Below are 55,768 nucleotides of genomic sequence, written 5' to 3'. Positions count from 1 at the left end.
TTGGCCAGGCTGGAGATCAACGCCGCCTGCGGCGCGGACAGCGCGTTGGGCCCGGCGCCGGGCATGCCGACGAAACCGAACGAGTCCTTGAGCAGATTGAGCACCAGCGGGATGACCAGCGAGCCGAACAGCACGCCGATGACCAAGGCGACCTGCTGCTTCCACGGCGTCGCGCCGACCAGTTGCCCGGTCTTCAGATCCTGCAGATTGTCGTTCGAGATCGTCGCGATCGAGAAGACGATCGCGGTGGTGAACAAGGCATAGGCGATCAGCGCGTTGGTCCGCGCGGGATCGGCATCATGCCCGAACACCGCAACGAGCAGCAGCGAGGCACCAAGCACCGCGAGGATGCCGACGCCCGATACCGGCGAGTTGGACGCACCGATCAAGCCGGCCATATAGCCGCACACCGCCGCGATCAGCACGCCGATGACCAGCACATACGCCAAGGTGCCGCCGATCACCGCGAGCGGATAATCGTGCACCGGCCCGCCGGCCGAAAAGCTGTACAGTAGCCAGGCGATCGGCGGCAGCGTGAGCAGGATGGCGCCGCCGACGATGCCGATCGGCAGATCGCGTTCGGTCAGCTCCAGCACCGAGCCGCCGGCGCGCGCGCGCGACGCGGCCATGGCCGAGCGAATCCCGCCGATGATCGGCCCGAGGATGCGCACCAGCGACCAGATCGCGGCGATGCCGATCGTGCCCGCGCCGATGAAGCGCACGTCGCTGCGGAAGACGCTGCCGACGATGGCATCGACATCACCGGGCAGCCCGGCGGTAAGATACGGCATCAGCCCGGCCCAGGCGATCAGCATGCCGACGAACATCGCCGCGCCGACCGAAATGCCGACGAGATGGCCGACGCCGATCAGCGCCATCGAGAAGCTGGCCGACACGCCGGTCGCGCTCGCGCCGATCTTGAAATTCCTGGCGGCCTCGGCGGCGACCAGTCTGGCCGCGGCAAGCAGGGCGAACCCGGCCGAGACGAGCGCGCCGAGGATGATGACGCGCAGGCCCCGCGCATTCTCGGTATCGCCATCGGCGCCTTCGCTGCCGACTTTCAGCACTTCCGCCGCCGCCACGCCCTCGGGGTATGGCAGGTCCGATCCGGTGACCAATGCGCGCCTGAGCGGCACGGAGAACATCACGCCGAGGATACCCCCAAGCGCGCAGACGAACGCGGTGGTCCAGAACGGAAAGCCCTGCCACCAGCCGACCAGGATCAGCCCGGGCAGCACGAAGATGATCGCCGCCAGCGTGCCCGCCGCGCTGGCGATCGTCTGCACGATATTGTTCTCGAGGATGTTGGCGCCCTTGAAGAAGCGCAGGCTCGCCATCGAGATCACCGCGGCGGGGATCGAGGTGGCGAAGGTGAGGCCGATCTTGAGCCCGAGATAGACGTTGGCGGCGGTGAACAGGACGGTGATCAGCGCGCCGAGGATGACGCCGCGCAATGTGAGTTCGGCAAGCGGGCGAGTCGGGGCGGTGGCCATCGGTCGGTCTCCGGTTCGCTTCACACTTTTCACGGTGATCCGGAAATCTTCGTGCGGCGGAAGGTAATTAAATTACGAAGTTGATCATGCTGTTCTGTTGGCAGCAAGCGGCATGGTCAAGTCTGCCATCGTCACGGGCTTGTAGGACAGCGTTTTTTTGGGCGTCCGCCAAGGCGTCATCCCAGCGAAAGCTGGGATCTCAGGCGGCGGGCGTGGGACTGGAGCCGCTTGAGACCCCAGCGTGCGCTGGGGTGACGGAATGGGTGTCAATCGAAGCCGTGGTGCAGGAAGCGCTCGGCCAGCGCACAATGCATCGCCACGCCCTTGGCCATCACATCCTCGCGGATGATCATCCTGGTATTGTGCAGTGGCGGATTGGTGCGCGGATCGCTGCCCTCGGGGGCCACGCCGACGAACGCCATCGCGCCCGGAATGTCGCGCAGCACATAGGAGAAATCCTCGCCGCCCATCATCGGCGCGGGCATTGTCTGGTATGCGCCGATCCGCTCGGCGGCGGCGCGGATCATGGCGACGGCGCGGGGATCGTTTTCGGTGACGGGATAGCCCTCGTCGATACGCAGCTCGGCGGTGCAGCCATGCGCCAGCGCGACATGCTCGACGATCCGCGCCAGCCCGGCGCGCGCCTGTTCGCGCGTGGCGTGGCTGAGCGTGCGCAGCGTGCCCTTCATCTCGACGCGCTCGGGCACGATATTATAGGCCGATCCCGCCTCGATCCGGGTGATCGACAGCACGGCAGGATCGGTGACCGCGATCTGCCGCGCGATGAACGTGCTGAGCGCGGTGACGATCTCGCACGCCACCGGGATCGGATCGAGGCAATCGTGCGGCATCGCCGCATGCCCGCCGCGGCCATGGACGGTGATGTTGACCGCATCGGTGGAGGCGAGCAGCGGGCCGTTGCGGCTGACGAACGTGCCGGCGGGCATGTTGGGCGAGATGTGCAGCGCGAACGCCGCTTGCGGCGCCGGATCGGCGAGCAGGCCGTCTGCGATCATATAGCGCGCGCCGTGATACCCTTCCTCGCCCGGCTGGAACATAAACACCACCGTACCCGGCAGATCCTCGCGCCGGGCGCTCAGCGCGCGCGCCGCGCCGACCAGCATCGCGGTGTGCGTATCATGCCCGCAGGCGTGCATCGCGCCGGGCACCGTGCTGGCGAAGGGGAGGCCGGTTTCCTCGTGCATGGGCAGCGCATCGTGATCGCCGCGCAGCAGCACGGTGCGGCCATTATCGCTTCGTCCACGCAGGATGGCGATCAGCCCGGTGGTGGAGGTGCTGTCGCGGATCTCCAGCGGCAGGCCGGCGAGCGCGGCGCGGATCTTGTCGGCGGTGCGCGGGCAGTGCAGCCCGATTTCGGGATCGGCGTGGATCGCACGACGCAGCGTGATGACATCGGCAAGCTCGGCTTCGCCCACGGCGTTCCAGTCGGTTTGCGGGGCGCTGTCGAAGGTCATGGTGCCGATTCCTTGGGAAGTTGATGCCTCTATACACCTCTCCCAGCGGGAGAGCGAAACGGGCAAGTGTTCCGATCCTCCCCCTGGCGGGGGGAGGTGGCGCCGAAGGCGACGGGAGGGGGCGGTAGGCGATGCCCTGTCTGACGGCGTGCGCCATGTACCGCCCCCGCCGTCACGCGATGCGTGCCACCTCCCCCTTGCGGGGGAGGATATGGAATGTCGTTACGCCTAAAGCCCCAGCGCGCGCTTGATGTCGCCCCAGCGCACGAGCTTGAAATTCTGCGCGCGCGGCGCGTTGCTGCCGTCCTGCGCGATCATCAGCCCGTCGGGGAAAGCGGGGCCGAAATCGCCCGCGACGACCTCGATCCCGTCGGTTTCCTCGGTCGCGCCAAGCGCCCCGGCGGCGATGCGGAAGCGGCCGACATAGGCCTCGTCCGACAGGCGATAGACCGCATAGGCATTGTCGCCCTGGCTGGAGACGACGACATAGCCATCGGCCACCGCCACGCCCTCGGCATCGGCGACGATCGCCTTGCCGTCGGCGGCGGCGACCTTGACCGGCGCGACCGCGCCGCCGGGCCGCGCATCGAAGCGCCACAGCCCGACATCCTCCTCCGCGACATACAGCCGCGCGTTGGCCGGATCGACCGCGCAGCCTTCGGATTGCGTGCCGAGCTTCATCGTGCGGACGATGCGGCCGGCGGGCGCCGCGCCGGTGAGATCCAGCGCGACCTGGCGGATCGTACCGTCCTTGATCACCATGAAGGCGTAGAGCGTGCCCGCGTCGCGATACAGGCAGATGCCATACGCTTCGCCCGCGCCGCTCGCCACGCGGCCGAGCGGGCTGAGCTTGGCGGTCGTCCTGTCCAGCGCGAACAAGGCGATATGCGCGTTGAGCGGATCGTTGCGATCGCTCGCGGCGACGATGATGCGCCCGTCATGCTCGGCGAGATCGACATTGTTGACGCGCCCCGCATCGGTGAAATCGCGCACCTTGCCATCGAGCCCGTAGACATAGAGCCCGGCCTTCTTGTCCGTGCCGACGATCAGGCTCTGCGCGGGGGCGGCGGCGTTACGCCAGATCGCGGGATCGTCCGCCGCATCGGCATTGGCGGTGGCGACCGCTTCGGTCTCGCCCGAGGCCTGCACGATCCTGGCCGGCAGCGCGTTGGCGATGCGCGTGTCGAGCGGAATTTCGCCCGGCGCACAGGCGCTTAGCGCGGCTGCACCAAGCGCCGCCGTCATCGAAATGAAACACATCTTGCGCGATCGCGTCATATTCCCACCCTAACTGCTCGGCCCGTGGGGGCCGATGGCAGCAGCGTTGCGATCGGTCAAATCGATAAATATGGGGGGCTCGACATGAGCAACATACGCACTCTTCTTGGTGGCTGCGCGGTCGCAGCCTTGATGCTGCCGCTGGCGACCGTCGCGCAGACCATTCCGGCGGACTCCACCGCGCCCGTTACCGAGACGGCGCCGGACGAGGCCAAGGATATCATCGTCACCGGGACGATCGCGTTCCGCAACCGCACCGAGGACGTCAATCCGGTGCTGGCCTACGATCTCGATTATTTCCAGCGTTTCGAGCCCGTCTCGGTCGGCGAGATGCTCAAGCGCGTGCCCGGCGTGACGTTCACCTCGGATGTGCTCGAATATGACGGGCCGCAGTTTCGCGGGCTCCCCGCCGGCTACACGCAGGTGCTGATCAACGGCCGCCGCGCGCCGGGCGGCCAGGCCGATCGCAGCTTCTTCGTCGATCGCATCCCCGCCGAACTGGTCGAGCGGATCGAGATCGTGCGCAGCCCGCGCGCCGATCAGCCGAGCGAAGGCGTGGCCGGATCGCTCAACATCGTGACCAAGGAAGCCGCGACGTTCGAGGGCGGCTTCGCCAAGGCCGGCGCGCTGATCAACAAGGATGGCAAATTCCGCCCGTCGCTCGGCGCGGCCTATGCCGGGCGGATCGGCGAGGACACGTCCTATTGGGGCGCGCTCAATTATCAGGAGCGGCGCAACCCGAAGAAGAAGGTGTCGCTGCGCTTCGATGACGAGAATGACGGTCCGCGCGACGCGACCAACGCCGATTTCAACAATACCGAGCTGCAGGCCGACACACGCGACGGCAGCGATCTGTCGGGCAGCGCCGAGATCCGCCACGATTTCGGCGACAAGGGCTTCGTGCGGTTCCAGGGCTTTTTCGTCGATACCGATCGCGAGGAATTCGAATCCTCGGTGACGTATGACGGCAGCGATCTCGATTTCGACGGCATCGAAACGCAGCTCGAGGATATCAATCAGCAGACCTACACGCTGTCGAGCGATGCGCGCATTCCGCTGGGCGGGAGCCTGGAGCTGGGGCTGGCCGCGGGCTGGTCGGGCTATCGCGAGGATACCGACTCCACCGTGATGGTCGGCGACAACGAGGACGATCTCGACGATCTCGAGCTTGACGATGTCTCCAACGTCACGATCAAGGACGATGAATATACCGGCACGATCAATCTCGGCTTTGGCGGCGAGATGGCACGCTTCAAGCTTGGTGTCGATCTGCTGCGCAAGGATCGCGACGGCGTCAACGATGGCGATTTCCAGACCAACACGTTCAAGATCAAGGAAGAGCGCTACGATCCCTATGCGCGCGTGACGCTGACGCCGACGCCGCAGCTGACGGTCGACGCCGGTCTGCGCTACGAGATCACGCGGCGCACGGTTTCCGGCACGGCGGTGGCGAGCGCCGATTACGAGACCGAGACGCTCAACCCGTCGCTGCACGTGCGCTATGCGCCGACCGCGCTCGATCAGTTCCGCGTGTCGGGGGCGCGCACCGTGCGCCGGCCGAACTATGATTTCATCTCGCCCTACGAAGACGAAGAGACGCCGGGCGACGACGACGTGACGATCGGCAACCCACGGCTGCGCAACGAAAAGGCCTGGGGGCTCGATGCCGGTTACGAGCGTCGCCTGGGCGGGCGCGGCGTGGCCGGGATCAACTTCTTCTACCGCGACATCACCGATGTGATCGAACTGGTGGCGATCGGCGAGAACGGGGATGGCCAGCGCTTCACGCCGCAGAATATCGGCGACGGCAAGACCTGGGGCTTCGAGGTCGATCTGTCGACGCCACTGACCGCGATCGGCCTGCCCGATACCGGGGTGTTCGCCAATTACACCTATCTCGACAGCGAAGTGACCGATCCGTTCACGGGCGAAAAGCGCCGCTTCAACAATCAGCCGCACCACGTGTACAATGTCGGCTTCATCCAGACGGTGACGAGCGTGGATGCGAGCTTCGGCGCGACGGTCTCGGGCCGCAGCAAGGCGACGGAATCGAATTTCGACGAGACGGTCGAGCTGAAATACGATCCCGATCTCGAAGCGTTCGTGGAGAAGCGCATCGGCAAGAATTTCGTGCTGCGTTTCTCGGTGCAGGATATCCTGCGCCGCACCAAGTCCGAGACGTTCCGCAAATATGACGGCAATTCGGTGGCCGAGATCCTCGCCAACCGTCGTGCCGGCGATATCGACGAGTTCGAGCTGGAGCGCGAAAATGCCGGGCCGCTGTATCAGGTGACGATCCGCGCGGCGTTCTGATGCGCCAGGGGCCGGTGGTTACCGGCCCCTGAACAACCCGCCGAGCACGCCGCGCACCAGCCCGCCGACGATCCCGGCGCCCGCGCCGCGCGACGAGCCGAACACCGCCTTCGATACCTCATTGGCGACGCTGCGCCCGACCGCGGAGGAGGCGCTGCGCGTCGCCGAGGTGACCGCGCGGTTCCACGGCGAATTGGCCGCCTCACGCTCGGCCGCCTTTTGCGCCTGTGCCTCGCGCCGCGCCTGACGCTCCGCCTCGCGCGCGGCCCTGGCTTCTTCCTTGGCTTGTAGCGCGGCGGCCTTGTCCGCCGCGGTCTGTGCCCTGGCTTCGGCGGCGGCGGCCTTGGCCTCGCTGGTCTTCACCGCGAGCAATTCCTCGGCGGATTCACGATCGACCAGCGCGTCGTATTTGTCACCGATCGGATCGGTCTGGATCAGCACGCCGCGCTCCACGGGCGTCACCGGCCCCACGCGGCTGCGCGGTGGCTTGATCAGCGTGCGCGCGACCGGGGAGGGGGAGCCGTCCGGCAATAGCAACGACACCAGGGCCTCGCCCACCTTCAGCTCGGTAATGGCGGTCTCGACATCCACGTCCGGGCTGGCGCGGAACGTGGTCGCGGCGGCGCGCACGGCGGCCTGATCGCGCGGCGTGAAGGCGCGCAGTGCGTGTTGCACGCGGTTGCCGAGCTGCCCGGCGACCTTGTCGGGAATGTCGATCGGGTTCTGCGTGATGAAATAGATTCCCACGCCCTTCGAGCGGATCAGCCGCACGACCTGTTCGATCTTGTCGAGCAAGGCATCGGGCGCTTCATCGAACAGCAGATGGGCTTCGTCGAAGAAGAAGCACAAGGTCGGCTGGTCTGGGTCGCCGATCTCGGGGAGCTGCTCGAACAATTCGCTCATCAGCCATAGCAGGAAAGTGGCATATAGCTTCGGGCTGGCCATCAATTTGTCGGCGGCCAGAATGTTGACGATGCCGCGCCCCTGATCGTCGACGCCGATGAAATCGTCGAGATCGAGCGCGGGTTCGCCGAAGAAATTATCCGCGCCTTGCGAACGAAGCTGGAGCAGTGCGCGCTGGATCGTGCCGAGGCTGGGCTTGGAAACGTTGCCGTAGGTGGTGGTCAATTCCGCGGCGCGCTCGCCGCAATGGACCAGCATGCTCTGCAGATCATCGAGATCGATCAGCAGCAGCCCGTCCTCCTCGGCGACGTGGAAGGCGATGTTGAGCACGCCTTCCTGCACCGCGTTGAGATCGAGCAACCGCGCGAGCAGCAGCGGGCCCATCTCGCTGATCGTGGTGCGGATCGGGTGGCCCTGTTCTCCATACAGATCCCAGAATTGCACGGGATTGTCGGCATAGGTCCAGTCGACATCGCCGATCTCCGCGGCGCGCGCGGCGAAGATGGCGTGGCTTTTGCTGAGCGGCGATCCCGCCATCGCCATGCCGGAAAGATCACCCTTCACGTCGGCGACGAAGCACGGCACGCCGCGCGCGGAAAAGCCCTCGATGATGCCCTGCAGCGTGACCGTCTTGCCCGTGCCGGTGGCGCCCGCGATCAGCCCGTGGCGATTGGCGCGCTTGAGCTCGAGGTTCTGCGGGGTGGCGCCGCCGGGCGCGCTGCCGATGAAGATAGGGCCACTGGTAATGGGTCCGTCAGCCATGATCGCTCCAGGATGGGGGGTAAGGCGGTATCGCGCGTTTGGCGGGGCGGGGGAATGGGCTTGTTGGGATTTGGGGCTCCAGAATAGCCGCACAAAAAATCGCCCCGGAACCAGCCCGGGGCGATCTGTCGTGTCTCGCAATGCGGACCGCTTACTGCTTGATCTTCACCGGCACGAACGCCTTTACCGGGCTGGCGCGCTGCACCAGCAGCAGCACTTGCGGGCGGCCCGCGCTGCGCGCTGCGTTTACCGCGGCGACCAGTTCAGCCTGGGTGCGCACCGGGCTGCTATTGACCGCGCTGACCACGTCGCCGCGCTTCAGCTTCTGTGCCGCATCGCTGCCCGGATCGACCGCGGCGATGACCACGCCTTGGGTCTGCGCATCCACGCCGACCGCGCGGGCGATGCCCGGCGTGAGCGGCTGGACCGTCAGGCCGAGCACGTTGCCGGTGGCCGGCGTGATCACGCCTGCATCGTCGTCGCCGTCCTTGCCGAAGCCGCCATCGTCGCTGCCGCCATTGACCAGTGCCGCCAGTTTCTCGGCTGCCGGACGCGCCACCACCGTGGCGGTGAGCGTTGTCGGGCGACCGTTGCGCAGCACTTCGAGTCGCGCGGTCTGGCCTGGCTTAACATTGGATACGAGATACGACAGCGTCGAATCCGGCGTCACCGCCACGCCATTGACCTTGGTCACCACATCGCCGGCGCGCAGCCCTGCGCGCGCCGCCGGGCCGCTGGGCTCGACGCCGGCGATCAGCTCGCCCTGATTCTTGGCAATGCCCAGCGCGGCGGCGGCGTCGTCGCCGACAGCACCGCCCAAGGTCACGCCAAGATAGCCGCGGCTGATCGTGCCGCCCTTCATGAACGTGTCGATGATCGGCTTGGCGGTCGCGGCCGGGATGGCGAAGCCGATGCCGATATTGCCGCCCGTCTGCGAGAAGATCTGGCTGTTGACGCCGATCACGTTGCCGTTGAGATCGAACATCGGGCCACCGGAATTACCCTGATTGATCGACGCGTCGGTCTGGATGAAGCGGTCATAGGCGCCGCCCTGGCCAGTGACGCGGTTGATCGCCGAGATGATCCCGGCGGTGACCGTGCCACCGAGACCAAACGGCTCGCCGATCGCCAGCACCCAATCGCCGACCCGCGCGCCGCCCGAATCGCCGAAGCGCACGAAAGGCAGGCCGGTGGCGTCGATCTTGAGCAACGCCAGATCGGATTCGCGATCCTGGCCGATGACGCGGGCGACATATTCCTTGTTGTTGGAGAGCGTGACGGCGATCGAATTGACCGTCGCGCCGCGCGCGCCGGGGCTGATCACGTGCGCGTTGGTGACGACATAGCCGTCATGCGAGATCAGGAAGCCCGAGCCGAGCGAGGCGCCCTCACGCTTGACCGGCGCGCCGTTGCCCTGGCCGCCGCCGAACAGGTCGCCAAACGGCGTGCCCTGGAACGGATTGGCCTGCTGCTGCTGGACGATGGTCTGCTTGGTCGAGATGTTGACCACCGCGGGCTGCAGCTTGGCCACCATATCGGCAAAGCTCATCGGCGCGCCGGCCTTGGGCGCGGACGCCTGGATCGCGCCGGGCTCGTTCTGCGCGGTCTGCGCAACCGCGTTCGGCTGATAGATCATGGTGGCGGCGGTGCCGCTCAGCAGCAGGGCACCGGTGATAGCGTAAGCATAACGCACGTGGATAACTTCCTCTCGATGGCCGGACAGCAACGTCGCTTCTGTGACGATCGGATGCTGAACGGCGATTGAATATGAATGGACCGACAGTATCGGCCGCCAAAAACTTATGCGTTAACGGTCACGGCCCTGGAATTCACGAAGATAGGCATTGTTGGGCGACAGCACCAGAGAGGTGGAGCCACGCGGCTTGCCATCGTTGTTCGAACCAAAAGTGTAGCGATAGGACTGCATGGCACGATAGAAATCGTAGAATTGCGGATCCTTGTTGAACGCCTCGGCATAGATTTTCGCCGCATTTGCGTCCGCCTCGGCGCGGATGATCTGCGCTTGCTGCTGGCCCCGCGCGGTGATCGTCGCCGATTCCTGCTGGCGCGCCGTCCGCATACGCTGCAGCGCGCTTTCCAGCGGGCTGCCGCTGGGCAGATCGGCGCGCTTGATGCGCACATCCACGATCTGCACGCCATATTGGCTGGCCTGGCGCTGCAGCCCGGCCTGGATATTATCCATCACCTGGCCACGCTCGGGGCTGAGCAACGCCGCGAAAGGGCGACGACCCAGTTCGTTGCGCAAGGCCGAGCCGAGCAAGGGGCTGAGCTGCGCGATCACGCGCTGTTCGGTATCGCTCGCGCTGCCGGTCGAGACCACCGCCTTTAACGGATCGACCACGCGGAAGCGCGCGAACGCATCGACCGACAGCCGCAACTGATCGGTCGACAGCACCTGCGTATCCTGCAGCTCGACATCCAGCACGCGCTTGTCGATCCAGATCAGGCGATCGAGGAACGGCAGGCGAAAGATCATGCCCGCGCCGGTCGCGCCGAACGGCTGGTTGGGCTGCCAGCGATTGACCGTACGATAGGGATTTTCCAGGCGCAGGATCACCACCTGCTTGGTTTCAGGCACGATGCTGGCCGTGCTGAACAACAGGATCAGCGCGAGCAACACGATGGTGCCGATCGCGATCGGGTTGCGGAAAAACGTGCTCACTGGCCGGCTCCCGTCGCTGGGGCGGGTTGACGGGCGGGCGCCGGGGTCGCCTCGGGCGCAGCATCCGGCAGGCGGCGCGCGGCGGCGCCATTAAGCGGCAGATACGGCACCACGCCGGGCGCCTCGATGATTGTCTTGTCGCTCTTGGCGAGCACGCCTTCCATCGTTTCGTAATACATGCGGCGTCGCGTCACTTCCGGGGCCAGGCGATATTGTTCATACACCTTGTCGAACGAGGTCGCCTCGCCCTGCGCATAGGCCAGCGTCTGCGCGGCATAGCCGCGTGCGGCATTGATATTGCCGACCGCCGCCTGCTGCGCCGCGCTGACGGCTTTGAAATCGTCGATCACGGCCTCTGGCGCGGTCGATTGCTTGATCGATACGCCCTGGATGCGCACGCCGGCATTATAGCTGTCGAGCACTTCCTGCATCATCTGCTGCACACGCGCCTCGACCACGGCGCGGCCCGAGCCGATCGCGTCGTCCAGCGTGGTGGTGGCGATCGCGGCGCGCATCGCGCTTTCCGCCGTGGCGCGGACCGTCTCGCGCGGATCGGCGATCTGGAAGGCATAATCCTGCGCGTTGACGATCTGCCAGCGCACCGAATAGGCCAGATCAATAATGTTCTGATCCGAGGTCAGGATGAGGTTTTCGCCGCCGCCCTGGGTCGCGGGGAAATCGTCCGTCACGATCTGCTGCACGTCCACCTTGGTGACCGCGTTGAACGGCGCCGGCAGCGTGAGGCGGATGCCGGGCTCCAGCGTGCCCGAATATGCGCCGAAGAAGGTCACCACGCCGCGTTGCTGCGGGCCGATCTGGTGGAAGCTGGTGAACAGGATCCATACGGCCAGCACGATGCCGACGCCGATCAACCATAACGAGCGCACATTGGGCGCACCGGGCAAGCCGGAAAAGCCGCCGCCATTGCCGCCGCCACCGCCGCCCGTGCCACGTGCGCGGCGCAGGAATTCGTCGAGCGCGGTGGGCTTGGTGCCGCCGCGCGGGCCGCCGGGCGGCACCGCCCAGGGATTGCGCGGGCCGCCATCGCCGCCCGAATTGCCCGTGGGGCCATTGCCCCACGGGCTTTTCGGCGCATCGGCGTTGAGGATAGTGAAGCGCTGGAGCCAGCCGGTAAGGATCGTCATGCAATCTTTATAGGTAGGATGCGTGCACAAAAACAGTGGCAAGCGCGCTCGGCGTGTCTATCTGCGCGATGATGACACAAGATGTTACAGTAAAGGCGGCGTTGGCGCCGATCGCCGGCGAGCGCGCGATGGTCCGGCTTGAGGGTGATCGCGCCAGTATCATTCTCGATGTGACCGGGCTTGATGCCGCGGCGGGCGATGCGCTGGAGGCCGAGGTGCGCCGTGCCGCGCTGGCCGTGCCCGGCATCGCCACCGCGCGGATCGCGCAAACCGCGCAGCGCACGACGCGGCGGATCATTGCCGTCGCCAGCGGCAAAGGCGGGGTGGGCAAATCCACCGTGTCGGCCAATCTCGCGCTCGGGCTGCAGGCGCTGGGGCGCAAGGTCGGGCTGGTCGATGCCGATATCTATGGGCCGTCGCAGCCCAAGCTGATGGGCGTCGAGGGCAGCCGGCCGGAGGCGAGCGATAAGCTGCTCGATCCGGTGCCGACGCCGCATGGCATCGGCTTGTTGTCGATGGGGCAATTGGTGCCGGCCGATCAGGCGATCGCGTGGCGCGGGCCGATGGCGGCGGGCGCGCTGACGCAGCTGATCGTGGCCAATTGGGGCGATGCCGACACGCTGGTGGTCGATCTGCCGCCGGGCACCGGCGATATCCAGCTGACCATGGTGCAGAAGCACAAGCCGGCGGGGGCGGTGATCGTCTCGACCCCGCAGGATCTGGCGCTGATCGATGCCAAGCGCGCGATCGATCTGTTCCGCAAGGCCGGCGTGCCGATCATCGGGCTGGTCGAAAATATGGCCGGCTATGCCTGCCCGCATTGCGGCGAAATCTCCGATCCGTTCGGCAAGGGCGGCGCCGAGACGGCCGCGGCGGCGCTTGGCATCCCGTTCCTCGGGCGCATTCCGCTCGACATCGCCATCCGCACCGCCTCGGACGCCGGGAACGCCGCCGAGGTGGGGGCGTTCAGCGAAGTCGCGGCACGCGTCGATGCGTGGATGACCGCCGCCTGACAGGAAGGGACCGAACATGCCGCTGACCACCGATGCCGAGATCAAGGCGCTGCTCGAGGGCGCCAGGACGATCGCGCTGGTCGGCGCGTCGGATCGCCCCGATCGCCCGTCCAACCGCGTGATGAAGACGCTGCAGCAGCACGGCTACCGCGTGATCCCGGTCAACCCGCAGATCACCGGCGAGCATGTGCATGGCGAATTCGTGTTTCGCGAACTGGCGCAGCTCGGCGATCCCATCGACATCGTCGATATCTTCCGCAATTCGGCCGCGGCCGGCGAGGCGGTCGATCAGGCTATCGCCATTGGCGCGAAGGCGGTGTGGATGCAGCTGGGCGTGATCAACGAGGACGCCGCCGCACGCGCCGAGGCCGCGGGGCTGCAGGTGGTGATGGATCGCTGCCCGGCGATCGAGATCCCCGCGCTGGGCGTGGCGCCGATCACCGCCTGAATATCGCCACGATTGAGGATCAGCCTGGCCCCATGATCCTGCTGTTGCTGGCGGCGCAAGCCGCGACCATCGTATCCACCAAGCCCGAGGCGCAATCCTGGTCGATCCTGGAAGCGGTGCCGAACGAGCCGTGCGTACTGCGCGCCGAGGCCAGGCCCGACGCGCAGGATGCCGCCAAGCAGAAAGACGTGATCGTGTGCGCACGGCCGCTGCCATCGCAAAAACTGCCCTATCCGGACGAGGTCGTGCCCGACGGGCCGACGCCGTCCAACCGCGAACTGACCGGTCGTGGTGCGCTGGAAGCTGAAGGCGCGCCGTGCGCGACGCGGATGGGCGGCTGCCAGGTCGGCTTCGGCCCGCCGATCGTGCCGATCGTGATGGGGGCGGTCGATATCGCCAAGCGGGCGTTCGCCAAGAAGCCGGACAAGAGCGGGCGCGTGCCGATCCAGCTCGACGCGCAACCGACGGGGCGGATCTTACCCTAGAATATGCATCCACATCGGCTGGCCGATCAGGCTCTGCGAGCCGCGTAGCCGCTCCAGCGCCTGCGCCACCGCGCGCTCGGGGCCTTCGTGCGTGACGATCGCCACCAGCACGCTGCCGTCCTCGCCGCCCGAGCCACGCTGGATCAGGCTTTCGATCGACACGCCGGCATCGCGCATCGCCGCGGCGATCTCGGCCAGCACGCCGACCCGGTCCTCGACCATGAAGCGCACATAAGCGCGCCCGCGGCGCTCGCCGGGATCCGCCGCCTGGTGCTGGGCCAGCGCCTCGGCGGGCATGGCGAAGGCCGGGCCATATTCGCCGCGCGCGATATCGATCAGATCGGCGACCACCGCGCTCGCCGTCGGCCCGTCGCCCGCGCCCGCGCCCTGGAACAGCAGCCGGCCGACGAAATTGCCCTCCGCCACCACGGCGTTGGTCGCGCCGGTGACATGCGCCAGCGGGTGGCTGATGGGCACGAGATGTGGATGGACGCGCTGGAACAGCCCGTACGGGCCGTCCTCGGCCAGCCCGAGCAGACGGATACGATAGCCCAGCGCCGCCGCCTCGGCGATGTCGGCGGCAATGACGTGGCGGATGCCGCTCGCCGCCACGGTGCCGAATGCGGGCTGCGTGCCGAACGCGATGCTCGCCAGGATGGCCAATTTATGCGCGGCATCGACGCCATCGATATCGAACGTGGGGTCGCTCTCGGCAAAGCCCAGCGCCTGCGCCTCGGCCAGCACATCGGCGAAATCGCGGCCCCCCCCTTGTTCTCTTGGCGCTTCCATCTTGGAGAGGATGAAATTGCACGTGCCGTTGAGGATGCCGTACACGCGCGCGATCTCGTTCGCCGCCATGCCTTCGCGCAGGCCCTTGATCACCGGAATGCCGCCGGCCACCGCGGCCTCGAATTTCAGCGCGGTATTGGCCTGTTCGGCAGCGCGCGCGAGCTCCAGGCCGTGATGCGCGATCATCGCCTTGTTGGCGGTGACGAAGCCCTTGCCGGCGCCGAGCGTGGCGCGCGCCAGCGTCAGCGCCGGGCCATCCGATCCGCCGATCAGCTCGACCACCACGTCGGCGTCGGGATGCGTGGCGAGCGCCGTGGTATCGTCGATCCAGGCGAAGCGCGACAGATCGACGCCACGATCCTTGCTGCGATCGCGCGCCGAGACGGCGACGATCTCGATCGGGCGACCCGCGCGGCGCGCGATCAATGCGCTGTTCTGATCGAGCAAGCGCACGACGCCACCGCCGACGGTGCCCAGCCCGGCCAGCGCGATGCGGAGTGGTTTGATCATATATTCCCCCGTCACCCCGGACGTGTTCCGGGATCCACCATTTAACGAGCGCTTGCGCTAGCGGAGGAGTGGACCCCGGAACAAGCCCGGGGTGACGACAAGCGGCTTATTTCTTCACCAGCCCGATTTCGACCAGCCGTTCATGCAGATAGTCATGCGCGGTGATCGGCGCCGGATAGCGGTTCGGATTCCCCGCGGTGATCGTCTGCGGCAGCGTTTCGATCAGGAAATCGGGCGCAGGGTGCAGGAAGAACGGCATCGAATAGCGCGAATGCCCGCGGCGCTCGGGCGGCGGATTGACCACGCGGTGCGTGGTCGAGGGCAGGACATGGTTGGTCAGCCGCTGCAGCATATCGCCGACATTGACCACCATCGCGCCCGCCGGCGGCTTGATCGCCAGCCATTTACCGTCGCTGCCGAGCAGTTCGAGCCCCGCTTCCTCGGCGCCGAGCAGCAGCGTGATCAGGTTGATATCCTCATGCGCGCCGGCGCGGACGCCCTTGGCATCGGCGGGGATCGGGGGATAATGCAGCAGGCGCAGGATCGAATTGCCGTCCTTCACCGCCGGATCGAACCACTGCGCATCGAGCCCGAGATGCCGCGCGATGGCCGAGAGCAAGCGATCGCCGGCCGTGTCGAAGGCCGCGAACAATTCCTCGAACACCGGGCGGAAGCCCGCGGGGCGCGTCGGCCAGATGTTGGGTGGCATCACGTCGGCATTTTTGTGGCCGGCGGGCAGCTCGCGCCCGACATGCCAGAATTCCTTGAGATCCACCGCGCTCGCGCCCTTGGCGATCTCGGTCTTGAACGGGGTATAGCCGCGCTGCCCGCCGCCCGCTGGTGTGTAATAGGAGCGCTTTTCGTCTTCGGGCAGATCGAAGAGCGCCTTGGTTTCGGCCCAGGCACGGTCGATCAGATCATCGGAAATGCCGTGATCGCTGACCACCGCGAAGCCGAAGCGCTCGAACGATCCGCCCAAGGCGGCGGCGAAAGCGGCGGGATCGGCCGCTTCATCGTTGAGCGAAAGCGCCGGGACCTGGGCGGCTGGGGAATCGGACATGATACGCCTCGTTACGGTTGGATGATGGCGCCATATCGTGTGCGCCACCATCCGAACAGGGCGCAACCGCCGGCGTCATCCCAGCGCAGGCTGGGATCTCAAGCGACAAGCGCGCGACAAGAGCCGCATGAGCCCCCAGCCAGCGCTGGGGTGACGACAACAGTACAGTAGTGTTTGTGTTCAGCGCAGCAGCCGCTCCATGGTCTTTTCATGCAGCCAGATATTCATCGTCGCGCTGTCATTCTGGTCGCCGGTATAACCGAGCTCGGTGGCCAGCTTCTTGCGATTGTCCAGGCTCGAATCCATGCCCAGCGCCTTCATCAAATCGACGATCGAGGTCTTGTAGTTGAGATCCTCGCCGCGCGCCTTGGCGCGATCCTCCAGCACGGCTTCGATCGCCTCGCGCGTCGGCGCTGGCCTGGGCTTGGGCGCCGGGGCGGCGGGAGCAGCAGCAGGCGCAGCCGCCGGCTTCGCGGCCGCCGTGGGGGCAGGGGCGGGGGCCGCGGGAGCTTCGTCCTTGCCGAAAATCGCATCCTTGATCGCGCCGAATACGCTCATCGTCTCTCTCCTGGTGGTGAAGCCCGAATAATGGCTGGAGACCGCCATTCGTTCCGGGGGCGGAGCACCTTTCGGGGGTGACGCGTGGTGCTGCATCTGCGAATAGCGCGCGCATGGACGCCACCGCCACCCCGAACCCCGCGCCGGCCATTGAGGGCCGTCCAGCGGACAGCCCACCGCTCGGCTTTCGCGAATTCGTTGCGCTGATCGCCGGGCTGATGGCGCTGACGGCGCTCGGCATCGATTCGATGCTCCCCGCGCTGCCGGCAATCGGCGAATCGCTCGGCATTACCGGCGCGAACGAACGGCAATATGTCATCAGCGTGTTTCTGCTCGGTTTTGGTGTGGCGCAACTGATCCATGGGCCGCTGGCCGATCGCTACGGGCGCAAGCCGATCCTCGGCATTGCGCTTGCCGCTTATGTCGTGGCCAATGTCGTGGCGGCGTTTTCGAGCAGCTTTGCGCTGTTGCTGATCGCGCGGTTCGTGGCGGGCACGGCAATCGCGGCGTCGCGCGTGGTGACCGTGGCGCTGGTGCGCGATTGCTATTCGGGTCGCGCGATGGCGCGGGTGATGAGTCTCGCCTTCATCGTGTTCATGGCAGCACCGGTGATCGCGCCGACCTTTGGCCAGGCGGTGCTGCTGGTCGGCAATTGGCGGATGATCTTCTGGGGCATCGCCGCGGTCAGTGCCGCGATCCTGCTGTGGTTCTGGCTGCGCATGCCCGAAACGCTGCACGCGGAGGACCGCCAGCTTTTCTCGATCGGCCGGCTCGTCGGCGGGTGGCGGTTGACGGTCACCGATCGTTATTCGATCGGCTATACGCTCGCCTCTGCCGCGTTGATGGGGGGGCTATATGGCTTCATCAATTCGATCCAGCAGATCGTATTCGATATCTTCAAGCGCCCCGATCTGCTGGTGCCGATCTTCGCTGCCACTGCCGGCGCGATGGCGATCGCCAACCTGCTCAATTCGCGCATCGTGATGCGGCTCGGCACAAGGCTTATTTCGCATTCGGCGCTGATCGGGCTCATCCTGCTCTCGGGCACGCATCTGGCGGTCACGCTATTGGGCTTCGAGACGCTGTTGGCGTTCACGATCTTGCAGGCGCTGATGATGGCGTGTTTCGGGCTCGCCGCATCCAATTTCAGCGCGATGGCGATGGCCAATATGGGGCATATCGCCGGCACCGCGTCCAGCGTGCAGGGGTTTATCACGGTCACGTCGGGGGCGCTGATCGGCGCGTTGATCGGGCAACAGTTCAACGGCACCACGATCCCGCTCTATCTCGGTTTCTTCACCGCTGGACTGATCGCGTTGGCGATTGTCTTTGTCGCCGAGCGCGGGCGCCTGTTCCGCCCCGCCTGAGCGCATTTTCATCGTGCGCGCACGGAACCGGCGCGGCATATTGTTGTTCGAGACTCAGAGCGCTGCACCCCTGCAGACACCGGAGAAGCGACATGATGACGGGCGGCTACCAGATCCCGGGCGAAGGTACGGGCGATGACGGTTTCGAGGAAGAGGGCTATGACGAAAGCCAGCGCGCCGAGATCCTCGAAGTTACGCGCGATGGCCCGACCGACGGGACAATCCTGACCGACGTTGCACCGGACATCGCCGACGACGATGACGACGATGACGACCTGGACATGGCCGGTGACGAGATCGGCGAGGAGACTGACGACGTCGACAGTGACGAGGACGACGACGACGAAGACGATCTCCAGGAGGATTTCGAGGACGACGATATCGATGATGCCGAGATCGCCGATGGCGATGATGCGGCGCTTCGGCCGTAACTTTCAACCTTCCCCGGCCTTTGCCGAGGGAGGATTTTGCTAGGTAATCATACGCACCATGGCTGGCGCCGCCCGGTCCAGGGCCGCGCCAGTCCTTCGGCGATCAGCATGTCGCCCAACGATGCCCCGGCGCGCTCTACCACGCGGAGCTTGCGCCCGTAGCGATCGGTATCGCGATCCGCGACGGCCAGCGTGACCGGGCCGGCGTTGAGCAGTTGCTGCAAGCGAAGCGTCGCACGCCCCCCGAGATCCGCTTCCAGCGCGCAGCGCGAAGGATGCGTTTCGGGCGTGTCGATATCCGCGATGCGGATCTTTTCCCCCGCCATCCAGAATGTATCGCCATCAACCACGCAATTGGTGCCCCCGCCGGTAAAGCACAGATCAAAGCGTGTGCCGGCCACAGCAGCAGGCGTTGGCGTGGCCGTGGCCGTGCGGGGTAGTGCGCGATCGATCAGTACACCGCCGGTCAGCCCGGCAAGCAACATCACCATGAGCCCCGCGCCGCTACGCCGGCGTCGTGGTTTAAAGGTCATACGCTATCGATACTCAGGCCGTGTCGGGGCGGCTTAGGGGAGGGGGTTACCTGATTTGCCGAGGATCGGTCAGGGCTGGCGGCAGTTTTCCCGCGTCGTGCGCAGGATGGGGGCGACGCCTTAAGTCAGAAACAAATAGGCCGGATCGAATTCGGCGAAATCGCGCAACCGATCCCAATCCAGGATCTGCACCAGCCCCTGGCGGAACTCGACCAGCCCGCGTTCGCGCAATTGGCGCAACATGCGGTTGGCGTGCACTGCGGTCAGCCCGCACGCATCGGCGAGATCGATCTGCGTGACGGGCAGATCGAATTCCGCATCGCGCGTCATGCCAACGCACCCCAGCCGGATGAACATCTCGCAGAACAGATGCGCCAGCCGCACCGCGGCGCCCCGCGAGCCGATCGAGACGATCCATTCGCGGTTGATCGCGGCGTCGATCAGCGTCGAGCGCCACAGCAACTCGGTCAGCGTGGCCGACCGTTCGGTCAGCGCGCGGACCGCATCATGCGGGAAGCTCGCCACCGTCACCGGGGTCAGTGCGGCAACCGAATGTTCGAGCCGCTTGAGCGGATAGGAATGAAGATCGACGAAATCGCCCGGCACGTGGATCGCCAGGATCTGGCGCCGCCCGTCGGGCATGTCCTTGTAGCGTTCGACAAAGCCACTCAGCAGCAGCGTACATTTGTCGAGCGGAGTCTGCTCGCGGACCATGATGCGCCGCGCGGCAAAGCTGGCCGTGCCCGACGACGCCGCCTCCAGCGCGGCACTATCGTCGGCAGAAAGCGCGGGGACGCGGTGCGATTGGAGGAACAAGCGAGTGATCATTGCGATTGCTGGATAACAGCCGCAGGCGATCTGGCAATGAGGATCGACGAAAGCGGGTGTCTGGCGCCCCTGCGGGCACCGTCGCGCGGCGTCCGGAGCGTCTTACCAGGGCGTTCATTAATCTGCGTCAGCGCGCAAAATTATTTGCTCCCGGTGCCAAGCGGGGTTGCGTTTCGGCAATGCCAGCTTTGAGCGCGCGTCGCGTGGCATCGCCGCCAGATCGACGAACGCTGCGGGCCTGGCGCGGTCAATTACGGTCTTGCGCGGATCGGCGATTGGGCACAATCTGTGGGGGTCGAGGTTGGGGGCAAACCCTAGGACTGGTAGAACGCGGTGATGATATTTATATCAAGGGCCGGCACCGGGCGCGCCGCAATCGGCGCGATGGTCGCATTTTGTTCTCCTGCTGCCGCCTTGCAATGGTAGATGGGGGATCTCCCCCGATTCGAACGGACTGGGAACAGCGGTCCGCTATTTTGACGAGGGCGAGGGCGCGGCGATGGATTTCAGAGATCATGAAGTGGGCGTAGAGATGGCAAGCGATGCACTGGAAGCGACCGAGACGGTAACGCGGGCTAAAAGCGACACGAGCGAACATGGCAACGCGCAGCGCAAGCTGGAGGCGCGCGGCGATTCCAAGGAAGTGCGCGCGCAGCTCTACCCGGTCGAAGTCGATCATGCGCGCGATGCGCTGCTCACCGATTTCGGCAAGGAAACGCTCAACGACCGCTATCTGCTGCCGGGTGAGCGCTATCAGGATTTGTTCGTCCGCGTCGCCTCGGCTTATGCCGATGATGGCGCGCATGCGCAGCGTCTGTATGACGCGATCTCGCAATTGTGGTTCATGCCGGCCACGCCGATCCTGTCCAATGGCGGCACCGGGCGTGGCCTGCCGATCTCGTGCTTCCTCAATTCGGTGCCCGATAGCCTGGGCGGCATCGTCGACACCTGGAACGAGAATGTCTGGCTCGCGTCGCGCGGCGGCGGCATCGGCACCTATTGGGGCAACGTGCGCGGCATCGGCGAGCCGGTCGGCCTCAACGGCAAGACCAGCGGGATCATCCCGTTCGTCCGCGTGATGGATTCGCTGACGCTGGCGATTTCTCAGGGCTCGCTGCGGCGTGGCTCGGCGGCGGTGTATCTCGATGTCTCCCATCCCGAGATCGAGGAATTCCTCGAAATCCGCAAAGCCTCGGGCGATTTCAACCGCAAGGCGCTCAATCTGCATCACGGCGTGCTGCTCACCGACGATTTCATGGAAGCGGTGCGCGCCGGCGAGGAATGGGTGCTGCGCAGCCCCAAGGACCAGTCGGAGCGCGCGCGCGTCGATGCGCGCAGCCTGTTCCAGAAACTGGTCGAGACGCGCCTCGCCACCGGTGAGCCGTATATCGTGTTTGCCGATACGGTGAACCGCATGATGCCCAAGCATCACCGCGACCTGGGGCTCAAGGTCTCGACCTCCAACCTGTGCAGCGAGATCACCCTGCCGACCGGCCAGGATCATCTCGGCAATGATCGCACTGCGGTGTGCTGCCTGTCGTCCTTGAACCTGGAAACCTGGGATCAGTGGAAGGACCAGAAGGGCTTTATCGAGGATGTCATGCGCTTCCTCGATAACGTGCTGCAGGATTTTATCGACCGCGCCGAACCGGGCATGGAGCGCGCCGCGTACAGCGCGGCGCGCGAGCGCTCGGTCGGTCTCGGCGTGATGGGTTTCCATTCGTTCCTGCAGGCGCGCGGCCTGGCGTTCGAAGGCGCGATGGCCAAATCGTGGAACCTGCGCATGTTCAAGCACATCAAGGGCCAGGTCGACGAAGCGTCGATGCAGCTCGCGGTCGAGCGGGGCCCGTGCCCGGATGCGGCGGACATGGGCGCGATGGAGCGGTTCAGCTGCAAGATGGCGATCGCGCCGACCGCGTCGATCAGCATCATCTGCGGCGGCACCAGCGCGTGCATCGAGCCGATCCCGGCCAATATCTATACGCACAAGACGCTCAGCGGCTCGTTCTCGATCAAGAACCCGTATCTGGAAAAGCTGCTCAACGAGAAATCGAAGAACAGCGATGCAGTGTGGAACACGATCCTGGAGAAGGGCGGCAGCGTCCAGCATCTCGATTTCCTCAGCCAGGAGGAAAAGGATTGCTACAAGACCAGCTTCGAGATCGACCAGCGCTGGCTGATCGAGCTCGCCGCGGATCGCACGCCCTATATCGATCAGTCGCAGTCGCTGAACCTGTTCATCCCGGCCGATGTCGAGAAATGGGATCTGCTGATGCTGCATTTCCGCGCCTGGGAGCTGGGCATCAAGTCGCTGTATTATCTGCGCTCGAAATCGGTGCAGCGCGCCGGCTTTGCCGGCGGCGTGGAAGCCGACAACACGATCGATCCGCCCAAGTTCGAGCTGGGTGAGACGACCGATTACGACGAATGCCTGGCGTGTCAGTGAGGTGGCAGGTGCGGCGCGCCTCGTGACACGAAAAACCCCGGCCCGCGCTGCGCGGACCGGGGTTGATCATCGTCCGTCGTCCGGGAAGGGCTTACGCCTCTTCTTCCAGCCCGACCGCCACGTTGGCGTTGGCGCTCAGCCGCACCTTGTTGCCTTCGACCTCGGCGACCAGGCCGCCCGAGATATAATGGTGATGCCCTTCATGCCCGCCTTTGCCTTCGACGATCTGCGATCCGGAATCCTTCTTGGTCAGCTTGATGCGGTCGCCCTCGACATGATCGACGGTGCCGACATGCACGCCGTCCGCGCCGATGACTTCCATATGCTCTTTGATTGCGCTGAGATCGGCCATTTGGGTAGCTCCTTCGTTACGGTTGCGGCATCTGAACGCTTGAGCGACGGGTTGGTCGCATGAGCTGGCAGATCCTCATCATGTATGGCGTCGCGGCGGTGTTTGCCATGATCGGCGCCTACATGCTGCTCGCGCTGCTGCGCCCCGCCGGCCCGGCCAAGGTCTATGTCTTCCGCATGGTCGGGATCATGGCCTTGGCGCTGGGCGTCGTGCTCGCCATGTCCGCCACGTCGATGTGGCAGTGGAGCGCGCCCGGCTGACCCGCCTGCTTTTTTCTATTCAATGTTCCCCGGAGTAACGCAGATGTCCCTCACCGAAGCCCGCAAGCAGTACAAGCCGTTCGAATACCCCTGGGCGTTCGATTTCTGGAAGCGCCAGCAGCAGATCCACTGGATGCCCGAGGAAGTGCCGTTGGGCGAGGATTGCCGCGATTGGGCGCAGAAGCTCTCCGATCACGAGCGCAATCTGCTCACGCAGATCTTCCGCTTCTTCACCCAGGCCGATGTCGAGGTGCAGGATTGCTATCACGAGAAATACGGCCGCATCTTCAAGCCGACCGAGATCAAGATGATGCTGGCCGCGTTCAGCAACATGGAGACGGTGCATATCGCCGCCTACAGCCATCTGCTCGATACGATCGGCATGCCGGAGAGCGAATATGGCGCCTTCCTCGAATATAGCGAGATGAAGGACAAGCACGATTACCTGCAGACGTTCGGCGTCGACAGCGACGAGGATATCGCCAAGACGCTCGCCATGTTCGGCGGCTTCACCGAGGGGCTGCAGCTGTTCGCCAGCTTCGCCATGCTGATGAACTTCCCGCGCTTCAACAAGATGAAGGGCATGGGGCAGATCGTCACCTGGTCGATCCGCGACGAGAGCCTGCACTGCGAAGGCATCATCAAGCTGTTCCACGCCTTCTGCGCGGAGCGGCAGTGCTTCACCAAGTCGGTTCAGTCCGAAATCCGCGAAATGTGCCAGCACACTGTGCATCTGGAGGATAATTTCATCGATCTCGCGTTCGAAATGGGCCCGGTCAACGGCATGACCCCCAAGGAGATCAAGAAATATATCCGCTACATCGCCGATTGGCGGCTCAACCAATTGGGCCTGAAGCCGATCTACATGATCGACGAACATCCGCTGCCCTGGCTGGCTCCGATGCTCAACGGCGTCGAGCACGCCAACTTCTTCGAACAGCGCGCCACCGAATATTCCAAGGCGGCCACGCGCGGCAATTGGAACGAGGTGTGGGACGGTTTCGACCAGCGCCAGAAGGCCAAGGCCGGGCCGGCGGCGAACGAGGAAGCGATGTCGGGCGGGGATATGTTCTCGCAAGCTGGCGTGGCGGCGGAATGAGCGCCGGGCGCGGGATTAGCGCGCGCTAATCCCCGCCTCGAGGCGCCCACGGCCGGCGGCGCCACAGCGCCGGCCGACGGCAGGGGCTTTGCCCATGCCCGACTCGATATGGGGCGGTAGGAGGGGAGGGGGTGATACGTCCGCTACAAATCCGCCAGACCCAAGTTTTTGCTCGCTGGTATGCTGGCCTGCGCGATACGCGTGCCAAGGCGCATATCGTTGCCCGGCTCGATCGTCTGTCGCTCGGCCACATCGGAGATGCCAAGTCAGTCGGCAGCGGCGTGAGCGAACTCAGGATCCATTACGGCCCGGGCTACCGGCTCTATTTCACGCGGGTCGGCGAGCAGCTGGTGCTACTCGTGTGCGGAGGTGACAAAACCAGCCAACGGGCCGATATTGCTCAGGCGCATAAGCTTGTAGCGGCATGGGAGCCGGACGATGATGCTTGAAACGACCCCGTGGAACCCGGCGGATCACCTCGACAGCGAAGAAATGATCCTCGCTTATCTCGAAGCGGTGTTCGAGGAAGGCGATCCGGAGCTGGTCGCGCTGGCGCTCAACAATATCGCGCGCGCGCGCGGGCGGCACCCGGCGCTCGATCTGTCGCCCGGCGCCGATATCGGCGCGCTGATCCGCGCGATGAAGTCACTCGGACTGGAGCTGACGGCGAAGGCTGCGTGATAGTTGATGCATATTTGGGCCTTTAACAGCCGCGCGAAGCTGGGCACATCCCGCGCGCCATGCCGGATGCGCAGGATGATCACCGCGTCGCCCTCGATACGGTAGCGCAGAATATAGGGCCAGACGGTGGTCATCTCCCGCTTGCCGTCGCCCGCATCGCGTCCGCGGTGGGGAAGTCGATCAGGCTGTCGGCCGCGGCGATCAATTGCTCGCCCAGCGTGCTGGCGGCATCGGGATTGAACATGGAGATGTACGTAACGATCGCCTTGAGATGCGCCACGCATCGTCGGTCCAGACGATCTTCAAATCAGTCGCCGATATTGGGCCGTGGCAAGGGCCTGTCGCTGCCCCACGACGCCAACCATTTCTTCACCGCATCATGGCTGATCAGTCTGCCTGCTGCGACATCGGCTTCGGCGTGCGCGTCCGCCGCCGCTTCGGCCAACGGGTCGCCTGACTCGAACAGGTTTTCTCGCGGGTCATGGTCGGAGGCATATCATCAGTGTCATCGTTCGCAAAATGGGAGTGGTGGCCCCGCCCCGAATTCCCGCTGTCCTACAAGAACCAAAAAGGTTAAATGGTTCGGCTCCAACACACCAAAGGAGCCGATCATGTTCGATGACGACGCCCTGCAACGCGCCGATCCCCGCGATCTCCCCGGCTATACGCCCGTCGCGCTGCAGCCGCGCCGCGATGGCTGGACCGCCGAGCGACAGCGCACCTTCCTCACCGCGTTGGCCGAGACCGGATCGATCTCGCTCGCCTGTACCGAGGCGGGCATTTCCGCGCGCTCGGCCTATCGCCTGCGCGCGCGGCCCGAGGCGACGGCGTTCGCCGATGCGTGGGAGCAGGCGCTGAAGCTCGCCACGATCCGGCTCGTCACAATCGCGTATGAGCGCGCTGCGCGTGGCACGGTGCATGAGGTGTGGAAGAACGGTCAGCTGGTCGGCGAGACGCGCACGCCTTCGGACAAGTTGCTGATCTTCCTGCTCAGCCGGCTGCTGTGCAACGGCGCGCCCAATATGCTCGCCCGCCCCAATGGCGCGGTGGTCGATCGTGCTGCGGAGGCCTTCCCGGCCACGCTCGATCGGCTGGTCGATAGCGAGGCGCCGTTGGTGCCGATCGAGTATCGCGATTACCATCCCACAGCGCCCGATCGCGATCTCGCGCCGGCCATCGCGCCCGGCGATCGGGACGAGGATTGGTGCGCGCGCGCGTGAGCGTGAGACTTTCGTGACTTTCAGCCGCGCTTGACGCTCTAAAATAGATGATACAACATCACGTCCGCAGCGATCCGCTGCCAGCGAAGGGAGCATGCCATGACTGCCCGTTCCACGACGTCCCGCTTTCCGCTCCGCCCGGTTTATGAGGAAGCCGCGCCCTTTTCGGCGATGAACATCACGCCGCTGATCGATGTGCTGCTCGTGCTGCTGGTGATGATGATCCTGACCATCCCGATTATGACGCACAAAGTGCCGGTCGATCTGCCGCAACCCGGCGTCTATGACGATGGCAGCGCGACGACGCACCGCATCATGCTCACCGCCGCAGGCGGGGATGGCGCGCCGATCGCCGAGGCGGCGTTGCCCGCGCGATTGGCCTCGTTCATGCAGGAGGATAATGCCCGGTTGCAGATCCAGGCCGATGCCGCGCTGCGCTACGAACGCTTCGATCAGGTGCTGGCGACGATCCGCCGCGCCGGGGTGACGCGTTTGGGCTTTGTCGGTAACGAGCGCTTCGCCGATTTCAGCGCTGCGCCGCTTTAGCCTGCGGAACGGGCGGGGCGGGGCGGCGTTTGAGCGCTCCTGCTATTCGAAGGTTTGCCGAATGCGTCTGTTCCTCGCCTTGCCCCTGCTGCTTGCCGGTTGCGGCCCCGCCGCGTCGCCCACCGCCCCGGGCGTGGATATCGCCGCCGCGGCGGAAGCGGCGGAGAACAGCATCGATACTTATGCCGCCGGCCAGCCGCGGGCGATCGCCGCGCCGCTCCCCCCGGCGCGGCCCACTCCCAGCCCCACTCCCAGCCCGGCCGGTCCGCAAGCGCCGCTCGATCCCCCCGCGCCGGGCACGCCGGGGGGGCTGCCCGATGATCGCACCCCCATGTCCGAAGCGCCGTTTACAGCCCATAGCGCGCAGGGTGCGGCCAATGTCGTGCAGACCTACTATGCGCTGCTCGGCGAACGGAAATATGCTGCCGCCTGGGCATTGTGGGGGCATGACGGCGCGGATTCGCGGATGACCGCCACGGCCTTCGCGGCGAGTTTTGATAAATATAGCGAATATCACGCCACTATCGGCGCGCCGGGCGAGATCGAGGCGGGGATGAGCCAGCGTTGGGTGACGGTGCCGGTTCAGATCCATGCCCGCCACCGCACGGGCAAGCCGGTCTATTTGATCGGCCAGGCGACGGTGCATCGCATCGCCGAGGGGGTTGGGGCGTCCAAGGCGCAGCAGCGCTGGCGCATCCGCACGATCGAGCTGCGCCCCGCGCCGGCGCGCTGATGCCGGCGATGTAGTCTGCGATGTGGCCGGCAATTTGGATTGTGCGCAAAGCGGGTTAAGGGGCGCTATCCTTTTCTGCTCGAGTAATCCTCCATGACGACCATCATCCGCGAAGCCGATCTGATCGAAAGCGTCGCCGACGCGCTGCAGTTCATCTCTTACTATCACCCGATGGATTATATCCGCGCGCTGGGCGTGGCCTATGAAGCGGAGCAATCGCCCGCCGCCAAGGACGCCATCGCGCAGATCCTGACCAACAGCCGGATGTGCGCCGAGGGGCATCGCCCGATCTGCCAGGATACCGGCATCGTCACGGTGTTCGTGAAATGGGGGCAGGATTGCCGCTTCGCCGATGGCAGCCGCAGCCTGCAGGAGGTCGTCGATGAAGGCGTGCGCCGCGCCTATCTCAACCCCGAGAACAAATTGCGCGCCTCGATCCTCGCCGATCCCGCCTTCACCCGCCGCAACACCAAGGACAATACGCCGAGCGTGCTGCACGTCGAGATGGTGCCGGGCAACACCGTGTCGATCGATGTCGCGGCCAAGGGCGGCGGCAGCGAGAACAAGTCGAAGTTCAAGATGATGAACCCGAGCGACTCGATCGTCGATTGGGTGCTCGAGATGATTCCGCAAATGGGTGCCGGGTGGTGCCCGCCGGGGATGCTGGGCATCGGCATCGGCGGCACGGCGGAAAAGAGCATGCTGCTGGCCAAGGAATCGCTGATGGGCGCGATCGATATGGCGCAATTGAAGCAACGCGGGCCCCGCGACGATATCGAGGCGCTGCGCATCGAGATTTACGACAAGGTCAACGCGCTCGGCATCGGCGCGCAGGGGCTGGGCGGCCTGTCGACCATCCTCGACGTGAAGATCTTCGATTGGCCGACGCATGCCGCGTCCAAGCCTGTCTCGATGATTCCCAATTGCGCCGCGACGCGCCACGCGCATTTCACGCTCGATGGCTCGGGGCCTGTCTATCTGGAGGCGCCCAAGCTGGAGGAATGGCCCGACGTCAACTGGACGCCGGACAAGGCCGCGATCCGTGTCGATCTCGATACGCTGACGCCGGAGATCGTGGCCACGTGGAAGCACGGCGACCGCTTGCTGCTCAACGGCAAGATGCTCACCGGGCGCGACGCGGCGCACAAGCGCATCAAGGATATGCTCGATGCGGGTGAGCCGCTGCCGGTCGACTTCGCCGGGCGCGTGATTTATTATGTCGGGCCGGTCGATCCGGTCGGCGCGGAAGTGGTGGGGCCGGCTGGGCCGACCACGGCGACGCGGATGGATAAATTCACCCGCATGATGCTGGGCCAAGGTCTGCTGGCGATGGTCGGCAAGGCCGAGCGTGGCGGCGATGCCACGCAGGCGATCGCCGAGGCCAAGAGCGCTTATCTGATGGCGGTGGGCGGCGCGGCCTATCTCGTTGCGCGGGCGATCAAGGGCTCGAAAGTGGTCGGCTTTGCCGATCTCGGGATGGAAGCGATCTATGAGTTCGAGGTCAGCGACTTCCCGGTGACGGTGGCGGTGGATTCGAGCGGCGCCAATGTGCACCAGCTGGCGCCGCTCGTGTGGAAAGAGCGGATTGCACGGGAGCGGTTGCTGGAAGGCGTGTGATCGGGCTGCCGATCTGGCTCCCCGCCACGCTGTTTGCCGGCGCGCTGCAGGCGTGGCGCACGGCGGTGCAGCGGCGCGTGGGCAAATCGCTGTCGGTCAATGCGGCGGGGCTGGTGCGCTATCTCTACGGCCTGCCCGTCGCGGTGGCGCTGGCCGGCCTGTATCAGTTCGTCGTCGCGCCGCAGGCGTTGCCGCATTTTACCGCCTGGTTCGGCCTGTTCGCGGTCGCCGGCGGGCTGGCGCAGATCATCGCCACCAATCTGCTGCTGATGGCGTTCGAGGAGCGCAATTTCGTCGTCGGCACGGCCTATTCCAAGACCGAGGCGATGCAGAGCGCGTTGCTCTCGGTGTTTCTATTGGGCGACCATCTCGCGCCGCTGGTGTGGGCGGGTATTGCCAGCGGTGTGGTCGGCGTGATGATCCTGTCGACCGGCGGCAAACGCATGGGGGCGGGAGAGGTGCTGCGCTCGCTGGGGCAGAAGGCGGCGATCTACGGCATCGCCTCGGGCTTCTTCTTCGCGCTGACCACGATCGGGGTGCGCCGCGCCGCGCTCGAGCTTGGCACGGGCGACGATCATGTCCGCGCCGGGCTGCTCACGCTTGCCGCCGTGGTGGCGCTGCAGACGGTGTTGCAGGGCGGGTATGTGTGGTGGCGCGAGCGTGATCAGGTGTCGCTGGTGTTTGCCAACTGGCGCGTCGCCGGGCAGGTCGGGCTGATGTCGTCGCTGGGATCGGCGTGCTGGTTCACCGCCTTCGCGTCGGCGCCGGTGGCCTTGGTCCGTATCGTCGGCCAGGTCGAGATCGCCTTTACCATGGCGTTCGGGCATTTCTATCTCGGCGAGCGGATGAGGGCGAGCGAGGGGCTTGGGCTGGTGTTGGTCGGCGCCGGCGTCGTGCTTGCCCTGGCGGGAGCGCTATAGCCAAGCCGAGCCCGTTGCGGCGGTGTGCCCGACGCACCGAAAGTCGCAAAGGTCGCACGATCTACGCGTGCGCGGGCGCGCGAGGCCGTACGAGCATACCATTTCAAAGAACCCACTGACGATTTCAGGCGAAATCCAACATCGCAAGCCCGTTGCGCACGAACCCCTTCATTTGTTGGATCGAGGCGCACTTAGAGCACCGCGGCGACCAATTGCCGGAACGCATCGGCGCGGTGGCTGATCGCGTGCTTGAGATCCGGATCGATCTCGCCGAACGTCTGCGTGTCGCCATCGCGGACGAACATCGCGTCGTACCCGAAGCCGTTATCGCCCCGCGGCGGCCACACCAATGTGCCGTCGACACGGCCTTCGAACCATTCGACATGGCCGTCGGGCCAGGCCAGCGCTAGCGCGCAGACGAAATGCGCGGCACGGCTGGCATCCGGACCCTGTTCGGCGAGGTTCGATTCGACCGATTCCATCGCCAGCACGAAGTTCTTTTCCGGCCCGCCCCAGCGCGCGGAAAAGATGCCGGGATCGCCGTTCAGGGCATCGACGCACAGCCCGCTATCGTCGGCCAGGGCGGGGAAGCCCGACAGGTCGGCGGCCTGCAGCGCCTTCAACTCGGCGTTGGCGACGAAGGTGGTGCCGGTCTCTTCCGGCTCGGGCAGATCGAGTTCGGCGGCGGACACCGGCTCTATGCCGTATTCGCCGAGCAAGGCGCGGATCTCGCGTACCTTGCCCGGATTGTGGCTGGCGATGACCAGCGTGCCGGGCTTCAGCTTGCGGATCGCCTGGGGGACATCGCCTTCACCGCTCATTTTGCCACTGCCTTTGCCTGGGCCGCGAAGATATCCGCGCAGCCGATACGGGCCAAACGCAGCAAGCGCAAAAGAGCTTCCTCGTCATAGGTCGCGCCTTCCGCGGTCGCCTGCGCCTCGGCGATGTTGCCGTTTTCGAGCAGCACGAAATTGGCATCCGCGTCGGCGGTCGAATCCTCGTCATAATCGAGATCGAGCACCGGCGTGCCTTGATAGATGCCGCAGCTGATCGCCGCGACCTTCTGCGTCAGCGGATCGGCGGTGAGCTTGCCGCTTTCCAGCAGCCCGTCGATGGCCAGCCGCAGCGCGACCCAGGCGCCGGAAATCGAGGCGGTGCGCGTGCCGCCATCGGCCTGGATCACATCGCAATCGAGCACGATCTGGCGCTCGCCGAGCAGTTTCATGTCGGTCACGGCGCGAAGCGAGCGTCCGATCAACCGCTGGATTTCCTGCGTGCGGCCCGATTGCTTGCCCTTGGCCGCCTCGCGATTGTTGCGTGTGTTGGTGGCGCGCGGCAGCATGCCATATTCCGCCGTGACCCAGCCCTCGCCCTTGCCGCGCATGAACGGCGGGACCTTTTCCTCGACGCTGGCGGTGACCAGCACCTTGGTATCGCCGAAGCCGATCAGCACCGAGCCTTCGGCATGTTTGGTAAAGCGTGGCTCGATCGTGATGCTGCGCATTTGATCGGGGGTGCGGCCGGATGGGCGCATGGGGACTCTCCGTGGAATGATGTGGCAGGAGCCGTAACCAGCAGGGCGTGGCGTGTCACCCTCTGGCCTGCTACATTACGCCATCGCTTGTTCGATGACATTGCCCAGCACCACGAACACAATGATTGCTCCAAGGAACAACCAACCCATTCGTGGTTTCCAGCGGTTCAGGACGACGGCCGCTATCGGTAATCCGGCAAGGATAGCGATGGCTACTGCCAGATCAGTTACGGTTAGCGGCATCAGCACCCCTGATTGTCAGGTAACTTCTCCCCTCCCTGGAAGGGAGGGGCCGGGGGTGGGTCGAGGCACGCGCTGCCATAACCTCAAGGATACCCTCTACGACGCCCTCGACATTGCCAATGACATCGTTGTTCCAATATCGCAGTACATGCCAGCCGGCAGCCTTGAGATACGCAGTGCGAACAGCATCCTGCTCAATCTGCTCGGCATGGTGCCCGCCATCGAGCTCGATCGCGATACGAAGCGAGCGGCACGCAATATCGACGATGAAATGCCCGACGACGAGTTGGCGCGTGAACCGGGGCCGATGGGTGCGCAGATGAAGCCATAGTTTGCGTTCTGCCTCGGTGGCGGCATTGCGCAACGCGCGGGCATTGGCAGTGAGTTCGGGCGGGGTGCGTTGCATGGCTCTGCGATCATAATCCGCCGTGGCGCGGGCGGCTACCCACCCCCGACCCCTCCCTTTCAGGGAGGGGAGAAGGAGGCGTTGAGCCCGTCCGCGAAACCCCCCATATACCCGATATGACAGCCCCCCCGATCAGTGACCTGAACGACCGCGCGCGCGACGTTTTCCGTGTCGTGGTGGAAAGTTATATCGATACCGGCGCACCGACCGGATCACGCACCATCGCGCAACTCTCCGGCCTCAATCTCTCCCCCGCCTCGATCCGCAACGTGATGCAGGACCTGGAGGAACTGGGGCTGATTGCCAGCCCACATGCCAGCGCCGGGCGGCTGCCGACCGAGTCCGGCCTGCGCCTGTTCGTCGATGGCATGATGCAGGCGCTGGAGCCCAATGCCGAGGAGCGTTCCACGATCGAACGGCAGGTGTCGCAGCCGGGGCCGGTCGAAGCGGCGCTGGCGGCGACCACTGCGGCGCTCTCCGGCTTGTCGGCCTGTGCCGGGCTGGTGATGGTGCCCAAGCGCGAACTGGTGCTGCGCCAAATGAGCTTCGTGCCTTTGTCGTCGGACAAAGCACTGGCCGTGTTGGTCAGCGAGGATGGCACGGTGGAAAATCGCGTGATCGACCTGCCCGCGGGGGTAAACCCTGCCGCGCTGGTCGAGGCGGGGAATTACATGACCGCGATCCTCTCCGGCCTCACGCTGGAGCAAGCGCGTGCCAAGATCGAGCGCGAGATCGGCGAGGAGCGCGCGCTGCTCGATGCGGTGTCGCGCGTGCTGATCGAGCGTGGTTTGGCGGTGTGGAGCGAGGATGGCGATCGCCGCCCGGTGCTGATCGTGCGCGGGCAGGGGCGGCTCATTGATGCGGCCGATGCCGCGCAACTCGAACGGATCACCGATCTGCTCGATGATCTGGAGGGCAAGCAGGAGATTGCCGACTTGCTCGACAGCGCCAGCGCGGGCGATTCGACGCGCATCTTTATCGGCGCCGAAAACAAATTATTCTCGCTATCGGGCTCGTCAGTGATCGCCCGGCCGTTCCGCGGATTGGACGGTCGGGTGGTCGGCGTGGTCGGCGTGATTGGGCCGACGCGGTTGAACTATGCGCGCGTCGTGCCCATGGTGGATTTCACCGCCGCGACGCTCGCCAGACTGATGGGCCGCAGCTGAGCAAATTAGGATTTCAGGACCGACATGACCGAGCACGACACCGACAAGACCGAAGCCTTCGACCTGCGCGAAGAAACCGCCGAAGCAGCCCCTGAGCTGGCCGAGCACGATCGCATCGGCGAACTCGAGGCGCAGCTCGCAGAGGCCAAATCGGCGTTGCTCTATGCGCATGCCGAGCAGCAGAACGTGCGCCGCCGCGCCGAGAAGGAAGCCGCCGATGCCCGCGCTTATGCCGCGACGGCCTTTGCCCGCGATCTCCTGTCGGTTGCCGACAATCTCGCGCGTGGGCTGGAAGCGATCCCGGCCGAGTTGCGCGCCGACGAAAAGATGAAGGGGCTGGTCGCCGGTCTCGACGCGACCGGGCGCGAACTGGAATCGGTGTTTCAGCGCCACGGCATCATCAAGATGACGGTAATGGGCGAAACGCTCGACCCCAACCGCCATCAGGCGATGTTCGAACTGGCGAGCGATGAGAAGCCCGGCACCGTCGTGCAGGAAATGCAGCCGGGCTACATGATCAAGGATCGCCTGCTGCGCCCGGCGCTGGTGGGCGTGGCGAAGGCTGCCGGCTAAGCCGAGCTGTCATGCCGGACTTGTTCCGGCATCCACCGGGCCGCAAGACATTTAGCCGTTTCGGTCGCGGCGCAGTGGACCCCGGAACACGTCCGGGGCGACGGAGTATGAATGAATAGCAACATCACCGTCGATCGCCCGACCTTCGTCACGCATCTCGAATGTTCGCTGACCGGCGAGCGCTACGAGGCCGATCAGCTGCACGGCCTGTCGCGCGCCGGGCGGCCATTGCTCGTCCGCTATGATCTGGCGGCGATCAAGGCTTCCCTGCCCAAGGCGATGCTGGAGGCGCGCGAGACCGATCTGTGGCGCTGGCGTGAGTTGCTCCCGGTGCGGCAGACCAGCGATATCGTCAGCCTGGGCGAGATCGAGACGCCGCTGATCCCGCTGACCAAATCGGGCGGCGCCAACGTGCTGGTCAAGGACGAGGGGCGCTTGCCGACGGGGAGCTTCAAGGCGCGCGGGCTGGTGATGGCGGTGGCGATGGCCAAGGCCTTGGGCGTGACCAAGATCGCCATGCCGACCAACGGCAATGCCGGCGCGGCTTTGGCCGCCTATGCCACGCGCTGCGGGATCGAGACGATCATCTTCTGCCCGGACGACACGCCCGAGATCAACGTGCGCGAGATCGCGCTGCAGGGCGGGCGAGTGTACCGCGTCAACGGGCTGATCGACGATTGCGGCGCGATCGTCGCCAAGGGCGCGGCACAAGGCCTGTGGTTCGATTTCTCGACGTTGAAGGAGCCGTATCGGATCGAGGGCAAGAAGACGATGGGGCTGGAGCTGGCCGCGCAATTCGGCTGGAAATTGCCCGATACGATCTTTTATCCGACCGGCGGCGGCACCGGGCTGATCGGCATGTGGAAGGCGTTCGACGAGCTGGAAGCACTTGGCTGGATTGGGCCCGAGCGACCGCGCATGTTCGCCGTGCAGGCCAGCGGTTGCGCGCCGATCGTGCGCGCGTTCGATTTGGGGCTGGAACATGCCGAGCGCTGGGAGGATGCCGCGACCGTCGCGGCGGGCATCCGCGTGCCCAAGGCAGTGGGCGATTTCCTCATCCTGCGCGCGGTGCGCGAGAGCGGCGGCAAGGCCATGGCGGTGGGCGATCCGGCGATCCTCAAGGCAGTGGACGATGCCGCCAAGCAGGATGGCCTGCTGCTGTGCCCCGAGGGCGGCGCAACGCTGGCGGCGTATCGCGAGGCGCTGCGGCTCGGCTGGGTCGAAGCGGACGAGAGCGCGGTGCTGTTCAACTGCGCGACGGGGCTGAAATATCCCATGCCAGCGGCGGATGCCGTGGTGGACCGTTTCGCCGAGATCGATCTGGCGGCACTGTAAGCGCCCGCTCGCGGTGGGAGAGGGCACATTGTCCGTGTTGGCAGGTCAGTCCTGGCGCGTCCCGAACGGCAGGATGCTCTCGTACCGCTCGAGCGAGGGCGCGCCCGAGACGGCACAACCACAGCGCAGCAGGAAGGTGTGGCGGACGATCTCGGCCTGCTGCTCGATGCCATAGCGGTTGAGCGGCAGGCCGGGGCGGATGGCGTAATCGTAGCGGCAGAACGGATGGCGCTTGAGCGGCAGGATGATGCCGCGCTGATGCTGCCAGATATGCGTCATCTCGTGGATGAACAGCCCCTGGTCCGCCAGCGGCGCGGCGGCGAAATCGTCGCGATAGAGCGTGCCGTGCGGGTGGAAATGGATCTTGCCGCGGGGTGCCATCACGGTGTCGCGCGGTTGGAAGAAGGCCCATTTCTGCTGCACGATGCGCACCGGGGCATAATCGATCGCGCTGCCGAAAATGCCGGCGGCGAGCGTGATTTCGGCGGATGTAAGCGGGCGGGAGACGGTCATGGGCGCTTCTTAGCCCTCCCCCGCCTCTCGCGGGAGAGGCTCAGGACGCGAGCCGGAGAGTTCAATCTTCCGGCGGCGGGTCGCCCGCGGCGATCGCCAGCGCTTTGCGTTCGAAGCGCACGCCGTTGGAGAATTGAAACACCAATGGCACGATCGAGCCACGCTTGATCCCCGGATTCATGTTGAACAGCATCACGTGGCGGCCGCCAGGCGCGAACGTGACCGTCGCTTTCGCCGGTACCTTCACTTGGCCGATCGGCTTCATGCTGGCGGTCGATCCCGCCTGCATCGTCTGGTGCATCTCGGCGCGGATCGCCACCGTGCTGCCCACGCTGATCAGGGTCGCATCCGTCGCGCCGCCATGCAGCGTGAAATAGGCCGCCGCCGGATTGCCCTTCACCGCCGCCAGCCGGACATAGCCGTGATCGGCATCGAGCTTGGCTGGCGGGCTGCACGCGGCCAGCAGCACCACGGGCACCAACATGGGGAAAAAGACGGGCAAGGGACGCAAGGTGGGAATCTTCCGCTGGGGGAGGGATCAAGCGACTCTAGGGACGGGCAAATCTTGCGGCAAGCGAAAGCCCCCCTATATCGCCTTCAGTGACGTGCTGCGGCGCCAATGAAAATTGGTTCCGCAGCGCGCAGGCATTTTTTCAAACACGGGGACCCAACAGGACCATGGCTAAAGTAATCGGCATCGATCTCGGCACCACCAACTCCTGCGTTTCGGTGATGGAAGGCGGCAAGCCCAAGGTTATCGAGAACGTCGAGGGTGCGCGCACCACGCCGTCGATCGTCGCCTTCGCCAAGGATGGCGAGCGACTGGTCGGCCAGCCGGCCAAGCGCCAGGCAGTGACCAATCCGGAAAACACCATCTTCGCGGTGAAGCGCCTGATCGGCCGCCGCTTCGACGATCCCGTGACCAAGAAGGACACCGAGCTGGTGCCTTACAAGATCGTCAAGGGCCAGAATGGCGACGCGTGGGTCGAAGCCGGCGGCAAGGATTATTCGCCGTCGCAGATCAGCGCGTTCACGCTGCAGAAGATGAAGGAAACCGCCGAGGCGTATCTCGGCGAGACCGTCACGCAGGCCGTCATCACCGTGCCGGCGTACTTCAACGACGCACAGCGCCAGGCAACCAAGGATGCCGGCCAGATTGCCGGCCTCGAAGTGCTGCGCATCATCAACGAGCCGACGGCGGCAGCGCTCGCCTACGGGCTCGACAAGGACACCAACAAGACCATCGCGGTGTACGATCTTGGCGGCGGCACGTTCGACATCTCGATCCTCGAGATCGGTGACGGCGTGTTCGAAGTGAAGGCGACCAACGGCGACACGTTCCTGGGCGGCGAGGATTTCGACGACAAGATCCTGCGTTTTCTGGCCGACGACTTCAAGAAGGCCGAAGGCATCGACCTGACCAAGGACAAGCTGGCGCTCCAGCGTCTCAAGGAAGGCGCCGAAAAGGCCAAGATCGAGCTGTCGTCCGCCGCCACCACGGAAGTGAACCTGCCGTTCATCACTGCCGACCAGAATGGCCCGAAACATCTCGTCAAGACGATCACACGCGCCGATCTCGAGCGTATGGTCGAGGATCTGATCCAGCGCACGCTCGAGCCGTGCCGCAAGGCGCTCAAGGATGCGGGCTTGCAGGCGAACGGCATCGACGAGGTCGTGCTCGTCGGCGGCATGACCCGCATGCCCAAGGTGCGCCAGGTGGTGAAGGACTTCTTCGGCAAGGAGCCGCATTCGGGCGTTAACCCGGATGAGGTCGTGGCGATGGGTGCGGCGATTCAGGCCGGCGTGCTGCAGGGCGACGTGAAGGACGTGCTGCTGCTCGACGTGACGCCGCTGTCGCTCGGGATCGAGACGCTGGGTGGCGTGTTCACGCGCATGATCGATCGCAACACGACGATCCCGACCAAGAAGGCGCAGACCTATTCGACCGCCGACGACAATCAGCAGGCGGTGACCATCCGCGTGTTCCAGGGCGAGCGCGAAATGGCCGCGGACAACAAGATGCTCGGCCAGTTCGATCTGGTCGGTATTCCGCCGGCACCGCGCGGCGTGCCGCAGATCGAGGTCACGTTCGACATCGACGCCAACGGCCTGGTCAACGTGTCGGCCAAGGACAAGGGCACCGGCAAGGAGCAGCAGATCCGCATCCAGGCGTCGGGTGGCCTGTCGGACAGCGACATCGATCAGATGGTGCGCGATGCCGAGCAGTTCGCGGAGGACGACAAGAAGCGTCGTGCCGCGGCCGAAGCCAAGAACAATGCCGAAAGCCTGATCCACTCGACCGAGCGCCAGCTCGCCGAGCATGGTGACAAGATCGACGCATCGTTGAAGGGCGAGATCGAGGCGGCGATTGCCGAAACCAAGACGGCTGTCGAAGGCGGCGATCCCGAGGACATGAAGGCGAAGTCCGAGGCGTTGGGCCAGGTGGCGATGAAGCTCGGCCAGGCGATCTACGAGAAGCAGGCGCAGGAGCAGGCTTCCCCGGCGGCCGACGACGCCGAGGCGCCCAAGGAAGACGTGGTCGACGCCGAGTTCTCGGAAGTCGATGACAGCAACAAAGCGTAAAATTATGCGCTCAGTTCGTCATGCCAGCGAACGCTGGCATCTCAAGCGGCAAGGGAGCGCCCTTGCCGCACGAGACCCCAGCGATCGGGCACCCGGCAAAGTAGTACTTTGCCGGGACTCGTCCTGGGGTGACCGACCTGGGGGCGGGGGCCGAAAATGACCACCGAAGTCGATTTCTACGAACTGCTCGAGATCGAGCGGACCGCCGATGATGCGACGATCAAATCGTCGTATCGCAAGCTGGCGATGAAATACCATCCGGACAAGAATTCCGGCTGCAAGGATAGCGAAGCCAAGTTCAAAGCGGTCAGCGAAGCCTATGATTGCCTGAAGGACCCGCAGAAGCGCGCGGCTTATGATCGTTTTGGTCATGAGGCGTTCCGCAATGGCGGCGGGGGTGGCGGCGGCGCGCAGGATTTCGGCGGCTTCAGCGACATCTTCGAAAACATCTTCGGCGAATTCATGGGCGGCCAGCGCACCGCGGGCCGTGGCTCACGGCGGGGCGCGGATCTGCGCTACGACATGGAAATCACGCTCGAAGACGCGTTTCGCGGCAAATCGTCCGAGATCACGGTCGATGTCTCGGCCGTGTGCGACACGTGCGACGGTAGCGGTGCCACGCCCGGCACCACCGTCAAATCCTGCGCGACCTGCGCGGGGCATGGCAAGGTGCGCGCGCAGCAGGGCTTCTTCGTGGTCGAACGGACCTGCCCGGCATGCCACGGCCAGGGCCAGGTGATCGCCGATCCGTGCCGCGCCTGCCACGGCGAGGGCCGGGTTGAAAAGACCAAGACGCTGACCGTCAACATTCCCCCCGGCGTCGACGAGGGTACGCGCGTACGCCTGACCGGCGAAGGCGAAGCGGGCGCGCGTGGCGCACCATCGGGCGATCTGTACATCTTCCTGCATGTCGCGCGGCACACGATTTTCGAGCGCGAGGGCACCACCCTGTTCGCGCGCGCGCCGATCAGCTTCACCACGGCATCGTTGGGCGGCGAAATTACTATTCCCGGCGCGGATGGCGAGTTGCACGCGATCAAGATCCCGGCCGGCACGCAGTCCGGCCGCGAACTGCGCCAGCGCGGCGCCGGGATGCCGGTGCTGCAGGGCCGCGGGCGGGGCGATCTGGTAGTGCGGATCGAGGTCGAAACACCGACCAAGCTTTCCGCCAAGCAGAAAGAATTGCTCGAGCAATTCCGCGCGACCGAAAATGGCGACTGCAACCCGCAGACAACCGGCTTCTTTCACAAGGTGAAAAGCGCGCTGGGGTAAGAGTGGCTAGTCGGGCCGTAGCATGTCACCCCAGCGAAAGCTGGGGTCTCGAGCGGCTTGTCGCGCTTATGCCGCTTGAGATCCCAGCTTCCGCTGGGATGACGGCTATTGGTATCTGAATCTCGTGATCCCGGCCTTGTCCGCCCCCGTTGCAGGGGGCGGGCTGGGCCGATGGATCAGGCGGCGATGATCGCCCCGACCACCAGCGCTTGCGTCGCAACGGCCAGCATGGTGCTGACCACGACTTCAAAGTTACGCATGGTGAGGTCTCCGTGCCGGATGATGCCGGCACGGATCTATTTAAGAATTGTTGCGCGTTGTCGCAATTTTGTAACAAGTCATCGCACGTGCAGATTCTGCACGCGTGGGGAGAAGGTCCCGCCTTTCCGTTTTACGCCGCCCCGAACACCCGGGCGAAGATCGTGTCGACGTGCTTGAGATGATAGCCAAGGTCGAACTTGGACTCGATCTCGGCGCTCGAGAGCGCGGCGGTGACTTCTGGATCGGCCTTGAGCAGTTCCAGTAGCGAAAGCTCGCCATCCGATTCCCACACGCGCATCGCATTGCGCTGCACCAGGCGATACGAATCCTCGCGGCTTACCCCCGCCTGGGTCAGCGCGAGCAGCACGCGCTGCGAATGGACCAGCCCGCCCATCTTGTTGAGGTTCTTCTCCATCCGCGCGGGATACACGACGAGTTTGTCCATCACCCCGGTCAGCCGCTGCAGCGCGAAATCCAGCGTGATCGTGGCATCGGGGCCGATATAGCGCTCGACCGAGGAGTGGCTGATGTCGCGCTCGTGCCACAAGGCGACATTTTCCAGTGCCGGGGTGACATAACCACGCACCATGCGGGCGAGCCCCGTCAAGTTCTCGGTCAGCACCGGATTGCGCTTGTGCGGCATCGCGCTGGAGCCCTTCTGCCCGGGCGAGAAATATTCCTCCGCTTCCAGCACTTCGGTGCGCTGCAGGTGGCGGATTTCGGTCGCGAGCCGCTCGATCGAGCTGGCGATCACGCCCAGCGTCGCAAAGAACATCGCATGGCGATCGCGCGGGATGACCTGCGTCGACACAGGCTCGATGCTGAGCCCCAATTTCTCGGCGACATGCGCTTCAACCGATGGATCGATATTGGCGAACGTGCCGACCGCGCCCGAAATCGCGCAGGTCGCGACATCGGCGCGCGCCGCCACCAGCCGCGCGCGGTTGCGGGCGAATTCGGCGTGCGCCTGGGCCAGCTTGAGCCCGAACGTCACCGGCTCGGCATGAATGCCGTGGCTGCGCCCGATCGTCGGCGTCATCTTATGCTCGCGCGCGCGGCGCTCCAGCACCACCAGCAGCGCATCGATATCGGCGATCAGCAGATCGCTGGCCTGCGCCAGCTGCACCGCCAGCGCGGTGTCGAGCACGTCGGACGAGGTCATGCCCTGGTGCATGAAGCGCGCCTGATCGCCGACATTGTCGGCCACCCAGGTGAGGAACGCGATCACGTCATGCTTGGTCACCGCCTCGATCGCATCGATTGCGGCCACGTCGATCGTCGGTTGGGTATTCCACCACGCCCACAAGGCCGCTGCGGCTTCCTTCGGCACCACGCCCAACTCGGCCAGCGCATCGGTCGCGTGCGCCTCGATCTCGAACCAGATGCGGAAGCGGTTCTCCGGCGTCCAGATCGCGGTCATGTCGGGGCGGGAATAGCGGGGGACCATGTGCGGCGTTTCCTGGAGCTGGGCGCGGTTCGTCGCGCGGGGTTGGCAGAGTCGGGATGGGGCGGGCGTTAGCAGGGACGGGGCGTGTCGCCAAATCGCGACCATCCCCGCGGCACAGGGGTTGATGACATGAGCCTGCCCAGTGGGCGCGTCAGCGCCGCCCAGGCTTCGATATAGTCGAGATACGGAGACCGATGATGATCAAATATGTTGTGATGGCCAGTGCCGTGATGCTTGCCGCGCCCGTCCTCGCCCAGACGCAGGCGACAGCTCCCGTGACAGCTTCGGCACCAGCCCAAACCGCCGCCGCCACCGCCACGGGCGATACCGCCGCCGCCCCGGCCACCGCGGAGCAGATCACCCAGGTGGTGAACAGCGAATTCCCCACCTATGACAAGGACGGCGATGGCCGGCTGAGCAGCGCCGAATTCGGCGCCTGGATGGTGGCGTTGAAATCGGCCGGTGATCCCACCGCCAAGGCGGATAACCCGGCGACCAGGACATGGGTCGGCCAGGCCTTTGCCAGCGCCGATGCCGACAAGAACAAGTCGGTATCGAAAACGGAACTCACCGGGTTTCTTACGCAAGCCGGCTAACAAATAAGCAGCGAATACAAGGGGGCGTCGCACCAACGGTGCGGCGGCCCTTGCTCCGTCGTGCCGACTGCGCCACAGCGCGCGGCATGCGGTGGCGCCTCTTCTCGGCCGGTCTTGCGCCGAGGCTCCAGCGGGGGATGTTGGCCGCGGCCTTGTTGTGCGTGCTGCTTGCGCGCGCCGCGGTGCCCGCGGGCTGGATGCCGATGGCGACAGCGGACGGCATCGTGCTTGCGCCCTGCTCGGGCATGGGCATTGCCGCATTGCCCGCCGCGCAGATGCCGGCAGCGATGGCCATGCCCACAATGGCAGCCGACATGGCCATGCCCGGCGTGGCGGCGCATGTCGCGCATCAGGCCGACAATCAAGACAAGCGTCATCCCGATCCGGCCGGTGATCATCCCTGCGCGGGCGCCGGCGTGTCCGTGGCGCTGGCCGCGCCGCTGATCGATCTGCTCGCCGCGCCGGTGCTCCTGCCCGCCGCCGCGCCGGTCGCGCGGCTGACCCCGGCGATCGGTCGCGGGCTCGCCGCGCCGCCGCCCCCCGCCACCGGGCCACCCGTCCTCGTCTGAATCGTCCCGGCGCGATCGCGCCACGTTTCAGCCAAGGATCATACAATGCCACATTTCCAGGGCGCGCTGCGGCGCGCCGTCTGCCTGTCCGCGCTCCTCGCGGCAGCTCCCGCCCTCGCGCAAACGGCCGAGGGCGACGACATTCTCGTCGTCGGCCAGCGCGATGCCCCGATCGAGATCGCACCGCGCGGCCTCGCCGTCAGCCTGGGCGAGGAACAATTCGCCGGCGTCAACGCGGTCAACACCGAAGATCTGATCAAATACGCGCCCGATTTCTTCGTGCGCACGCGCTATATCGGCGACAACAATGCCGTGCCCGGTTTCCGCGGCACGCATAGTACGCAAAGCGCGCGCTCGCTGGTGATGGTCGACGGCTTCGTCGTGTCGAACTTCCTCGGCAATTCGTTCGCCTTCCCGCCCGCCTGGGGAATCGTCAGCCCCACCGAGGTGCGCCAGTTCGATATCGTCTACGGCCCCTATTCGGCGCGCTATCCGGGCAATTCGATGGGCGGCATCGTCAACATTTCCACGCGCGCGCCGGACCAGACCGAGGCGTTCGGCACGGTGCAGGCGTTCATCCAGCCCTATCGCCAATATGGCACGCGGCAGGATTTTCAGGGCTATGCCGCCGAAGCCGGCTTTGCGCTCAAGCCCGACAACAGCCCGTTCGGGTTCCGCGCCTCGCTGCGGCGGCTGCGCAACGACAGCCAGCCGCAGCAATTTTATCAGCTCGGCTATAGCGCCGCGTTGTACGACAATGCGGCGGGCGGCCCGGCGGTGACCGGCGGCTATGCCGATCCGGCGCTGATCCCGGTTGGTGGCAAGACGGCGGTGGTGATCGGCGATTATTCCTCCGTTGCCACGCGGCAGGATCAGGCGCGGGGGCAGCTGCGCTTCGATTCAGGCGATGTCCATGCCGAGGCGCTGTTCACCTATTGGTGGAACCGTGAAGAGACGCTCAATCCGCAAACCTATCTGCGTGATGCGGCAGGCAATCCCTTTTACGGCGATGCCAGCGGCCGGGCGAGTATCGGCGGCCATACCTATCTGCTCAATGCGGCGACCAGTTACCGGCTGGGCATCGCGCAGAAGGACGAATGGCTCGCCGGGCTCAAGCTGGAAGCGCCGCTGCTCGATTTCGACACGCGGCTCAACCTGTCCACGCTGCGTTTCGCGCAGCAGCGTTCGCGCCAGTCCAATGGCTATGCCGCGGGGATTGCCAACGGCGCGGGGCAATTGACCGAACAGGGGCCGACCGGCTGGTATACCGGCGATCTGCTCGCCACCCGCACCTTCGGTGCGCATGAACTGGCGATCGGCACCAATACCAATCTCTATGAGACCGACCAGAGCGTGTTCGATACGGTCAACTGGCGCGCCGCCACAGGCCGCACGCCACGCACGCGTACTTTCGGCCGCACGCGGACGATCGGGGTGTTCGCCGAGGATGCCATCGGCATCGGCGCGGAGACGCTGCTGACGATCGGGCTGCGCGCCGATTGGTGGCGCGGCTTCGACGGCGGGCTGACCGCGCGCGCGACCACCGGCGCCGCCGCCGGGCAACTCGTGACGCAACGATATGCCGCGCGCGGCGACAGCGCGATCAGCCCCAAGCTGGCGCTCAAACGCACGCTTGGTGATGGCTGGGCGGCCGAGCTGAGCGTGGCGCTGGCGACACGCTTCCCCACCGTGGGCGAGCTGTTCCAAGGGTCGCTCAACGGCGATGGCACGTTCAACGTCAACAGCTTCGATCCCAATCTCAAGGCGGAAAAGAGCCGCGATGCCAATCTGGTGCTGCGCAAGCGCTTTGGGCCGGTGACGATGACCGGCAGCCTGTTCTACCAGCGCATCCGCGATGCGATCTTCAGCTATACCGGGTTCAATGCGGCCGGCGTGTCGAGTTCGTCGTTCAAGAATATCGATGTTACGCGGCAATATGGCGCGGAAGTGATCGCCGAGGCGAAGGACTGGCCGGTGGACGGGCTGGACGTGGACGCCAACGCCGCCTGGCTCGATGCGGTGACGGTGCGCAATGCCGGTGACCGCGCGTCGGAAGGCGTGCAATTCCCGCGCATCCCGCGCTGGCGCCTGAACGGCAATCTGCGCTGGCGCTTGCTGCCGGCGCTGCAGGGCGTGGTCGGCGTGCGCTATGCCAGCCGGCCCAATACCGATCTCGACGGGCTGCAGCGCGGCGACGCTTACGGCTATACCTCCGAGCTGTTCGCGCTGGACGTGAAGGTCAATGTGGATGTGGCGCAGAACCTGCGCGTATCGGCGGGGATCAACAATCTCACCAACGATCGCGCCTGGGTGTTCCATCCCTATCCGCAGCGCACCTTCCTGATCGAAGCGGGGATCAAGCTATGAGCGTCAAGGCCCCCGGCACGCGCTGGTACAATGCGGTGTGGCGCTGGCATTTCTATGCCGCGATGCTGTGCGTGCCGTTCGTCCTGTGGCTCGCCACGACTGGCGCGCTGTACACCTGGAAGCCGCAGATCGAGGCCTGGCTCGATCGCCCGTATCACACGCTGGCGACAGCACCCGCGGTCAGCGCCGATGCGCAGGTCGCCGCGGCGCTGCGCGCGGTGCCCGGCGCCCGGCCGCACAAATATCAGCTGCCGCCAGCGCCGGGGCAGGCGGCGCGGGTGATCGTCGGGGCGGGGGGCGAGGAGACGCTGGCCTATGTCGATCCCGCCACCGCCGCCGTGCTGAAGACGGTGCCGGTCGAATCCCGCCTGATGCGCGTGATCTTCCACCTCCACGGCGATCTGCTGATCGGCAATCCCGGCTCCTATCTGGTCGAGCTCGCCGCGTGCTGGGCGGTGGTGATGCTGCTCACCGGCCTGTATCTGTGGTGGCCGCGCGGGCGGCGGGGGCTGGCCGGCGTGGTCTACCCCCGCCTGGGCGGCGGCAAGCGGCTGTTCTGGCGCGATCTGCACGCAGTGTCCGGCATCTGGGTGTCGCTGCTCGCACTCGGGCTGATTCTCACCGGGCTGCCCTGGGCCAAGGCCTGGGGCAGCTATTTCAAGGAAGTGCGGCAGATCACCGGCACGGCGGACGGACCGGTCGACTGGCCGATCGGTCGCCCGCCGGCGGGCGCGCGCGCCATGCTCGGCGATCATGCCGAGCATGGCGGGATGGCGATGGCGCACGTGCTGGCGCCGCCCGGTGCGCTTGATCGGGTCATCGCCACGGTTACGCCGCTCGCGATCGCCCCGCCGGTGCTGATCGCGCCGCCGGCCAAGGCGGGCGGCATGTGGACCGTCACCTCGGACGCGGCGGACCGGCCGCAGCGCACGCAGCTGACGGTCGACGGCGCGACCGGCGCGGTGCTGACGCGGCGTGATTTCGCAGAGCGGCACTGGATTGATCGCGCGGTCGGCTATGGCATCGCAGCGCATGAAGGCGCGTTGTTTGGTCTTGCCAATCAATTGCTCAGCACGATCACCGCGCTGTTGCTGGTGCTGCTGGCGGTGTCGGGGACGGTGCTGTGGTGGCGGCGGCGGCCGGTCGGGCTGCTCGGCGCGCCGATCCCGCTGTCGCGACCGCGCTTCGGCGTGGTGTTGATCGGCGCGGTGGTGGCGCTGGGGGTGCTGCTGCCGTTCTTCGGGCTCAGCCTGGTGGTGGTGCTGATGGCCGAGCGGTTTGCGCTGCGGCGTCTGTCGCTCGGGCGGTGGCTGGGGCTGCGCACTGCCTGAAAAGGCCGGGGCGGGAGTGAATCCCGCCCCGTCGGCCGATCGCTGCGCGTCGCCGGCCGGCCGATCGCGTGTCGCTTCGCGCACCGGCGATTAGCGTGACGCCAATCGCCTCGCTCCGGCTTACCAGATATGCACGCGCTCGCTCGGCGCGAGATACAGCTTATCCCCCGGCTTTACGTCGAAAGCGGCATACCAGGCATCCACGTTCCGCACGATCCCGTTGACCCGGAAGAACGGCGGCGAATGCGGATCGGTGAGCAGCCGGGCGCGCGCCGCGCCTTCCCGCAGCTTGCTCTGCCACGCCTGCGCATAGGCCAGGAAGAAGCGCTGATCGCCGGTCAGCCCGCCGATCACCGGCGCCTTGCCGTGCACCGCCTGATACTGCTGGTACGCGGCATAGGCCGTCTCGACCCCGCCGAGATCGCCGATATTCTCGCCCAAGGTCAGCTTGCCGTTGATCTTGGTGCCCGGGATCGGCTCATAGGCGTCATACTGCTTGGCCAGCGCCGCGGTGCGCTCGGCAAAGGTCTTGCGTGCTTCCGGCGTCCACCAATTCTCGAACTTGCCGGTGGCGCCGAATTGGCTGCCTTGATCGTCGAACCCGTGGCCCATTTCGTGGCCGATGATCGCGCCGATCGCGCCGTAATTGACCGCCGCATCCGCCTTGGGATCGAAATACGGCGGCTGCAGGATCGCGGCGGGGAAGGTGATCTGGTTGGCCAGCGGGTTGTAATAGGCGTTCACCGTCTGCGGGGTCATCTCCCACAAGCCGCGATCGACCGGCTTGGGCAGCCGCGACAGATCCAGCTGATGCTGGAAGTCGCCCGCGCGCATGGCGTTGCCGACGGGATCGTCGCGCACGATCTTGAGGGTGGAATAATCGATATAGTTGACCGGATGGCCGATGCGCGGATCGAACGCGGCGAGCTTGGCCAGCGCCTGCGTCTTGGTCGCCGAATCCATCCAGCTATTGGCCTTGATACGCTGCTGATAGGCGGCGCGCAGATTGGCGATCAGTTCGGCCATCTTGGCATCGCTCTCGGGCGGATAATGCCGCGCGACATAGATCTTGCCGACGGCTTCGCCCATCACGCCGTTGACCAGGGCGATGCCGCGCTTCCAGCGCGCGCGCTGCGCCGGCTGATCGTTGAGCGTCTTGCCGTAAAAGCCGAACGTGGCCTCATCGAACGCCTTGGGCAGCACCGGTGCGGCGGCCACTGCGAGGCGGAACTTCATCCAGTCCTGCCAGGTCGAAACGGGCGTGGCGTTATAAATCTTGCCGAGCGCGGTCAGCGCGGTCGAATTGGTCATGTAGACGATCGGCAGGCCGCCATAGCCCGCCGTCTTCAGCATCACGTCCCAATCGAAATCGGGTGCCAGCGCCTTGCGCCCGGCAGCGTCCATCGGCTTGAGCATGGCGAGCAGATCGCGTGATTGCTCCGGCGACCATTGCACCTTGGCCATCGCGGTTTCGAGCGCGACGATGCGGTCCGCCTTGGCCGCGGCATCGGCGATGCCCGACAACGTCAGCATGCGTTCGACATAGGCGCGATAGGCGGCGCGATAAGCATCGTATTTGGCGCCGGGGAGCAGATAATAATCGCGCCCGCCCATGCCCAGGCTGCCTTGGCCGGAAGCGACAGCATAGGTGGCGGGGTTGGCCGGGCTGGGCAGCTGGCCCATCTCGACCGGGCTGGCATAGCCGGGCGTGGAGAACAGCATCTGCAGCTTGGTCTTGTCGTTGGCCGCATCGATCTTGGCGAAATAGGGCTTGAGTGGCGCAGCGCCGCGGCGTTCGATCCCCGCTTCATCCATGAAGCCGGCATAGAGATCGCCGAACTGCTGCGCCCCCGGCCCGGTCGCGGCGGGGTTGGCGGCGGCATCGGCGAGGATCTGCTTGACCTGCAATTCGGCCTGATCGACCAGCTTGACGCTGGGACCGGCCGAGGTGCGATCCGCGGCGATCTCGGTGCGCGCATCCCAGCCGCCATTGGCGAAGGTCCAGAAATCATCACCCGGCTTCACCTCGGCCTTTTGCGCGGTGAGGTCGATGCCGAACGTGCCGTATACCGGCCCGGCGGCGGTCTGCGACAGCGCAGGGATCGCCGTAGCGAGCGCGACGACGGCGGTGGAAAGCCGGACGATGGCGGAAATACGCATAGATGCCCCTCACTTGGTGTTTTACCGTTACGTAGCGGTGCGGCGGCCCGCTCGCAATCGGCAAACGCGCCGCCGGATCACGGCTTGGGCGGCTTGGCCACGTCCGCTTTGCCCGCGGCGATCGCGCCCAGATATTGTTCGCTGAAATCGGTGGCGATCTCGATCCACAGCGGATGATGATCGGACATCTGCCAGGTGCGCCACTTCTTGTAGAGCGCCTCCGGCGTCTTGGCCTTGGCCGTGGAATCCTTTTCGAGATCCTTCTTGGGCAGCGCGCCTGCATAGAGCGGCAGATCGGCGTCGGTGAACACATCCTCGAAGATATCGACCATGCCGCCGCCCAGCACCTTGAAGCGCGCATCCTTCACGCGCACCGCGATCTGATCGTAGAAATGCTGGCCCAGCTTGCGCACCTTCTTGCCGTCAATCTCCGGCGGCACGACGAAGCCGTGCGATTTGAGCGCCTGCATCGTCTTGTGTTCGGGGCTGACGACGTTGAAATCGCCCAGGATGATGTAATTCTCCACCGGGCGGTGATTGGCCGCTGCGCGTTTGCTCGCCTTGTCCTGACGATCCGCGAAAAACGTCACCAGCGCCTCGATCTCGGCAATGCGCTGATCGAGCGCCGCGCCGGAGGCCGCGCCATAATAGAGATGCGCGGTGCACAGGCTGAACTGAAACCAGCCGGATTGGAACGCGACGAGAAACGGGCTGCGTGCGAATTGCAGATGCTGTTCCTGCTTGGTCACCGGGGTGGTGCCGGCCTCCATGCTGGCGGGCGGTTTCACGTTCTTTTCGGCGACGATCAACTGCCCCTGCGGCAGCACGATTTCGCCCGCGACACGGCGGAAATGCACTTTCTCGGTGTTGTAGACGAACACCATGCGCTCACCATTGCCGCCCGATCCTTCGGTGATGTCGGTGGCGATATAGGTCCATTCGCGGCCGAGTATCGCCATCACGCGCTCCAGCGCATCCATATCCTCATTCACTTCCTGCACCGCGACGAGATCAAACGCGGCGATCATCTCGGCGATGTAATAGAAGCTCTCGGTGCGGCGCGGGCCGAAGCCGAACTTGTTCGAATCGAAGTCGCGGATATTCCAGGTGGCGAGCAGCAAGGAAGACTCCGACTTGCGGTCGCGCAGCGGTTGCAATCGGGCGCGGATCTTGAGTAATCGATCGGCACAATGCTTGGCGCCGTCTTCATCCGCGCCAAAGGCCCGGCGCAATCCTGCATACATGTTCGACACGGCAGACCCTCCCCGGTTGCGATTGACTGGCGCTATAGCAGAATGTCGCGCCGGATATCAGGCCACGCGCTGCGCCACCAGATCATCGACCACCGCCGGATCCGCCAGCGTGCTGGTATCGCCCAGGCTGGACACATCACCCTCGGCGATCTTGCGCAGGATGCGGCGCATGATCTTGCCCGAGCGCGTCTTGGGCAGGCCGGGCGCGAATTGCAGCTTGTCCGGCGCGGCGATCGGGCCGATCTCGGTGCGCACCCAGTTGATCAGCTCGGCGCGCAGCTCGTCGCTCGCCGTCTCACCCGAATTGAGCGTGACATACGCATAGATGCCCTGACCCTTGATCTCGTGCGGCATCCCGACCACCGCCGCCTCGGCCACCCTGGCGTGCAGCACGAGCGCAGATTCGACTTCCGCCGTGCCCATGCGATGCCCGCTGACGTTGATCACGTCATCGACGCGCCCGGTGATCCACCAATAGCCATCTGCGTCGCGCCGTGCGCCGTCGCCGGTGAAATATTTGCCCGGATAGGTGCTGAAATAGGTCTGGAAGAAGCGCGCATGATCACCCCACAAGGTGCGCATCTGCCCCGGCCAGCTCCGCGCGATGACCAGATTGCCCGAGGTCGCGCCGGTCAGCACCTGACCCTCGGGATCGACCAGTTGCGGGTCGACGCCGGGCATCGGCGTGGTTGCGCTGCCCGGTTTCAGCGCCGTCGCGCCGGGCATCGGCGCGATCAGCGCGCCGCCCGTCTCGGTCTGCCACCAGGTGTCGATGATCGGGCAGCGCCCTTCGCCGACCACATCGTGATACCAGCGCCACGCCTCGGGATTGATCGGCTCGCCGACCGTGCCGAGCAGTTTCAGCGAACGGCGATCGGTGGCGTGGACGAAGCCGTCACCGTCCTTCATCAGCGCGCGCAGCGCGGTCGGCGCGGTGTACAATGTGTGCACCCGATGCCGATCGACCACCTGCCAGATGCGGCTGGCATCGGGCCAGGTCGGCAGGCCTTCGTACATCAGCGTCGTCGCGCCATTGGCCAGCGGGCCGTACAGGATATAGCTATGCCCGGTGACCCAGCCGAGATCGGCGGCGCACCACCACACGTCGCCGGGGCGATAATCGAAGCACCATTCGTGCGTCAGGCTGACCCACAATAGATAGCCGCCGGAGCTGTGGAGCACGCCCTTGGGGCTGCCGGTCGAGCCCGAGGTGTAGAGGATGAACAACGGATCCTCCGCGCCCATCGGCTCGGCCGGGCAGGTGGCGGGAACATCGGCGACCGCGTCGTGATACCAGACGTCGCGGCCATCCTGCATCGCGACGTCGCCGCCGGTCGCCCGGACGACGATCATCGTCTGGAGCGCGGGCGCGCGCGCGGCGGCGGCATCGGCATTGGCCTTCAGCGGGATGCGCTTGCCGCCGCGGCGGCCTTCATCGGCGGTGACCAGGATGGTCGAATCGCAATCGGTGATGCGCCCGGCGAGCGCCTCGGGCGAGAAGCCGCCGAACACGACGGAGTGGATCGCGCCGATCCTGGCACAAGCGAGGATCGCGAACGCCGCCTCGGGGATCATCGGCATGTAGATCGTGACGCGATCGCCTTTCTTCGCGCCCTGCGCCTTCAGCACGTTGGCGAAGCGGCAGACCTCGGCATGAAGCGCGCGATAGGTGAAGCGGCGGGGTTCCTCGGCGGGGTCGTCGGGTTCCCAGATCAGGGCGAGCTGATCGCCGCGCGTGGCGAGATGGCGATCGAGGCAATTGGCGGCGACGTTCAGCTTGCCATCGGCGAACCAGCTGATGTGGAAATCGGCTTCATCGAACGACCAGTCACCGGCGATTTCGGGGCGCTTGATCCAGTCGAGCCGGCGCGCCTGTTCGAGCCAGAAGCTGCCCGGATCGGCGAGGCTGCGACCATAAAGCGTGTCATAGCCGGCAGCATCGAACCGGGCGTGATCGGCCCAGGCCGTGGGGACGGGATAGATTTCCTGCTCTGACATCGCGCTCTCCTCCGCGCCTACCTTTTGACGGCGGCGGGGGCGGGGTGGCAAGCCCGGCGTCTCGAAAAATCGCGACTGGCGGCGGCGCGAATGTTGAGAATGTTGAGACGGTGGCGCTGTTTTGCGGCGGACGCGCCGGCAACGCTACCGCGACGCCACGGCGACCCGACGGCCGCGCGCCACGGACGCAGCGCTTTCGCGCCGGGCAGGCGACGGGGCGCTGCCGTGGTGGCGGCGGGCGGGCGACTCGACGGCATCAAAGAACAGCTTGAGCATGTCATGACGGCGTTGTGTAGGACAGCGGCTTTTTGCTTCCGTTGAGCTCGCCGCTAGCGGGTTCCCGCTCGCAGCCATTTGTTGCCCGACTGCGGCTCATCAAGCATGCGCTGTCATCTCCGCTTGAGAAGGATGGCTCGACGCGTCCCGATGTTATGGAATCGGATGACCTTCCGCCATGCTGGCATACATTCCATCAGGAGCAATTCTGCCAAAGCGGCGTCGAAGGCACCGCGACAGTCCAGCAGGTCTTAGAATCAGCTTAAAACTATGACATGATATCACTGCCAAGGGATAGTCTTGCGGACGACAAGCATAAGGAGATCGAAATGAGCATATGTTTTACAGAGCATTGGGTCCTTGATTGTGGTCCGGGTAGCGGATGCATGATGTGGGAAGGCGAAGATGGGCAAGTCTTTTACTGGAGTTGTTCCTCAGCCCATGTTGTAACGGCACGCAAAAAAGTACCGGACGGTCAGCGACTAATTTCCGATTTTTCGCAGCGATTTACACTTTGCTACAACGATGTCGACAGTTCGGAGATTGCAGATACCGTGGTCGACTTAACGGGTCGTTCAGTTGTCGTTCGGCCAGGCCAGGATTTGCAAAAGCGGTCGCTCTGCCAGACCGGCACTTTATACGAGCTGCTGGAAGCAAGCGGCTTAGCGCTGGAAGATTAGCTTCTCCTGAACCATCGTCCCGGGGCGGCTCACCAAGCGATTCGGGGCCGTGAGGCGTCTCGCCGGTGGTTCAGTGGCGGCATACCGGTGATTGGATCAGCAGCACCCGGTCCGCCGGGCGGAAGAGCAACCGACTATTTTCGCACGGTACTGATCATCACGCGCAACCTTCGAAATTTTAGGCGCGCAGCTTTTGATCGTGTCAGGTATCTACTTTCCTGATCTCAGACGAACAGAATGAATGACCTGGGTATTTGATTGAAACAATGGGTCGCAATCAGCCGCAACGCCGCTGCGGCGCAAGGCTGCCGGTAATCTTGCCATTATAACCAAGAATGTCGCAGGCTTTACGACGAAGATACGCGTCATGCTGCCGTGTAAGCGTTCCGCCATCCTGCCGCAGGAGTGACTTTGCTTCAACCGTCAACGCTCTCGCCCGCTCCAGCTTGTCCTTTGCCATCGTTGGCGTTTCCGCAGATGGAAAAGCGTTCAAGCCGTCCAAAATTGGCTGGTCGGTGCTGTAATTGGGTGCGTTCATACCGATGCCCCCCACGGATGTTTGTGCGGCTGCCGAGGCCGCCGTCAATCCTGCCAGAAGTACAATAAGCAGCTTTGCCATGGTAAGCTTCCTGTCAGCCATCCTAGGGCCAGTGCTTCAAAAGTGCACTGCATCCTAATTATCCTGTGTGTTCGTGCCACGCAAGTTCGATCAAAATAGAAATTGGTTCAAGAAAAGCAACGCACTTTTTCGCAACCTTCAACGGCTACGGCATCCGCTATTCGGCACGACGATTTGACAAAATGGTCAAGCAAAAGCGGGATTATGGCTGTCCTGATTATTAGGGATCCGTGCCGATAGGTTCGCAGGACGCCAGCATATCTGACGCGCCCAGGTGAATGACGCCCCTTTATGGAAGTAGTACGGCGGCCGGCCTGCTGGCGGCCGCTATATTACGCTTGCAGTCGATACACCTCACGGCGCGCCCGCTAAATCACCCGGTACGGCACCGTGCCGCGCACATCCGGGTTCACCGCAATCCCGCGATCCGCCGGCGGAAACGCGCGCTGGTCGCAATCGTCGCGCGGGCACAGGCGGCAGGAGATGCCGATCGGTGTCGCCTGGGCGGTGCGGTCAAGCGCGTCGGCATAGACGAAGTCGCCGGCATGCTCGGCTTCGCAGCCCAAAGTCACCGCGTAGCGGCGCGGGGTGCGGGTGAAGCTGCCCGAGGGTTTGACGAGGCCCTTGGCCATCGACACGTAGCGCACGCCATCCGGTGTTTCGGCGAGCTGCACAGCGATGCGATCGGGGATGGCGACGGCTTCGTGGACGATCCACAAGGGGCAGGCGCCGCCGAAGCGGGCGAACTGGAAGCGCGTGGCGCTGTGCCGTTTGGTGATGTTGCCGGCCATGTCGACGCGGCAGAAATAGAACGGGATGCCCTCGGCGCCGGGGCGTTGCAGCGTGGACAGACGGTGACAGGCCTGTTCGAAACTGACGCCGAAGCGGCGGCACAGGCGATCGATATCGTGGCGTGTCTCGCGCGCGGCGGCGCGGAACGCGGCGTAGGGCATGGTCAGCGCGCCGGCGGCGTAATTGGCCAGGCCGATGCGCAGCAGATTGCGCGCGGCGTCGCCGTCCAGCTCGGCGGTGGCAACGATCGCTTCGATCTCGCTGGCGAAGGCGATCGCGGCCAACCGGTGCGCGATCTGGAAGCGGCGGCTTTCGGCGGGCATGGCGGCGTCGAGCACCAGCGTGGTGCCGTCGAACTGCGCGAGCGGGCCGGCAACGCGGTCGCTCGGCCTGATCGATACGCCGTGACGCTCGAGCGCTGCCGCCAGCATGTCAGGATCGCCGCCTGGTGCCAGCGCTTCCGCGGCCCGATCGAGCGCATCGACATAATTGCCGGCGTCATGAAACCAGTCACGCACCGCTTCCCATGGCTTGCGCCCGCCGCCGCCCGAGCTCGTCTGTTCCTCAACCATCTGCAGCCGCTCCTCCGCCGCGCGCATCGCGCCGTGCAGCGCGATGAAGCGATCGGCGAAATCGGGGCGTTCCTCGGCGAGGCGGGCGATGATGTCGGCGGTGGGGGGCGGGGGGAGCAGCGGATCGGCCAGCGCCTGGCTCAGCCCCGCGAGGCGCATGGCGGGGGCGGCGTTTTCCAGGCCGACCAGGGCGCCGGGATGCTGGCGGCGCACCGCGGCGATCACGGCGGGCGTGAGCGGACGGACGCCGCCTTCGAGTTGCGAGAGATAGCTGACGGAGACGCCGAGGCGCACGGCCATGGCGGCCTGGTTGAGGCCGGCGGTGTGGCGCAGCGCGCGGAGCTGTTCGCCGGCGTAGAGGCGGGTGGGGCGGGGGATCCTTCGTTGCTCCTAATGTCGTCACCCCGGACTTGTTCCGGGGTCTGCCGCGCCGCAAATCGATGACTTCGACTGCATGGCACGGTGGACCCCGGAACAAGTCCGGGGTGACGCCGTATGTCTGTATCGGCGCTGGGTGTTTCGCGGCCTTACTTCGCAAAGCCTCGCTTCGCAACTTCGCAAGTTCACATTTGCAAATGCGCCGCGCAGCGGGGAGAGAGGCGGCGCACTTCCGGAGAACCGCATGTCCTCGACCATTGCCGAACTCGAACGCAAGCGTCAGGCGGCACGGCTGGGCGGCGGGGTGCCGCGCATCGCCGCGCAGCACGCCAAGGGCAAGCTGACCGCGCGCGAGCGGCTCGATGTGTTGCTCGACGAGAATTCGTTCGAGGAGCTAGATATGTATGTCGAGCATAATTGCATCGATTTCGGCATGCAGGAGCAGATCATTCCGGGCGACGGCGTGGTCACCGGGTCGGGCACGATCAACGGTCGGCTCGTTTTCGTGTTCAGCCAGGATTTTACCGTGTTCGGTGGCTCGCTTTCCGAGCGGCATGCGCAGAAAATCTGCAAGATCATGGATATGGCGCTGAAGGTCGGCGCGCCCGTGATCGGGCTGAACGATTCCGGCGGCGCGCGCATCCAGGAGGGCGTGGCGTCGCTTGGCGGCTATGCCGAAGTGTTCCAGCGCAACGTGCTGGCGAGCGGCGTCGTGCCGCAGATTTCCCTGATCATGGGGCCCTGCGCCGGTGGCGCAGTCTATTCCCCCGCGATGACGGACTTCACTTCATGGTGAAGGATTCGTCCTACATGTTCGTCACCGGCCCAGATGTAGTGAAGACCGTTACCAACGAGATCGTCACGCAGGAGGAGCTGGGTGGAGCGGTGACGCATAC

General features: G+C 65.3%; 52 protein-coding genes and 2 pseudogenes (1 of these 54 cut by a window edge). 27 read left to right on the top strand and 27 right to left on the bottom strand.

Annotated elements, in window-relative coordinates:
• The 3 genes from ABC969_RS11975 to ABC969_RS11965 all read right to left on the bottom strand — a co-directional run.
• Positions 1 to 1,493 carry the 5' portion of an OPT family oligopeptide transporter gene (locus ABC969_RS11975; RefSeq protein WP_345865236.1) on the bottom strand. Its footprint begins 448 nt before the window's first position, so the window shows 1,493 of its 1,941 coding nt (coding positions 1-1,493); it begins with the start codon at positions 1,491 to 1,493; its stop codon lies beyond the left edge, outside the window.
• A gap of 266 nt (positions 1,494 to 1,759) precedes the next feature.
• A complete protein-coding gene (locus ABC969_RS11970; RefSeq protein ID WP_345865235.1) occupies positions 1,760 to 2,968 on the bottom strand; it encodes a M20 metallopeptidase family protein in 1,209 nt (402 codons plus the stop codon).
• A 228-nt stretch (positions 2,969 to 3,196) separates the two neighbouring features.
• Positions 3,197 to 4,246, bottom strand: coding sequence for a phytase (locus ABC969_RS11965; RefSeq protein WP_345865234.1), 1,050 nt, complete (start codon positions 4,244 to 4,246; stop codon positions 3,197 to 3,199).
• A gap of 84 nt (positions 4,247 to 4,330) precedes the next feature.
• On the opposite strand from ABC969_RS11965, the gene ABC969_RS11960 reads away from it, so the two are divergent.
• On the top strand, positions 4,331 to 6,559 hold the full coding sequence (locus ABC969_RS11960; protein ID WP_345865233.1) for a TonB-dependent receptor plug domain-containing protein: 2,229 nt from the start codon (positions 4,331 to 4,333) through the stop codon (positions 6,557 to 6,559).
• Positions 6,560 to 6,577: 18 nt separating this feature from the next.
• On the opposite strand, the gene ABC969_RS11955 is transcribed toward ABC969_RS11960, so the two are convergent.
• The 4 genes from ABC969_RS11955 to hflK all read right to left on the bottom strand — a co-directional run bounded on the left by ABC969_RS11955 (position 6,578) and on the right by hflK (position 12,052).
• Complete coding sequence (locus ABC969_RS11955) at positions 6,578 to 8,224, bottom strand: helicase HerA-like domain-containing protein (protein ID WP_345865232.1); 1,647 nt, start codon at positions 8,222 to 8,224, stop codon at positions 6,578 to 6,580.
• 151 nt (positions 8,225 to 8,375) lie between these two features.
• Positions 8,376 to 9,917: a Do family serine endopeptidase gene (locus ABC969_RS11950; RefSeq protein ID WP_345865231.1), complete on the bottom strand. Its 1,542-nt coding sequence runs from the start codon at positions 9,915 to 9,917 to the stop codon at positions 8,376 to 8,378.
• 114 nt (positions 9,918 to 10,031) lie between these two features.
• Positions 10,032 to 10,907, bottom strand: coding sequence for a protease modulator HflC (gene hflC, locus ABC969_RS11945; protein ID WP_345865230.1), 876 nt, complete (start codon positions 10,905 to 10,907; stop codon positions 10,032 to 10,034).
• Positions 10,904 to 12,052, bottom strand: coding sequence for a protease modulator HflK (gene hflK, locus ABC969_RS11940; RefSeq protein WP_345865229.1), 1,149 nt, complete (start codon positions 12,050 to 12,052; stop codon positions 10,904 to 10,906). The genes hflC and hflK overlap by 4 nt, the downstream gene beginning before the upstream one ends.
• A gap of 71 nt (positions 12,053 to 12,123) precedes the next feature.
• Here hflK and ABC969_RS11935 point away from each other — a divergent pair, with 71 nt between their 5' ends.
• The 3 genes from ABC969_RS11935 to ABC969_RS11925 are packed head-to-tail and all read left to right on the top strand — an operon-like array spanning position 12,124 to position 13,998.
• Positions 12,124 to 13,065, top strand: coding sequence for an Mrp/NBP35 family ATP-binding protein (locus ABC969_RS11935; protein ID WP_345865456.1), 942 nt, complete (start codon positions 12,124 to 12,126; stop codon positions 13,063 to 13,065).
• A gap of 16 nt (positions 13,066 to 13,081) precedes the next feature.
• Positions 13,082 to 13,513, top strand: coding sequence for a CoA-binding protein (locus ABC969_RS11930; RefSeq protein ID WP_345865228.1), 432 nt, complete (start codon positions 13,082 to 13,084; stop codon positions 13,511 to 13,513).
• Positions 13,514 to 13,545: 32 nt separating this feature from the next.
• Positions 13,546 to 13,998, top strand: a complete 453-nt coding sequence (locus ABC969_RS11925; RefSeq protein ID WP_345865227.1) for a hypothetical protein — start codon at positions 13,546 to 13,548, stop codon at positions 13,996 to 13,998.
• On the opposite strand, the gene ABC969_RS11920 is transcribed toward ABC969_RS11925, so the two are convergent.
• The 3 genes from ABC969_RS11920 to ABC969_RS11910 form a co-directional block, all read right to left on the bottom strand.
• Complete coding sequence (locus ABC969_RS11920) at positions 13,990 to 15,297, bottom strand: homoserine dehydrogenase (protein ID WP_345865226.1); 1,308 nt, start codon at positions 15,295 to 15,297, stop codon at positions 13,990 to 13,992. The genes ABC969_RS11925 and ABC969_RS11920 overlap by 9 nt on opposite strands.
• Before the next feature lie 106 nt (positions 15,298 to 15,403).
• Complete coding sequence (locus tag ABC969_RS11915; protein WP_345865225.1) at positions 15,404 to 16,357, bottom strand: isopenicillin N synthase family dioxygenase; 954 nt, start codon at positions 16,355 to 16,357, stop codon at positions 15,404 to 15,406.
• Positions 16,358 to 16,537: 180 nt separating this feature from the next.
• Positions 16,538 to 16,915, bottom strand: a complete 378-nt coding sequence (locus ABC969_RS11910) for a DUF3597 domain-containing protein (protein WP_345865224.1) — start codon at positions 16,913 to 16,915, stop codon at positions 16,538 to 16,540.
• Between the two features lie 113 nt (positions 16,916 to 17,028).
• On the opposite strand from ABC969_RS11910, the gene ABC969_RS11905 reads away from it, so the two are divergent.
• Positions 17,029 to 18,282, top strand: a complete 1,254-nt coding sequence (locus tag ABC969_RS11905; protein WP_345865223.1) for a multidrug effflux MFS transporter — start codon at positions 17,029 to 17,031, stop codon at positions 18,280 to 18,282.
• A 92-nt stretch (positions 18,283 to 18,374) separates the two neighbouring features.
• Complete coding sequence (locus ABC969_RS11900) at positions 18,375 to 18,713, top strand: DNA primase (RefSeq protein WP_345865222.1); 339 nt, start codon at positions 18,375 to 18,377, stop codon at positions 18,711 to 18,713.
• Positions 18,714 to 18,760: 47 nt separating this feature from the next.
• On the opposite strand, the gene ABC969_RS11895 is transcribed toward ABC969_RS11900, so the two are convergent.
• Positions 18,761 to 19,204: a thermonuclease family protein gene (locus ABC969_RS11895; protein WP_345865221.1), complete on the bottom strand. Its 444-nt coding sequence runs from the start codon at positions 19,202 to 19,204 to the stop codon at positions 18,761 to 18,763.
• A 162-nt stretch (positions 19,205 to 19,366) separates the two neighbouring features.
• Entirely contained in the window at positions 19,367 to 20,074 is a 708-nt protein-coding gene (locus tag ABC969_RS11890; RefSeq protein WP_345865220.1) for a Crp/Fnr family transcriptional regulator, read from the bottom strand.
• A gap of 499 nt (positions 20,075 to 20,573) precedes the next feature.
• On the opposite strand from ABC969_RS11890, the gene ABC969_RS11885 reads away from it, so the two are divergent.
• A complete protein-coding gene (locus ABC969_RS11885) occupies positions 20,574 to 22,520 on the top strand; it encodes a ribonucleoside-diphosphate reductase subunit alpha (protein ID WP_345865219.1) in 1,947 nt (648 codons plus the stop codon).
• A gap of 91 nt (positions 22,521 to 22,611) precedes the next feature.
• Here the strand turns inward: ABC969_RS11885 and ABC969_RS11880 are convergent, their stop codons facing one another.
• A complete protein-coding gene (locus tag ABC969_RS11880; RefSeq protein ID WP_345865218.1) occupies positions 22,612 to 22,872 on the bottom strand; it encodes a DUF2171 domain-containing protein in 261 nt (86 codons plus the stop codon).
• Between the two features lie 59 nt (positions 22,873 to 22,931).
• Here ABC969_RS11880 and ABC969_RS11875 point away from each other — a divergent pair, with 59 nt between their 5' ends.
• The 4 genes from ABC969_RS11875 (at position 22,932) to ABC969_RS11860 (ending at position 24,912) form a co-directional block, all read left to right on the top strand.
• Positions 22,932 to 23,132, top strand: coding sequence for a hypothetical protein (locus ABC969_RS11875; protein WP_345865217.1), 201 nt, complete (start codon positions 22,932 to 22,934; stop codon positions 23,130 to 23,132).
• A gap of 43 nt (positions 23,133 to 23,175) precedes the next feature.
• On the top strand, positions 23,176 to 24,231 hold the full coding sequence (locus ABC969_RS11870) for a ribonucleotide-diphosphate reductase subunit beta (RefSeq protein ID WP_345865216.1): 1,056 nt from the start codon (positions 23,176 to 23,178) through the stop codon (positions 24,229 to 24,231).
• 131 nt (positions 24,232 to 24,362) lie between these two features.
• Entirely contained in the window at positions 24,363 to 24,680 is a 318-nt protein-coding gene (locus ABC969_RS11865) for a type II toxin-antitoxin system RelE/ParE family toxin (protein WP_345865215.1), read from the top strand.
• A complete protein-coding gene (locus ABC969_RS11860) occupies positions 24,670 to 24,912 on the top strand; it encodes a helix-turn-helix domain-containing transcriptional regulator (RefSeq protein ID WP_345865214.1) in 243 nt (80 codons plus the stop codon). The genes ABC969_RS11865 and ABC969_RS11860 overlap by 11 nt, the downstream gene beginning before the upstream one ends.
• A gap of 107 nt (positions 24,913 to 25,019) precedes the next feature.
• Here ABC969_RS11860 and ABC969_RS11855 read toward each other — a convergent pair.
• Positions 25,020 to 25,196, bottom strand: a pseudogene (locus ABC969_RS11855) (hypothetical protein); the annotation flags it as partial.
• A gap of 23 nt (positions 25,197 to 25,219) precedes the next feature.
• Positions 25,220 to 25,357, bottom strand: a complete 138-nt coding sequence (locus ABC969_RS11850; protein WP_345865213.1) for a CopG family transcriptional regulator — start codon at positions 25,355 to 25,357, stop codon at positions 25,220 to 25,222.
• A 166-nt stretch (positions 25,358 to 25,523) separates the two neighbouring features.
• On the opposite strand from ABC969_RS11850, the gene ABC969_RS11845 reads away from it, so the two are divergent.
• The 5 genes from ABC969_RS11845 (at position 25,524) to ABC969_RS11825 (ending at position 29,948) form a co-directional block, all read left to right on the top strand.
• Positions 25,524 to 26,132, top strand: coding sequence for a hypothetical protein (locus ABC969_RS11845; RefSeq protein WP_345865212.1), 609 nt, complete (start codon positions 25,524 to 25,526; stop codon positions 26,130 to 26,132).
• Between the two features lie 99 nt (positions 26,133 to 26,231).
• Positions 26,232 to 26,678, top strand: a complete 447-nt coding sequence (locus ABC969_RS11840; RefSeq protein ID WP_345865211.1) for an ExbD/TolR family protein — start codon at positions 26,232 to 26,234, stop codon at positions 26,676 to 26,678.
• Between the two features lie 61 nt (positions 26,679 to 26,739).
• Positions 26,740 to 27,411: a hypothetical protein gene (locus tag ABC969_RS11835; protein ID WP_345865210.1), complete on the top strand. Its 672-nt coding sequence runs from the start codon at positions 26,740 to 26,742 to the stop codon at positions 27,409 to 27,411.
• A gap of 93 nt (positions 27,412 to 27,504) precedes the next feature.
• Positions 27,505 to 29,028 carry a fumarate hydratase gene (locus ABC969_RS11830; protein ID WP_345865209.1) on the top strand — a complete coding sequence of 508 codons (1,524 nt, stop codon included), beginning with the start codon at positions 27,505 to 27,507 and terminating at the stop codon, positions 29,026 to 29,028.
• Positions 29,025 to 29,948, top strand: a complete 924-nt coding sequence (locus ABC969_RS11825; protein WP_345865208.1) for a DMT family transporter — start codon at positions 29,025 to 29,027, stop codon at positions 29,946 to 29,948. Before ABC969_RS11830 ends, ABC969_RS11825 begins: the two co-directional genes overlap by 4 nt.
• A 191-nt stretch (positions 29,949 to 30,139) precedes the next feature.
• Here ABC969_RS11825 and rdgB read toward each other — a convergent pair whose 3' ends face one another.
• The 4 genes from rdgB to ABC969_RS11805 all read right to left on the bottom strand — a co-directional run bounded on the left by rdgB (position 30,140) and on the right by ABC969_RS11805 (position 32,131).
• On the bottom strand, positions 30,140 to 30,769 hold the full coding sequence (rdgB, locus tag ABC969_RS11820; RefSeq protein ID WP_345865207.1) for an RdgB/HAM1 family non-canonical purine NTP pyrophosphatase: 630 nt from the start codon (positions 30,767 to 30,769) through the stop codon (positions 30,140 to 30,142).
• Positions 30,766 to 31,482: a ribonuclease PH gene (rph, locus tag ABC969_RS11815; protein ID WP_345865205.1), complete on the bottom strand. Its 717-nt coding sequence runs from the start codon at positions 31,480 to 31,482 to the stop codon at positions 30,766 to 30,768. Before rph ends, rdgB begins: the two co-directional genes overlap by 4 nt.
• 75 nt (positions 31,483 to 31,557) lie before the next feature.
• On the bottom strand, positions 31,558 to 31,725 hold the full coding sequence (locus ABC969_RS11810; RefSeq protein ID WP_345865203.1) for a hypothetical protein: 168 nt from the start codon (positions 31,723 to 31,725) through the stop codon (positions 31,558 to 31,560).
• Complete coding sequence (locus tag ABC969_RS11805) at positions 31,706 to 32,131, bottom strand: endonuclease domain-containing protein (RefSeq protein ID WP_345865202.1); 426 nt, start codon at positions 32,129 to 32,131, stop codon at positions 31,706 to 31,708. The genes ABC969_RS11810 and ABC969_RS11805 overlap by 20 nt, the downstream gene beginning before the upstream one ends.
• A 116-nt stretch (positions 32,132 to 32,247) precedes the next feature.
• Between ABC969_RS11805 and hrcA the strand changes: the two genes are divergently transcribed.
• From hrcA to ABC969_RS11790, 3 genes are all read left to right on the top strand, one after another.
• Positions 32,248 to 33,297, top strand: a complete 1,050-nt coding sequence (gene hrcA, locus ABC969_RS11800; protein ID WP_345865201.1) for a heat-inducible transcriptional repressor HrcA — start codon at positions 32,248 to 32,250, stop codon at positions 33,295 to 33,297.
• Positions 33,298 to 33,321: 24 nt separating this feature from the next.
• Positions 33,322 to 33,870: a nucleotide exchange factor GrpE gene (locus tag ABC969_RS11795; RefSeq protein ID WP_345865199.1), complete on the top strand. Its 549-nt coding sequence runs from the start codon at positions 33,322 to 33,324 to the stop codon at positions 33,868 to 33,870.
• 111 nt (positions 33,871 to 33,981) lie between these two features.
• Positions 33,982 to 35,205 (top strand): threonine synthase, encoded by a 1,224-nt coding sequence (locus tag ABC969_RS11790; RefSeq protein ID WP_345865197.1) that lies wholly within the window; start codon positions 33,982 to 33,984, stop codon positions 35,203 to 35,205.
• A gap of 45 nt (positions 35,206 to 35,250) precedes the next feature.
• Here the strand turns inward: ABC969_RS11790 and ABC969_RS11785 are convergent, their stop codons facing one another.
• Together ABC969_RS11785 and ABC969_RS11780 are read right to left on the bottom strand one after the other, a co-directional pair.
• Complete coding sequence (locus tag ABC969_RS11785) at positions 35,251 to 35,718, bottom strand: vgr related protein (protein ID WP_345865195.1); 468 nt, start codon at positions 35,716 to 35,718, stop codon at positions 35,251 to 35,253.
• 61 nt (positions 35,719 to 35,779) lie between these two features.
• Positions 35,780 to 36,229 carry a copper chaperone PCu(A)C gene (locus ABC969_RS11780; protein WP_345865193.1) on the bottom strand — a complete coding sequence of 150 codons (450 nt, stop codon included), beginning with the start codon at positions 36,227 to 36,229 and terminating at the stop codon, positions 35,780 to 35,782.
• Positions 36,230 to 36,396: 167 nt separating this feature from the next.
• On the opposite strand from ABC969_RS11780, the gene dnaK reads away from it, so the two are divergent.
• Complete coding sequence (dnaK, locus tag ABC969_RS11775; protein WP_345865191.1) at positions 36,397 to 38,301, top strand: molecular chaperone DnaK; 1,905 nt, start codon at positions 36,397 to 36,399, stop codon at positions 38,299 to 38,301.
• Between the two features lie 156 nt (positions 38,302 to 38,457).
• A complete protein-coding gene (gene dnaJ, locus ABC969_RS11770; protein ID WP_345865189.1) occupies positions 38,458 to 39,573 on the top strand; it encodes a molecular chaperone DnaJ in 1,116 nt (371 codons plus the stop codon).
• Between the two features lie 391 nt (positions 39,574 to 39,964).
• Here dnaJ and purB read toward each other — a convergent pair whose 3' ends face one another.
• Positions 39,965 to 41,281 carry an adenylosuccinate lyase gene (gene purB / locus ABC969_RS11765; RefSeq protein WP_345865188.1) on the bottom strand — a complete coding sequence of 439 codons (1,317 nt, stop codon included), beginning with the start codon at positions 41,279 to 41,281 and terminating at the stop codon, positions 39,965 to 39,967.
• Between the two features lie 197 nt (positions 41,282 to 41,478).
• Here purB and ABC969_RS11760 point away from each other — a divergent pair, with 197 nt between their 5' ends.
• From ABC969_RS11760 to ABC969_RS11745, 4 genes are all read left to right on the top strand, one after another.
• Positions 41,479 to 41,877, top strand: a complete 399-nt coding sequence (locus ABC969_RS11760; protein ID WP_345865186.1) for an EF-hand domain-containing protein — start codon at positions 41,479 to 41,481, stop codon at positions 41,875 to 41,877.
• Between the two features lie 137 nt (positions 41,878 to 42,014).
• Complete coding sequence (locus ABC969_RS11755; RefSeq protein ID WP_345865185.1) at positions 42,015 to 42,446, top strand: hypothetical protein; 432 nt, start codon at positions 42,015 to 42,017, stop codon at positions 42,444 to 42,446.
• Between the two features lie 45 nt (positions 42,447 to 42,491).
• The gene (locus tag ABC969_RS11750; RefSeq protein WP_345865183.1) at positions 42,492 to 44,813 is read left to right on the top strand and encodes a TonB-dependent receptor; all 2,322 of its coding nucleotides are present in this window, start codon (positions 42,492 to 42,494) and stop codon (positions 44,811 to 44,813) included.
• Complete coding sequence (locus ABC969_RS11745) at positions 44,810 to 46,144, top strand: PepSY-associated TM helix domain-containing protein (RefSeq protein WP_345865182.1); 1,335 nt, start codon at positions 44,810 to 44,812, stop codon at positions 46,142 to 46,144. Before ABC969_RS11750 ends, ABC969_RS11745 begins: the two co-directional genes overlap by 4 nt.
• A 120-nt stretch (positions 46,145 to 46,264) precedes the next feature.
• Here ABC969_RS11745 and ABC969_RS11740 read toward each other — a convergent pair whose 3' ends face one another.
• The 3 genes from ABC969_RS11740 to acs form a co-directional block, all read right to left on the bottom strand.
• Entirely contained in the window at positions 46,265 to 48,304 is a 2,040-nt protein-coding gene (locus ABC969_RS11740) for a M13 family metallopeptidase (RefSeq protein ID WP_345865180.1), read from the bottom strand.
• Between the two features lie 77 nt (positions 48,305 to 48,381).
• Positions 48,382 to 49,557: an endonuclease/exonuclease/phosphatase family protein gene (locus ABC969_RS11735; RefSeq protein ID WP_345865179.1), complete on the bottom strand. Its 1,176-nt coding sequence runs from the start codon at positions 49,555 to 49,557 to the stop codon at positions 48,382 to 48,384.
• Positions 49,558 to 49,614: 57 nt separating this feature from the next.
• Entirely contained in the window at positions 49,615 to 51,555 is a 1,941-nt protein-coding gene (gene acs / locus ABC969_RS11730) for an acetate--CoA ligase (protein ID WP_345865177.1), read from the bottom strand.
• A gap of 605 nt (positions 51,556 to 52,160) precedes the next feature.
• Between acs and ABC969_RS11725 the strand changes: the two genes are divergently transcribed.
• Positions 52,161 to 52,511, top strand: coding sequence for a hypothetical protein (locus tag ABC969_RS11725; RefSeq protein WP_345865176.1), 351 nt, complete (start codon positions 52,161 to 52,163; stop codon positions 52,509 to 52,511).
• 277 nt (positions 52,512 to 52,788) lie between these two features.
• On the opposite strand, the gene ABC969_RS11720 is transcribed toward ABC969_RS11725, so the two are convergent.
• Together ABC969_RS11720 and ABC969_RS11715 are read right to left on the bottom strand one after the other, a co-directional pair.
• On the bottom strand, positions 52,789 to 53,130 hold the full coding sequence (locus ABC969_RS11720; protein WP_345865175.1) for a hypothetical protein: 342 nt from the start codon (positions 53,128 to 53,130) through the stop codon (positions 52,789 to 52,791).
• A gap of 368 nt (positions 53,131 to 53,498) precedes the next feature.
• Entirely contained in the window at positions 53,499 to 54,872 is a 1,374-nt protein-coding gene (locus ABC969_RS11715; RefSeq protein WP_345865455.1) for a helix-turn-helix domain-containing protein, read from the bottom strand.
• A gap of 244 nt (positions 54,873 to 55,116) precedes the next feature.
• On the opposite strand from ABC969_RS11715, the pseudogene ABC969_RS11710 reads away from it, so the two are divergent.
• Positions 55,117 to 55,768: pseudogene (locus ABC969_RS11710) on the top strand (carboxyl transferase domain-containing protein); the annotation flags it as partial.

The organism is Sphingomonas qilianensis (assembly GCF_039614825.1).
Classification (GTDB): Bacteria; Pseudomonadota; Alphaproteobacteria; order Sphingomonadales; family Sphingomonadaceae; genus Sphingomonas; species Sphingomonas qilianensis.
This window is presented reverse-complemented; position numbering and strand designations above follow the sequence as displayed.

What these genes read in the sequence shown, in the direction of transcription:
- ABC969_RS11750 (WP_345865183.1), top strand. Translation starts at nt 42,492, where the DNA reads ATGCCACATTTCCAGGGCGCGCTGCGGCGCGCCGTCTGCCTGTCCGCG.
- rph (WP_345865205.1), bottom strand. Translation starts at nt 31,482, where the DNA reads ATGCGCCCATCCGGCCGCACCCCCGATCAAATGCGCAGCATCACGATC.
- ABC969_RS11920 (WP_345865226.1), bottom strand. Translation starts at nt 15,297, where the DNA reads ATGATCAAACCACTCCGCATCGCGCTGGCCGGGCTGGGCACCGTCGGC.
- ABC969_RS11970 (WP_345865235.1), bottom strand. Translation starts at nt 2,968, where the DNA reads ATGACCTTCGACAGCGCCCCGCAAACCGACTGGAACGCCGTGGGCGAA.
- ABC969_RS11965 (WP_345865234.1), bottom strand. Translation starts at nt 4,246, where the DNA reads ATGACGCGATCGCGCAAGATGTGTTTCATTTCGATGACGGCGGCGCTT.
- ABC969_RS11880 (WP_345865218.1), bottom strand. Translation starts at nt 22,872, where the DNA reads ATGGCCGATCTCAGCGCAATCAAAGAGCATATGGAAGTCATCGGCGCG.
- ABC969_RS11915 (WP_345865225.1), bottom strand. Translation starts at nt 16,357, where the DNA reads ATGTCCGATTCCCCAGCCGCCCAGGTCCCGGCGCTTTCGCTCAACGAT.
- ABC969_RS11930 (WP_345865228.1), top strand. Translation starts at nt 13,082, where the DNA reads ATGCCGCTGACCACCGATGCCGAGATCAAGGCGCTGCTCGAGGGCGCC.
- hrcA (WP_345865201.1), top strand. Translation starts at nt 32,248, where the DNA reads ATGACAGCCCCCCCGATCAGTGACCTGAACGACCGCGCGCGCGACGTT.
- ABC969_RS11895 (WP_345865221.1), bottom strand. Translation starts at nt 19,204, where the DNA reads ATGGTGATGTTGCTTGCCGGGCTGACCGGCGGTGTACTGATCGATCGC.
- ABC969_RS11740 (WP_345865180.1), bottom strand. Translation starts at nt 48,304, where the DNA reads ATGCGTATTTCCGCCATCGTCCGGCTTTCCACCGCCGTCGTCGCGCTC.
- ABC969_RS11885 (WP_345865219.1), top strand. Translation starts at nt 20,574, where the DNA reads ATGGATTTCAGAGATCATGAAGTGGGCGTAGAGATGGCAAGCGATGCA.
- ABC969_RS11795 (WP_345865199.1), top strand. Translation starts at nt 33,322, where the DNA reads ATGACCGAGCACGACACCGACAAGACCGAAGCCTTCGACCTGCGCGAA.
- ABC969_RS11720 (WP_345865175.1), bottom strand. Translation starts at nt 53,130, where the DNA reads ATGGCAAAGCTGCTTATTGTACTTCTGGCAGGATTGACGGCGGCCTCG.
- ABC969_RS11905 (WP_345865223.1), top strand. Translation starts at nt 17,029, where the DNA reads ATGGACGCCACCGCCACCCCGAACCCCGCGCCGGCCATTGAGGGCCGT.
- ABC969_RS11900 (WP_345865222.1), top strand. Translation starts at nt 18,375, where the DNA reads ATGATGACGGGCGGCTACCAGATCCCGGGCGAAGGTACGGGCGATGAC.
- ABC969_RS11745 (WP_345865182.1), top strand. Translation starts at nt 44,810, where the DNA reads ATGAGCGTCAAGGCCCCCGGCACGCGCTGGTACAATGCGGTGTGGCGC.
- ABC969_RS11875 (WP_345865217.1), top strand. Translation starts at nt 22,932, where the DNA reads ATGAGCTGGCAGATCCTCATCATGTATGGCGTCGCGGCGGTGTTTGCC.
- acs (WP_345865177.1), bottom strand. Translation starts at nt 51,555, where the DNA reads ATGTCAGAGCAGGAAATCTATCCCGTCCCCACGGCCTGGGCCGATCAC.
- ABC969_RS11810 (WP_345865203.1), bottom strand. Translation starts at nt 31,725, where the DNA reads ATGCCGCTAACCGTAACTGATCTGGCAGTAGCCATCGCTATCCTTGCC.
- ABC969_RS11790 (WP_345865197.1), top strand. Translation starts at nt 33,982, where the DNA reads ATGAATAGCAACATCACCGTCGATCGCCCGACCTTCGTCACGCATCTC.
- ABC969_RS11760 (WP_345865186.1), top strand. Translation starts at nt 41,479, where the DNA reads ATGATCAAATATGTTGTGATGGCCAGTGCCGTGATGCTTGCCGCGCCC.
- ABC969_RS11935 (WP_345865456.1), top strand. Translation starts at nt 12,124, where the DNA reads ATGACACAAGATGTTACAGTAAAGGCGGCGTTGGCGCCGATCGCCGGC.
- ABC969_RS11870 (WP_345865216.1), top strand. Translation starts at nt 23,176, where the DNA reads ATGTCCCTCACCGAAGCCCGCAAGCAGTACAAGCCGTTCGAATACCCC.
- ABC969_RS11805 (WP_345865202.1), bottom strand. Translation starts at nt 32,131, where the DNA reads ATGCAACGCACCCCGCCCGAACTCACTGCCAATGCCCGCGCGTTGCGC.
- dnaK (WP_345865191.1), top strand. Translation starts at nt 36,397, where the DNA reads ATGGCTAAAGTAATCGGCATCGATCTCGGCACCACCAACTCCTGCGTT.
- ABC969_RS11910 (WP_345865224.1), bottom strand. Translation starts at nt 16,915, where the DNA reads ATGAGCGTATTCGGCGCGATCAAGGATGCGATTTTCGGCAAGGACGAA.
- ABC969_RS11955 (WP_345865232.1), bottom strand. Translation starts at nt 8,224, where the DNA reads ATGGCTGACGGACCCATTACCAGTGGCCCTATCTTCATCGGCAGCGCG.
- purB (WP_345865188.1), bottom strand. Translation starts at nt 41,281, where the DNA reads ATGGTCCCCCGCTATTCCCGCCCCGACATGACCGCGATCTGGACGCCG.
- ABC969_RS11890 (WP_345865220.1), bottom strand. Translation starts at nt 20,074, where the DNA reads ATGATCACTCGCTTGTTCCTCCAATCGCACCGCGTCCCCGCGCTTTCT.
- ABC969_RS11725 (WP_345865176.1), top strand. Translation starts at nt 52,161, where the DNA reads ATGAGCATATGTTTTACAGAGCATTGGGTCCTTGATTGTGGTCCGGGT.
- ABC969_RS11860 (WP_345865214.1), top strand. Translation starts at nt 24,670, where the DNA reads ATGATGCTTGAAACGACCCCGTGGAACCCGGCGGATCACCTCGACAGC.
- rdgB (WP_345865207.1), bottom strand. Translation starts at nt 30,769, where the DNA reads ATGAGCGGTGAAGGCGATGTCCCCCAGGCGATCCGCAAGCTGAAGCCC.
- hflK (WP_345865229.1), bottom strand. Translation starts at nt 12,052, where the DNA reads ATGACGATCCTTACCGGCTGGCTCCAGCGCTTCACTATCCTCAACGCC.
- ABC969_RS11840 (WP_345865211.1), top strand. Translation starts at nt 26,232, where the DNA reads ATGACTGCCCGTTCCACGACGTCCCGCTTTCCGCTCCGCCCGGTTTAT.
- ABC969_RS11925 (WP_345865227.1), top strand. Translation starts at nt 13,546, where the DNA reads ATGATCCTGCTGTTGCTGGCGGCGCAAGCCGCGACCATCGTATCCACC.
- ABC969_RS11960 (WP_345865233.1), top strand. Translation starts at nt 4,331, where the DNA reads ATGAGCAACATACGCACTCTTCTTGGTGGCTGCGCGGTCGCAGCCTTG.
- ABC969_RS11830 (WP_345865209.1), top strand. Translation starts at nt 27,505, where the DNA reads ATGACGACCATCATCCGCGAAGCCGATCTGATCGAAAGCGTCGCCGAC.
- ABC969_RS11755 (WP_345865185.1), top strand. Translation starts at nt 42,015, where the DNA reads ATGTTGGCCGCGGCCTTGTTGTGCGTGCTGCTTGCGCGCGCCGCGGTG.
- ABC969_RS11845 (WP_345865212.1), top strand. Translation starts at nt 25,524, where the DNA reads ATGTTCGATGACGACGCCCTGCAACGCGCCGATCCCCGCGATCTCCCC.
- ABC969_RS11835 (WP_345865210.1), top strand. Translation starts at nt 26,740, where the DNA reads ATGCGTCTGTTCCTCGCCTTGCCCCTGCTGCTTGCCGGTTGCGGCCCC.
- ABC969_RS11785 (WP_345865195.1), bottom strand. Translation starts at nt 35,718, where the DNA reads ATGACCGTCTCCCGCCCGCTTACATCCGCCGAAATCACGCTCGCCGCC.
- dnaJ (WP_345865189.1), top strand. Translation starts at nt 38,458, where the DNA reads ATGACCACCGAAGTCGATTTCTACGAACTGCTCGAGATCGAGCGGACC.